The organism is Iodobacter sp. BJB302, from assembly GCF_002735645.1.
In the GTDB taxonomy this organism is placed as follows: Bacteria; Pseudomonadota; Gammaproteobacteria; order Burkholderiales; family Chitinibacteraceae; genus Iodobacter.
This window is the reverse complement of the sequence record NZ_PDZG01000003.1, coordinates 1-57,671: the sequence shown is the minus strand read 5'-3', so window position 1 is coordinate 57,671 and position 57,671 is coordinate 1. Positions and strand designations below refer to the sequence as shown.

Annotated in this window: 52 protein-coding genes and 2 riboswitches (1 of these 54 running past the window's edge); of the genes, 23 read left to right on the top strand and 29 right to left on the bottom strand. The window is 49.4% G+C overall.

Annotated elements, in window-relative coordinates:
* Nucleotides 1–1,414, top strand: partial view of an adenosine deaminase gene (locus tag CSQ88_RS01700; protein WP_180273493.1) — the 3' portion only. 44 nt of this gene lie to the left of the window's left edge; 1,414 of the gene's 1,458 nt are visible here — the last part of the coding sequence; the start codon falls outside the window, past its left edge; it ends in the stop codon at nt 1,412–1,414.
* A gap of 45 nt (nt 1,415–1,459) precedes the next feature.
* Here the strand turns inward: CSQ88_RS01700 and CSQ88_RS01695 are convergent, their stop codons facing one another.
* From CSQ88_RS01695 to ribB, 3 genes are all read right to left on the bottom strand, one after another.
* Nucleotides 1,460–2,449, bottom strand: coding sequence for a S66 peptidase family protein (locus CSQ88_RS01695; protein WP_099396388.1), 990 nt, complete (start codon nt 2,447–2,449; stop codon nt 1,460–1,462).
* Nucleotides 2,450–2,564: 115 nt separating this feature from the next.
* On the bottom strand, nt 2,565–3,911 hold the full coding sequence (locus CSQ88_RS01690) for a YdgA family protein (protein WP_099396387.1): 1,347 nt from the start codon (nt 3,909–3,911) through the stop codon (nt 2,565–2,567).
* A 55-nt stretch (nt 3,912–3,966) separates the two neighbouring features.
* Nucleotides 3,967–4,614, bottom strand: coding sequence for a 3,4-dihydroxy-2-butanone-4-phosphate synthase (ribB, locus tag CSQ88_RS01685; RefSeq protein ID WP_099396386.1), 648 nt, complete (start codon nt 4,612–4,614; stop codon nt 3,967–3,969).
* Between the two features lie 289 nt (nt 4,615–4,903).
* Nucleotides 4,904–5,073, bottom strand: a riboswitch (FMN riboswitch).
* A gap of 309 nt (nt 5,074–5,382) precedes the next feature.
* On the opposite strand from ribB, the gene CSQ88_RS01680 reads away from it, so the two are divergent.
* A complete protein-coding gene (locus CSQ88_RS01680; protein WP_099396385.1) occupies nt 5,383–6,696 on the top strand; it encodes a hemolysin family protein in 1,314 nt (437 codons plus the stop codon).
* 99 nt (nt 6,697–6,795) lie between these two features.
* Here the strand turns inward: CSQ88_RS01680 and lpoB are convergent, their stop codons facing one another.
* Genes lpoB through CSQ88_RS01665 form a run of 3 tightly spaced genes read right to left on the bottom strand, consistent with a single transcriptional unit; the run spans nt 6,796 to nt 9,264 of the window.
* Entirely contained in the window at nt 6,796–7,392 is a 597-nt protein-coding gene (gene lpoB / locus CSQ88_RS01675) for a penicillin-binding protein activator LpoB (protein WP_218586925.1), read from the bottom strand.
* 19 nt (nt 7,393–7,411) lie between these two features.
* Nucleotides 7,412–7,813, bottom strand: a complete 402-nt coding sequence (locus CSQ88_RS01670) for a YcfL family protein (RefSeq protein WP_099396384.1) — start codon at nt 7,811–7,813, stop codon at nt 7,412–7,414.
* A gap of 35 nt (nt 7,814–7,848) precedes the next feature.
* Complete coding sequence (locus CSQ88_RS01665) at nt 7,849–9,264, bottom strand: COG3014 family protein (RefSeq protein ID WP_099396383.1); 1,416 nt, start codon at nt 9,262–9,264, stop codon at nt 7,849–7,851.
* 218 nt (nt 9,265–9,482) lie between these two features.
* Nucleotides 9,483–9,545, top strand: a riboswitch (S-adenosyl-L-homocysteine riboswitch).
* A 32-nt stretch (nt 9,546–9,577) separates the two neighbouring features.
* On the opposite strand from CSQ88_RS01665, the gene ahcY reads away from it, so the two are divergent.
* Complete coding sequence (gene ahcY, locus CSQ88_RS01660) at nt 9,578–11,008, top strand: adenosylhomocysteinase (RefSeq protein ID WP_099396382.1); 1,431 nt, start codon at nt 9,578–9,580, stop codon at nt 11,006–11,008.
* A 78-nt stretch (nt 11,009–11,086) separates the two neighbouring features.
* Here the strand turns inward: ahcY and CSQ88_RS01655 are convergent, their stop codons facing one another.
* Both CSQ88_RS01655 and CSQ88_RS01650 read right to left on the bottom strand, forming a co-directional pair.
* Entirely contained in the window at nt 11,087–11,815 is a 729-nt protein-coding gene (locus CSQ88_RS01655; RefSeq protein ID WP_099396447.1) for an ABC transporter substrate-binding protein, read from the bottom strand.
* Nucleotides 11,816–12,047: 232 nt separating this feature from the next.
* The gene (locus tag CSQ88_RS01650) at nt 12,048–12,944 is read right to left on the bottom strand and encodes an HTH-type transcriptional regulator ArgP (protein WP_099396446.1); all 897 of its coding nucleotides are present in this window, start codon (nt 12,942–12,944) and stop codon (nt 12,048–12,050) included.
* Between the two features lie 148 nt (nt 12,945–13,092).
* Between CSQ88_RS01650 and CSQ88_RS01645 the strand changes: the two genes are divergently transcribed.
* Nucleotides 13,093–13,716, top strand: coding sequence for a trimeric intracellular cation channel family protein (locus CSQ88_RS01645; protein ID WP_099396381.1), 624 nt, complete (start codon nt 13,093–13,095; stop codon nt 13,714–13,716).
* Here CSQ88_RS01645 and CSQ88_RS01640 read toward each other — a convergent pair.
* The gene (locus CSQ88_RS01640; RefSeq protein ID WP_099396380.1) at nt 13,700–13,924 is read right to left on the bottom strand and encodes a hypothetical protein; all 225 of its coding nucleotides are present in this window, start codon (nt 13,922–13,924) and stop codon (nt 13,700–13,702) included. The two genes, CSQ88_RS01645 and CSQ88_RS01640, sit on opposite strands and share 17 nt — an antisense overlap.
* 90 nt (nt 13,925–14,014) lie before the next feature.
* Here CSQ88_RS01640 and CSQ88_RS01635 point away from each other — a divergent pair, with 90 nt between their 5' ends.
* Nucleotides 14,015–15,892 carry a S9 family peptidase gene (locus CSQ88_RS01635; RefSeq protein WP_099396379.1) on the top strand — a complete coding sequence of 626 codons (1,878 nt, stop codon included), beginning with the start codon at nt 14,015–14,017 and terminating at the stop codon, nt 15,890–15,892.
* A gap of 110 nt (nt 15,893–16,002) precedes the next feature.
* Nucleotides 16,003–16,704, top strand: coding sequence for an ABC transporter substrate-binding protein (locus CSQ88_RS01630; RefSeq protein WP_099396378.1), 702 nt, complete (start codon nt 16,003–16,005; stop codon nt 16,702–16,704).
* A 217-nt stretch (nt 16,705–16,921) separates the two neighbouring features.
* Here the strand turns inward: CSQ88_RS01630 and CSQ88_RS01625 are convergent, their stop codons facing one another.
* Nucleotides 16,922–17,467 carry a hypothetical protein gene (locus CSQ88_RS01625; RefSeq protein WP_143449380.1) on the bottom strand — a complete coding sequence of 182 codons (546 nt, stop codon included), beginning with the start codon at nt 17,465–17,467 and terminating at the stop codon, nt 16,922–16,924.
* 390 nt (nt 17,468–17,857) lie between these two features.
* On the opposite strand from CSQ88_RS01625, the gene CSQ88_RS01615 reads away from it, so the two are divergent.
* Together CSQ88_RS01615 and CSQ88_RS01610 are read left to right on the top strand one after the other, a co-directional pair.
* The gene (locus CSQ88_RS01615) at nt 17,858–19,249 is read left to right on the top strand and encodes an aminopeptidase P family protein (protein ID WP_099396375.1); all 1,392 of its coding nucleotides are present in this window, start codon (nt 17,858–17,860) and stop codon (nt 19,247–19,249) included.
* Nucleotides 19,250–19,551: 302 nt separating this feature from the next.
* Nucleotides 19,552–20,163, top strand: coding sequence for a glutathione S-transferase (locus CSQ88_RS01610; RefSeq protein ID WP_099396374.1), 612 nt, complete (start codon nt 19,552–19,554; stop codon nt 20,161–20,163).
* A gap of 131 nt (nt 20,164–20,294) precedes the next feature.
* On the opposite strand, the gene grxD is transcribed toward CSQ88_RS01610, so the two are convergent.
* The 4 genes from grxD to mgtE form a co-directional block, all read right to left on the bottom strand.
* Nucleotides 20,295–20,612 (bottom strand): Grx4 family monothiol glutaredoxin, encoded by a 318-nt coding sequence (grxD, locus tag CSQ88_RS01605; RefSeq protein WP_099396373.1) that lies wholly within the window; start codon nt 20,610–20,612, stop codon nt 20,295–20,297.
* A gap of 239 nt (nt 20,613–20,851) precedes the next feature.
* Nucleotides 20,852–21,655: a peptide chain release factor N(5)-glutamine methyltransferase gene (gene prmC / locus CSQ88_RS01600; protein WP_180273492.1), complete on the bottom strand. Its 804-nt coding sequence runs from the start codon at nt 21,653–21,655 to the stop codon at nt 20,852–20,854.
* Between the two features lie 225 nt (nt 21,656–21,880).
* A complete protein-coding gene (locus tag CSQ88_RS01595) occupies nt 21,881–23,164 on the bottom strand; it encodes a voltage-gated chloride channel family protein (protein WP_099396371.1) in 1,284 nt (427 codons plus the stop codon).
* Between the two features lie 10 nt (nt 23,165–23,174).
* Complete coding sequence (mgtE, locus tag CSQ88_RS01590) at nt 23,175–24,518, bottom strand: magnesium transporter (RefSeq protein ID WP_374700453.1); 1,344 nt, start codon at nt 24,516–24,518, stop codon at nt 23,175–23,177.
* A gap of 592 nt (nt 24,519–25,110) precedes the next feature.
* Here mgtE and CSQ88_RS01585 point away from each other — a divergent pair.
* Entirely contained in the window at nt 25,111–27,870 is a 2,760-nt protein-coding gene (locus tag CSQ88_RS01585; RefSeq protein WP_099396369.1) for an EAL domain-containing protein, read from the top strand.
* A 53-nt stretch (nt 27,871–27,923) separates the two neighbouring features.
* Here the strand turns inward: CSQ88_RS01585 and CSQ88_RS01580 are convergent, their stop codons facing one another.
* The 3 genes from CSQ88_RS01580 to CSQ88_RS01570 form a co-directional block, all read right to left on the bottom strand.
* The gene (locus CSQ88_RS01580; RefSeq protein WP_099396368.1) at nt 27,924–28,673 is read right to left on the bottom strand and encodes a hypothetical protein; all 750 of its coding nucleotides are present in this window, start codon (nt 28,671–28,673) and stop codon (nt 27,924–27,926) included.
* Nucleotides 28,674–28,752: 79 nt separating this feature from the next.
* The gene (locus tag CSQ88_RS01575) at nt 28,753–29,523 is read right to left on the bottom strand and encodes a DUF2491 family protein (RefSeq protein ID WP_099396367.1); all 771 of its coding nucleotides are present in this window, start codon (nt 29,521–29,523) and stop codon (nt 28,753–28,755) included.
* A gap of 84 nt (nt 29,524–29,607) precedes the next feature.
* Nucleotides 29,608–30,276 carry a hypothetical protein gene (locus tag CSQ88_RS01570; protein ID WP_099396366.1) on the bottom strand — a complete coding sequence of 223 codons (669 nt, stop codon included), beginning with the start codon at nt 30,274–30,276 and terminating at the stop codon, nt 29,608–29,610.
* 155 nt (nt 30,277–30,431) lie between these two features.
* Between CSQ88_RS01570 and CSQ88_RS01565 the strand changes: the two genes are divergently transcribed.
* Nucleotides 30,432–30,977: an NADPH-dependent FMN reductase gene (locus tag CSQ88_RS01565; RefSeq protein ID WP_180273491.1), complete on the top strand. Its 546-nt coding sequence runs from the start codon at nt 30,432–30,434 to the stop codon at nt 30,975–30,977.
* Here the strand turns inward: CSQ88_RS01565 and CSQ88_RS01560 are convergent.
* The 8 genes from CSQ88_RS01560 to CSQ88_RS01525 form a co-directional block, all read right to left on the bottom strand.
* A complete protein-coding gene (locus tag CSQ88_RS01560; RefSeq protein ID WP_257212404.1) occupies nt 30,974–31,420 on the bottom strand; it encodes a nuclear transport factor 2 family protein in 447 nt (148 codons plus the stop codon). The two genes, CSQ88_RS01565 and CSQ88_RS01560, sit on opposite strands and share 4 nt — an antisense overlap.
* 82 nt (nt 31,421–31,502) lie before the next feature.
* Nucleotides 31,503–32,276, bottom strand: a complete 774-nt coding sequence (locus CSQ88_RS01555) for an SDR family NAD(P)-dependent oxidoreductase (RefSeq protein ID WP_099396365.1) — start codon at nt 32,274–32,276, stop codon at nt 31,503–31,505.
* Nucleotides 32,277–32,278: 2 nt separating this feature from the next.
* Nucleotides 32,279–32,800, bottom strand: coding sequence for a DUF3833 domain-containing protein (locus CSQ88_RS01550; protein ID WP_218962975.1), 522 nt, complete (start codon nt 32,798–32,800; stop codon nt 32,279–32,281).
* Complete coding sequence (locus CSQ88_RS01545) at nt 32,797–34,026, bottom strand: MFS transporter (protein WP_257212401.1); 1,230 nt, start codon at nt 34,024–34,026, stop codon at nt 32,797–32,799. The genes CSQ88_RS01550 and CSQ88_RS01545 overlap by 4 nt, the downstream gene beginning before the upstream one ends.
* Entirely contained in the window at nt 34,023–34,508 is a 486-nt protein-coding gene (locus CSQ88_RS01540; RefSeq protein WP_218962974.1) for a chalcone isomerase family protein, read from the bottom strand. The genes CSQ88_RS01545 and CSQ88_RS01540 overlap by 4 nt, the downstream gene beginning before the upstream one ends.
* A 13-nt stretch (nt 34,509–34,521) precedes the next feature.
* Nucleotides 34,522–35,724, bottom strand: a complete 1,203-nt coding sequence (locus tag CSQ88_RS01535) for a cyclopropane-fatty-acyl-phospholipid synthase family protein (protein WP_099396363.1) — start codon at nt 35,722–35,724, stop codon at nt 34,522–34,524.
* A complete protein-coding gene (locus CSQ88_RS01530) occupies nt 35,721–36,515 on the bottom strand; it encodes a DUF1365 domain-containing protein (protein ID WP_099396362.1) in 795 nt (264 codons plus the stop codon). Before CSQ88_RS01530 ends, CSQ88_RS01535 begins: the two co-directional genes overlap by 4 nt.
* A complete protein-coding gene (locus CSQ88_RS01525; RefSeq protein WP_257212400.1) occupies nt 36,515–37,801 on the bottom strand; it encodes an NAD(P)/FAD-dependent oxidoreductase in 1,287 nt (428 codons plus the stop codon). The genes CSQ88_RS01530 and CSQ88_RS01525 overlap by 1 nt, the downstream gene beginning before the upstream one ends.
* Before the next feature lie 154 nt (nt 37,802–37,955).
* Here CSQ88_RS01525 and CSQ88_RS01520 point away from each other — a divergent pair, with 154 nt between their 5' ends.
* The 7 genes from CSQ88_RS01520 to ptsP all read left to right on the top strand — a co-directional run bounded on the left by CSQ88_RS01520 (nt 37,956) and on the right by ptsP (nt 44,969).
* Nucleotides 37,956–38,570, top strand: a complete 615-nt coding sequence (locus tag CSQ88_RS01520; RefSeq protein WP_099396361.1) for a TetR/AcrR family transcriptional regulator — start codon at nt 37,956–37,958, stop codon at nt 38,568–38,570.
* A 94-nt stretch (nt 38,571–38,664) separates the two neighbouring features.
* Nucleotides 38,665–39,927 carry a glutamate--cysteine ligase gene (gene gshA / locus CSQ88_RS01515; RefSeq protein WP_099396360.1) on the top strand — a complete coding sequence of 421 codons (1,263 nt, stop codon included), beginning with the start codon at nt 38,665–38,667 and terminating at the stop codon, nt 39,925–39,927.
* Nucleotides 39,928–40,079: 152 nt separating this feature from the next.
* Nucleotides 40,080–41,027, top strand: a complete 948-nt coding sequence (gshB, locus tag CSQ88_RS01510) for a glutathione synthase (RefSeq protein WP_099396359.1) — start codon at nt 40,080–40,082, stop codon at nt 41,025–41,027.
* A gap of 106 nt (nt 41,028–41,133) precedes the next feature.
* On the top strand, nt 41,134–42,162 hold the full coding sequence (locus CSQ88_RS01505; RefSeq protein ID WP_099396358.1) for an FAD:protein FMN transferase: 1,029 nt from the start codon (nt 41,134–41,136) through the stop codon (nt 42,160–42,162).
* An 81-nt stretch (nt 42,163–42,243) separates the two neighbouring features.
* Nucleotides 42,244–42,645: a PTS sugar transporter subunit IIA gene (locus CSQ88_RS01500; RefSeq protein ID WP_099396357.1), complete on the top strand. Its 402-nt coding sequence runs from the start codon at nt 42,244–42,246 to the stop codon at nt 42,643–42,645.
* 165 nt (nt 42,646–42,810) lie between these two features.
* Nucleotides 42,811–43,083 (top strand): HPr family phosphocarrier protein, encoded by a 273-nt coding sequence (locus CSQ88_RS01495; protein ID WP_099396356.1) that lies wholly within the window; start codon nt 42,811–42,813, stop codon nt 43,081–43,083.
* A gap of 152 nt (nt 43,084–43,235) precedes the next feature.
* Entirely contained in the window at nt 43,236–44,969 is a 1,734-nt protein-coding gene (gene ptsP, locus CSQ88_RS01490; RefSeq protein WP_099396355.1) for a phosphoenolpyruvate--protein phosphotransferase, read from the top strand.
* A gap of 158 nt (nt 44,970–45,127) precedes the next feature.
* On the opposite strand, the gene CSQ88_RS01485 is transcribed toward ptsP, so the two are convergent.
* Together CSQ88_RS01485 and CSQ88_RS01480 are read right to left on the bottom strand one after the other, a co-directional pair.
* Nucleotides 45,128–45,991, bottom strand: a complete 864-nt coding sequence (locus CSQ88_RS01485; RefSeq protein ID WP_099396354.1) for a lysophospholipid acyltransferase family protein — start codon at nt 45,989–45,991, stop codon at nt 45,128–45,130.
* On the bottom strand, nt 45,988–46,869 hold the full coding sequence (locus CSQ88_RS01480) for a lysophospholipid acyltransferase family protein (RefSeq protein ID WP_099396353.1): 882 nt from the start codon (nt 46,867–46,869) through the stop codon (nt 45,988–45,990). Before CSQ88_RS01480 ends, CSQ88_RS01485 begins: the two co-directional genes overlap by 4 nt.
* Nucleotides 46,870–47,008: 139 nt before the next feature.
* On the opposite strand from CSQ88_RS01480, the gene metK reads away from it, so the two are divergent.
* Nucleotides 47,009–48,175, top strand: coding sequence for a methionine adenosyltransferase (gene metK, locus CSQ88_RS01475; protein ID WP_099396352.1), 1,167 nt, complete (start codon nt 47,009–47,011; stop codon nt 48,173–48,175).
* A gap of 83 nt (nt 48,176–48,258) precedes the next feature.
* Here the strand turns inward: metK and CSQ88_RS01470 are convergent, their stop codons facing one another.
* Together CSQ88_RS01470 and CSQ88_RS01460 are read right to left on the bottom strand one after the other, a co-directional pair.
* Entirely contained in the window at nt 48,259–49,248 is a 990-nt protein-coding gene (locus CSQ88_RS01470; protein WP_099396440.1) for a collagen-binding domain-containing protein, read from the bottom strand.
* A 636-nt stretch (nt 49,249–49,884) separates the two neighbouring features.
* Nucleotides 49,885–50,766 (bottom strand): DMT family transporter, encoded by an 882-nt coding sequence (locus CSQ88_RS01460; protein ID WP_099396350.1) that lies wholly within the window; start codon nt 50,764–50,766, stop codon nt 49,885–49,887.
* A gap of 117 nt (nt 50,767–50,883) precedes the next feature.
* Here CSQ88_RS01460 and CSQ88_RS01455 point away from each other — a divergent pair, with 117 nt between their 5' ends.
* The 5 genes from CSQ88_RS01455 (at nt 50,884) to CSQ88_RS01435 (ending at nt 57,515) form a co-directional block, all read left to right on the top strand.
* Nucleotides 50,884–51,678 (top strand): helix-turn-helix domain-containing protein, encoded by a 795-nt coding sequence (locus tag CSQ88_RS01455; protein ID WP_099396349.1) that lies wholly within the window; start codon nt 50,884–50,886, stop codon nt 51,676–51,678.
* Between the two features lie 361 nt (nt 51,679–52,039).
* Nucleotides 52,040–54,052, top strand: coding sequence for a DUF2298 domain-containing protein (locus CSQ88_RS01450; RefSeq protein WP_180273490.1), 2,013 nt, complete (start codon nt 52,040–52,042; stop codon nt 54,050–54,052).
* 2 nt (nt 54,053–54,054) lie between these two features.
* The gene (locus CSQ88_RS01445; protein WP_257212398.1) at nt 54,055–55,071 is read left to right on the top strand and encodes a glycosyltransferase family 2 protein; all 1,017 of its coding nucleotides are present in this window, start codon (nt 54,055–54,057) and stop codon (nt 55,069–55,071) included.
* Nucleotides 55,072–55,132: 61 nt separating this feature from the next.
* A complete protein-coding gene (locus CSQ88_RS01440; RefSeq protein WP_099396347.1) occupies nt 55,133–56,092 on the top strand; it encodes a lysylphosphatidylglycerol synthase transmembrane domain-containing protein in 960 nt (319 codons plus the stop codon).
* Nucleotides 56,093–56,189: 97 nt separating this feature from the next.
* Nucleotides 56,190–57,515: an NAD(P)/FAD-dependent oxidoreductase gene (locus tag CSQ88_RS01435; RefSeq protein ID WP_099396346.1), complete on the top strand. Its 1,326-nt coding sequence runs from the start codon at nt 56,190–56,192 to the stop codon at nt 57,513–57,515.
* Nucleotides 57,516–57,671 lie beyond the last annotated feature (156 nt).

Sequence of the window (57,671 nt, the reverse complement as noted above, 5' to 3'; positions counted from 1 at the left end):
TGGCCACGCAAAAGATATTAATAACAACTACACGCAAACCAGGCAGTACTATTCGCAATTAATCAGCGCCCCCACACCCAATACGGCAGAGCTGGGGCTATTGATGAATATGCTGCCTAAAGGCGCAGATTTGCATCACCATTATTCCGGCGCTATTTATGCTGAAACTTATCTGGAATGGGTAGGCAGGCAAAAATTTTGCATTTACAGCGAAGACAACGCAGCACTGAATGCACAGAAGTTTCATATCAATACCAGCCCGGCTGAAGCCAGCAGTAAAATTTGCCTGAGCGCCGATGCAACGCGGCAGAACAATGCTTTCTATCGTGAATTACTGCAAAAATGGTCTGATAAAGATTTCAGTAATCACAGCCATGATCAGCCAGCGCCTGATCAGAATTTTTTTAATACCTTCTTTTATTTTATGCCGGTTGCCAGCTACGCCATGCATGAAGGCTTTCAATCTTTAAAAGAGCGCGCTCTGGCAGAAAACGTGCAATACCTGGAAACCATGGTCGATCTGGCCCCTGGCATCAGTAATAAAGAATTAGACGAAAAAATGAATCAGCTGGTGCAAAACCCTCAAGATGCTGAAGCCATTTTTGCCCGCTATGCTGATTTTATGGCGCAAGATACCACCAGCCAGCAGCAAATCAGCGCCTATATCAAAACCATGGAAGATGCCGCCAAAGGCATAGACAGCAGCGATTTTAAATTACGCGTGCAGGCCTATGTATTACGTAATCTCTCGCCTTCTCTGGTCTTTAGCCAAATGTATTCCGCCTTTGCCGCAGATAAAGCCAGCGATTTAATTGTGGCCGTTAATATTGTAGGGCCAGAAAATGAACACGTTGCAATGCACGATTATGATCTGCATATGCAAATGTTTAAATTCTTTAAGAAACGCTACCCGGACAGCAAGCTCGCCCTGCACGCGGGTGAATTAGCACTTGGTATGGTTCCGCCGGAAGGGTTAAAAAATCATATTAATGATGCGGTACAAATTGCAGGCGCAAATCGTATTGGCCACGGCATTGATATTATCCACGAAAAAAATGCCGATTTACTTTTAAAGAAGCTAAAAGAAAAAGATATTGCGGTAGAAGTTAACCTCACCAGCAATGAATTTATTCTTGGGGTAAAAAACGAAGCACACCCTGTTCAGGTTTACCGCCGCCACGGTGTGCCCTTTGTAATATCCAGCGATGATCCGGGCGTATCACGCAATAATCTCAGCGGCGAATACCTGCTCTACGCCAGCCGCTATAAACCATCCTACGACGAGCTAAAAAACACCGCCATGAACAGCATTCGTTATTCATTCCTGGGCAAAGCAGAAAAAGCCACAGAAATACAGGCTCTTAAACAACGCTTTGATGAGTTTGAAGCGAAAGTTGCAAAGATGATTAAATAATAAACTAGGCTGCGTTACTGCAATCAAAAGCAGTAACGCAGCTCATCATTCCGCAAGCATGGTCACTTGCAAAATATCCGCATCTATTTCTACCATGCTGCCAATCATCATTGTCAACATGGGATGGGTATGGCAACAATCAAATTCTGCAATGACCGGGATATTGGGTTTACCCATTACTTCCAGTAATATTTCATGCGGCCGATAATTGCCACTAAATAATTCATGCTTCCCTAATAAAATACCACCTGCCCGCTCAAATACACCCTGCAATTTTAGAAAAGAAAACAAACGTTCCATCGTTGCAGAGTCTTTTAATGAGTCTTCAATTAATAAAATATCACCCTGCTTAATTTCTGGCATATAGGGCGTGCCCCAAACTGCCAGCATGGTATTCAAATTTCCACCGATCAGCCTGCCACGCGCCTTACCACCATTTAGAGATAACCACTGGTTCTCTTGTACCGGTTTAGCACTTATTTGTTCTTCCCAAGAGATCCGTGTTTCTGTCCACTGCAATGGAGTGGGAAATGCATGAGGTAATTTGAATTGTTGGCTGACAAGGCTCTCAAAATAGCCAAAGGTTTCATCAACCAAAGGCGGAAACTCACCTAATGATGCAACAAGCGCCGGGCCATAAAAAACTGGAACATTTGTTTTTGCATAAAGAGCAAGCAAAATAGCAGTTACATCCGAATATCCAACAACAATTTTGGGATCAGCTTTAAAAGCTTCGTAATCCAAATAAGGCAAAAGTGAGTTTGAATTACTGCCTCCAATCACCGACATAATACAACGCACATCCGGATCACGAATTAAATCATTTAATTCCTCGGCCCTTGCCGCAATGCTACCAGAACGATAGCCCTGCTCTTGACCTGTTAATTTTCCTTCTTTTAATTTATACCCCTGGTTTAACAAATATTGCTTTGCACGTTCGAAACGCTTTGGAACAAAAAAGGTTGCCGGCCACGAAGGTGAAAAAAAACCTATTGTGTCACCTTTTTTTAAAAAACCCGGTAAAAATTCAAGCATAAAATCTCAATATGAAAATTTAATAATTAAATTATGAAAGATCAACGTGCACTAGAATTATTTATATATTTGCAAATGCGGATGGGCCTCAGGCTCATCCGCATTTTAATGCTGATTAATGCATGCCAAGTAGTTCTGGCAATTCAACCGTTTTTCCGTTCAGTACGATTTTTCCGTCTTTTAACTGAATTTTGGTTTTAAGTAATTTACCATCGCTTTCCAGCTTTCCATCTTCAACCCCAAGCTGAACCGAGGATTGAAACATTTCCAGCGTGGGTTCAATTGCTTCTTCTTCAGCTGATTCACGAATCATTCTTTCAGCAAAAGCATTAGGCAATTGCAGGGCAAGCATAGCGTTTACTTTATTAATCAGCTGGCCCGGGTTTTCCAAATCTTCCTGTTTAATATCTTTGCTGCTTAAATCCAGCGCAATCATGCTTTCGCCTTCAGGCGTATGCAGTTTAATATTCTGCTTCATTGAAGGGTTTTTCTTCAGAATATCCATCAGCAAGGCTTGCATTGCTTTAGCTTGTGATTTGCCATCGAAATTACACTGCAAGATACCTTTTTTCCAGCTTAACTCATTAATCCCTTTAATGGCCTTAGGATCAATCTGGCTTACTGATAAATTCATTTCAAATTTACCAATCTCTTTTGAGTTGAATTTAATTTTATCTGCCGTGCCCTTTCCGGAGAAATCCAGCAAGCCATTATTAAGTTTAGATTCACTATTTAACAGCAGCTGGCCCATGGAAACCTGGATATCTTTCTCTTGCTTTTTGCTTGAAACATCAAAGCCTTCAACCGTTAAAGACTCAGCTCCCGCATAAACACCATCCGCCGCATTTTTATAGTTTCCCTTGTAGCTAATAGCACCCAGCTTAAACTGGGTGGCATTATTGCTTTCCTTACCTTCTGCACCATTCACTGCAAAATCAAAATCGATGTAGCTGGCATGTTTATCGTACTTAATCAGCGAGTTAAACCCTTTCCAGTTTACATTGCCTTTTTCATCGTCAACGGTAAATGCAGGGCTGGAAATGCGGGTTTGTAAATCACCAGATAAACTGACTTTGGTATTGATTTCCAAAGGCTCTTTGCCTTTAAATACTTTAGCCAGCTCTTCCCTGGTTTTATCGCTATAAACAACTTTGGTGTTAATTGCCAAACCAAAAGGATTATGCTCAATTGTATTAATTAAAGTGATTTGCCCTGTTGCGCCATGTAATGGTGATGCTTCACCCCCATCTTCACAACCCAGCTGGTAAGTCACTTCCTCTGTTGAGGTCCAGAACCCTTTTTTGAAATCACGTTTTACAACTTTTACAATTTTGTAGTCTTTCAGCGCATCACCTGCCTCGCTGACTTTATGATCCAGGGTGCTCCCTGCGTACCAGGTTGCGCCTGCAAAACCTGCGCCTGCCAGAACTGCAAGCGCAAGAGCTAATTTAGTTTTATTCATCTGAATACTCACTCTGTATCAATACGGATCAATTAATAAACGGGTTAAAAACAGATTAGCCTGCCTGCTGCAGCCTGTACTCCACCAGCTCGGCAATGCTTAATACTTGCAAACCATGCTCTGATGCATATTCACTGATTTCTTCGCCACGCGCCATTGTGCCATCAGGATTCATCAATTCGCACAACACTGCCGCGGGCTGCAGCCCTGCTAAAACGGCCAGATCAACCGAGCCCTCTGTGTGCCCGCGCCGCGCCAGAACGCCGCCTGCTGTGGCACGCAGCGGAAACACATGGCCGGGGCTGGCCAGATCGCCCGCTTGTGCTCCGCTGGCAATCGCAGCCTTAATGGTGGTGACCCGATCAGCGGCAGATACACCGGTTGTTACCCCGTGCCGCGCTTCAATCGATACGGTAAAAGCCGTGCTGAAACGGCTTTGATTGTCTGTCACCATAGGCGGCAGCTGCAGGTGCTGTAAGGCTTCGTCAGTGAGGCAAAGGCAAACAATACCGCTGCCATCGCGAATCATTTGCGCCATGCTCCGGTCGGTGATTTTTTCTGCAGCCACAATTAAATCGGCTTCGTTTTCGCGATCAAAATCGTCCATTAATAAAACCGGGCGTCCCTGGCGCATATCGGCCAGCGCTTGTTTAAAGCGAACAGAAAAAGGGGCAAGTACAGGATTCAGAATTTCAGTAAACATAGAGAAACGCTCTCGCAAAACAGGTAGGCGAAAAACGGTTCAGGGGGTGGGACAGCCGCAGGCAAGCAGCAGCCTGATGAGCAAGACTCTTCAGCCAGCATTGAGGGCGCTCAGCCTGAAGCACAGAATAAAACGAGCACAGCCGGGCCACAGAAAAAGCCATTGAATCTGCAGCTTCCACTGTAAAACGCGGTGTTCTCAGTATTCTCTGCTGTGCAGGATTTTGCTCACTCAGTACTTAAGCCGAAGCAGCCTGAACATCAGGTGCAGCCATGACCAGTTTATAGCGACGCATCTTCTTTCATCCGGACTATCACCGTCGGCTCTGGAATTTAACCAGATCTGCTGACCCTGAGCTTATCAATACAGCGCAGGCGCTCGCGGGCTTGTGTGATCATCTTTTGAGAAAACAGCACACTTACCGCCGGTGGGGAGTTTCACCCCGCCCTGAAGACGTACGACTTTGGAAAAATATTCCAAGCCACATTGTCAGCTTTTAAACGCCCATTTGTCTATAATTCACGGGAAAACACTTACACTATTTCTTAATAAAATATACATATCATGCAAGCGTAATAGAATACATCTGCACAAACATACGCAGGCAGTGCTCCAGACTCATACTGATCCGGCATAAATACGAGCAGCGCCGGGGGCAAGCGCCACAGATTGTTAATTTTATACAAACCTTTCCACCCGCCTTGCCTGCATAAGAAGCTTCATAGCAAGCTGGCGAGCTGCTAAGCTAGCGGCAGGAGATTTAATATTATGATGAATGGCTTACTTATTATTTTTATTCTTATTTTAATTAGTGCATTTTTCTCTGTTTCAGAAATTGCGCTAGCCGCAGCACGTAAACACAAGCTACAACAAATGAGTGAAGACGGCGATAAGCGTGCTGATCTGGTACTGGCCCTGCAAGAGCGGCCGGGAGACTTTTTTACCGTGGTGCAAGTTGGTGTAAATGCCGTTGCGATTCTGGGCGGTATATTGGGAGAGCCCACTTTTTCCCCCGTTTTTAAAGCACTGTTTATTCAATTGGGTGTGCAGGCAGAAACCGCCGAAACGCTGGGTTTTCTGCTGTCGTTTACCGTAGTTACAGGGTTGTTTATTCAGTTTGCCGATTTAATTCCAAAAAGAATTGGCATGGCCGTACCAGAGGCCACTGCTGTAAATGTTGTTTCGCCTATTTTATTTTGTATTTTCCTGCTGCGCCCACTGGTCTTTATTTTTGATGGCATTGCCAATATGATTTTTAATGCCTTCAATTTACCAGCAGTACGCCGGGATGAAATTACCACAGATGATATTGTGGCAATGGCAGATGCTGGCGCAATGGCAGGCACGGTACGCCGCAAAGAGCACAATCTGATTGAAAACGTGTTTGAATTAGAAACACGTACCGTAACATCCGTGATGACCGCGCGTGAAAGTGTGATTTTCTTTTCGCTAAATGAAGAAGAAGAAACCATAAGAGCCAGAATGCTGGCTGATCCGCATTCAAAATTTCTGCTTTGCGAAAACAGCATCGACAGCGTATTTGCCTATATCGACGCCAAAGATATTTTGCAATTAGTGCTTAAAGGCGGTGAAATTAATTTGCTTGAGGGTTTAAAGCAATGCGGCAATCGCAAATTGCTGACAATTCCGGATACGCTTTCTTTATCTGAAGTGCTGGAGCAATTTAAAGAAGCACGCGAAGACTTTGCCGTTATTCTGAATGAATACGCCTTAGTGGTTGGCATTATTACGCTGAACGATGTCACGATTCAGCTGATGGGCAGTATGGTAGACCCTGGTGCCGATCAGATTGTGCAGCGGGATGAAAGCTCATGGCTGGTTGATGGCGTAACGCCGATTGAAGACGTAAAGAAAGCGCTGGATATCGACGAATTAAAAGATGAAGAAAACTACGAAACCATTGCCGGCTTTATGATGTATATGCTCAAGCGCATACCTAAAAAAGCAGAGCTGTTGATTTTTGGTGATTACAAATTTGAAGTGGTCGATATTGATAATTATCGTATTGATCAGCTGCTGGTCACCCGAATCAATCCGCAGAAAAAAGCGGACGAAGAGTAATTAAAAAATGGGCAAGGTTTTACCTTGCCCATGCATTAAATACCCCCAGCATTTATTGCAATGCAAAGAGCGGGCACAGTGATATGCCCGCCTTGCAAATTAACGCTTGGATGTTTTACGAATTTCTTTTTCATCCTGCCATTCATCCACACCCTCTTCGATATTCTTTAAGATCAGTGTGAATTTATAATAAACGTCTTTAGTGCTGTCGTTCTTTTTAACAATCGATGTAATTTCACCTGTTAATAAATATTTAGCGCCCTTCATTTGCCCGACTTTTACTTTATTTTTATATAAGCCACTTTCTGTCTGGCGGCGGATTTCTTCAACCTGCGCATCTAATGTGCTGCTGTCGGTTACAAATTTAGCACCGCTTTTCATCAGCTGCGTTTTCATGCTGTTGGTGATATTGCGGGTATCAATATATTCAGTGGTTTTGTTTTTAACTTCGGCCACCACAATTAAAGGGCGGCCAGCCATGGATGGGTGCTGCATTAATGAGCGCGCCATTGATTCTGAAATCATTTGCAAATCGGTAGAGCCAAATTCATTGGTGACCGTTTCAACCGCCTTGCTGTCGCCATAAACCACATCGCCGCCGCCTACGGTAGGTGATGAGCTGGAAGCGCAGCCAGTGGCCAGTAATACCGCTGCCAATACCGCGCTCAGCTTTAATGCTTGTTTCATCGTTTTCATTGATCTGATCCTTTAGAAATTACTTAGCAGCAGGGACTGCACCTGTGTTGTCCGGGCTATTGACTTCCATTTTGAAATCCACGGCAGATGGCACGGGGGCAATGGTGTCGATAACTTGTTTTTGCAAACCAATAAATTTAAGCGGCTTCCATACTTCTTCGCCGCCCACTACAAAGCCGGCATCATCAAACCAGCGGAAACGATAATAAAGCTGCTGATCGCCCTTATCCTGATTCTGCATTTCAAGCTGCACTGCCAAGAGGCCATTACGCTGAGCGGTGCGCCCGCCGGTGAGCTTGATGTATTTCATTTCACCCAGCTGCTCGATGCGATCAGAGAGTGAAATCGGAGCGGCCTGGGCTATGGCTGAAAACCCAAGAACAGCGGCCAGTAAAACGCCACGGGCAAGATACTTTTTCATGGTTATTCCTTTATTCAAAGTAGAAAACACGATGATTATTTCTTCACCTTTTTAGGCTTAGCTGGCTGAATCATAGCGTCTGCGCTCTCTGTCACCACTGTGTCTAATACCACAGATGACAAATCTGTCTTTCCTAAATACACCTGATTACCCATCACCCTGACCGGCACAATCTGGTATGGGCTACTTACTTTAATATCAAACGCCTCCTGCCCCTGCAGCGTTGGCACCAATACTTTATGCATCCCCTGTGGCAAGGTTGCCCGCACGATGGCAATCTGCGCGGGCAGAGTGCTCCAGGTGCGCTCATCGGCCTGCTCGGTTATCACACTGACCAGCCCAAGCACTAAGCTGGCAATTGCACTGGCGTTATTGTCCCGGTCATTCAGCTGCTTTTGCGCCACGCCTTTTGTCACAGCACGGATGGTGGAGCGCAAAATAATGCCCGGCATATCGTCCCGCAATGCGCGGCGGCTCATTGCATCGATGCTGGCGATGGTGCTTACCGGCAAAAAACGCCCGTCTAATTTAAGCTGCGACGGCGCAAAATCGTTGCCGGAGCGAATCACAGGAAAAGACATCGCCGTTAAACCGACCCGATAAATGGGCAGGGGCACAGTGACAGATTTGCGTGCCGGGGCAAGGCCCGAGCTCACCACAAACAACACCTCGCTCATTCCGCGCTTGCTGGTTTTGCTGTCTAGCTGAGACAAGCCGTCTTCTAAAACCCTAGTATTGGGCTGCAGCTCGATCGCTTTGCGATAGCCCGGCGCTGCCAGGCTTTTTTCACCCAGCGCCTCATAAACAAAAGCCGCCAGATAATGGCTAAACGCATTCTGATAGCTGTTTTTTAAAGCTAAAACGTCAGGATCATCCAGTGTTTCGGTTGGATAGCCTTTTAAGTCTTTAAACGTCGTTTTTACGCCTCTGCTTTTAGCCTCTGCTTCGTCTTTTTCATAAGCACGCGAGCGATACTCCGCAATAATTGCTTCGCGTTCATGCGTTTTTTTGACTTCAACCCGCGCATTTGCCCAATCCCCTGCAGCTGCATGATTCATAGCCAGCAGAGTAGACAGCAATACTTTTTCGTAATCGTAGCCATCGTAGCGGCGGGTTTTATCGTTGATTAAAAAGCTGCCCACCTCACCCATTAATTTATCTGGTGAATTTTTAGCAACGTCTTCCCAATCCTGAATTTTGGCATCCGCCTTCAGCCAGGCGCCGGTGCTGCCAGGCCAGTCACTTTTTAACTGTAACAACTGACCTTTTTCCAGATAATACAAAAGGTCTTTATCACTATTATTCGATTCTAATACGGCCAAGGCGCTATCGGGCTTGCCTGCGCGGACAAAATCAATCGCCCCCTGCGATTCGGCCTGATACTGACGCATTGATCCGCAGGCACTTAAAGCCAGGACCAGGGTCAAGATGGCGCATCGTTTTAATTTCATTCCACAACCTTGGTTGATAGCGGCACAATTCATTATGCCAACTGACCCTAAATAAATTTACTTTAAAAATCACTGCATAAATGCAACGCATTGTTTCTAGTTTGCTACCAACTGCAGAGCCAGCCCTGCCATCACTTTGTGCGAATGCTACTTAATGTAAGCAAATACTGCATTGTAAACAAGACAATCATCAGATTCTTAACGCTATAATGAAAGCACATTCGAGGGGCGCTGCAACCCCAAGGGGCCAGGCTCGAATTTCTTAACTGCGCTCTCCTGTAAACCCGCGCCGGGTACGGCATGCGTGTTGGAGATGCCATCCCGGCCACAGATAGGAATCACCACTGTGGCAAATCTTGATTTTAAAGTCGCTGATCTATCTTTGGCAGATTGGGGCCGTAAAGAAATTCGCATTGCAGAAACAGAAATGCCCGGCCTGATGTCTGTGCGGACAGAGTATGCCAAAGCACAGCCACTTAAAGGTGCCCGTATCGCAGGCTCCATCCATATGACCATCCAGACTGCTGTGCTGATTGAAGCGCTGCAAGCACTGGGGGCCGAGGTGCGCTGGGTATCTTGCAATATTTTCTCTACCCAAGACCACGCCGCAGCAGCGATTGCCGCAGCAGGTACTTCGGTATTTGCCCACAAGGGCGAAACACTCGAAGAATACTGGGATTTCACCCACCGCATTTTTGATTTCCCCAATAATCAGTACGCCAATATGATTCTGGACGATGGCGGCGATGCCACCATTTTGCTGCACCTTGGCGCATGTGCTGAAACCGATCCCTCGGTAATTTCTGCCCCCGGCAACGAAGAAGAAATCGTGCTGTTTGCCTCGATCAAAGCCACGCTTGCCAAAGATCCTAAGTGGTACTCCACCCGCCTTGCTTATATTAAAGGCGTAACCGAAGAAACCACTACCGGTGTACACCGCCTGTACAAAATGCACAGTGAAGGCCGTCTCTCCTTCCCTGCCATTAATGTCAACGACGCCGTCACCAAATCTAAATTCGACAACCTTTACGGCTGCCGGGAGTCCCTCGTCGACGGTATTAAACGCGCTACTGATGTCATGATCGCAGGTAAAGCCGCCGTGATCCTTGGCTATGGCGATGTGGGCAAGGGCTGCGCCCAAAGCCTGCGCGGCCTGGGAGCCACCGTTTACGTCACCGAAATCGATCCGATTTGCGCGCTGCAAGCCGCCATGGAAGGCTTTCGTGTAGTAACGATGGACAGCATTTGCGATCAGGGTGATATTTTTGTCACCACCACCGGCAATGTAGGTGTGATTACGCACGAACATATGCTCAAGATGCGCAATAACGCCATCGTCTGCAATATCGGCCACTTTGACAGCGAAATTCAGGTTGCGTCCTTACGCCAGTACGAATGGGAAAACGTCAAACCGCAAGTCGACCATATTATTTTCCCTGATGGCAAACGCATCATCCTGCTGGCCGAAGGGCGCCTCGTGAATCTGGGCTGCGCCACCGGCCACCCCAGCTTTGTGATGTCTAACTCCTTCACCAATCAGGTGCTGGCGCAAATCGAGCTGTTTACTAAAACCGAGCAATATCCGGTTGGCGTTTATGTATTGCCCAAACACCTCGACGAAATGGTGGCCCGCCTGCACCTGAAAAAAATCGGCGCAACACTCACCGAGCTGACCGACGAGCAAGCGGCTTATATCGACGTACCCAAACAAGGGCCTTATAAACCGGCGCATTACCGCTATTGATGGTTTGCAGATATTAATCGTTTGAAATAGCAAACGGGAAGCCAAGGCTTCCCGTTTTTTAAATATGCCATGCAATCATTATTTAATTTTTAATTCAACAGAGCTCTGGCTGGCAATCATTCTTTGATAGCTGCCGTCTTTTTTCATCGCGGATAAAATTTCATCGAATTTATCCCTTATCGCTCTCAGGTTTCTTTTTTTAGAAAAAGCCATATAGCTGGGAATAGCCTGCACTTCGGGGGCAAGCTCTTTCACTTTATGCTCAGCACCTTTGCGCCTTAAAATATCTAATGCGCCATACTTATTGCTGACCAGAATATCAAAACGCTTTGCTAATAATTTTTCCACATTCTGTTCACCGGTATACGTCACATCAGGGGCTTTAATCAGTTTACTTTTAACTGCATTATCAAAAACATCCCCATAACTAACTTTATTTACCGCACCAAAACTGTAATTAGCCAGCTTTTGCAAATCACCATCAAACTTAATATTTGATTCTTTTAAAACAAATAATGAAACTGCCTGCGGCATCAGCACTTCTTTAGAATAATCCGCAAATACTTCTCTTTCTGCCGTTTTATATGCAGTAAAAACAGCATCAGCTGTGCCATCTTCAATCATTTTAATTGAGCGGGTCCAGGGCATTAAAGTGATGTTTACCGGCTGCTGCATCCGGCGAAACACTTCTTTTACGATCTCCACCACAAAGCCTTTAGTCTGGCCATTTTCTTCATACTGATAGGGGGGATATTGCAGCGTCACCAGCTCCAGTGGCGCACTTATTGCAGATGCAGCATAAATCATCAACCCCAAACAGGAGAATCTGATTATATTTTTTTTCATAGACCTCCCTTAATGATTTAAATGACATTGCGCGCTTATTTGTGCCCGTTTATTTCACAAGCATAGCAATTTTCTATGACCGGAATAAACACCTAAAGAATTTAAGCAATATACACTGCCATCCCGTTTTGTAAGATATGAAACTGACCAAGCGTTGCCTGCATGGCACTCACCGGCAGGTATTCATATATAGCTACTCTGAAAGATGCGTGTCCAGTACTACTCTTGCCGCATCCACAATCTGTTTTGACAGTGCTTCCATGCGCGGCGATTGTACTTTCCATGAGTGCCAGTAAAGCTTCACATCGCAAGGGTAATCCGGCGCAAGATCAATCAGATCGCCAGTGGATTCAGCCAGCAGTAGCTCGGGCACCATGCCATAGCCTAAGCCGTGGCAAATAGCGGCCAGATGGGGCTCGGTGCCGGGCACATAGTGGCAGGGATAGGCATCGGGCAGCAGCCCAAAGTGGTTTTCCAAAAAGCCCGCCTGCAGCGTATCTTTGTGAGAATACGCCACCACCGGGGCACGCCGCGCATCACTGCGGTTAATGCCCTGAGGAAACCAGCGCTGGCAGAAGCTTTTGCTCGCCACCAGGCGATAGCGCATCACGCCTAAGACATCGGCAAAGCAGCCTTTCATGGGTTTTTCTTCGCTGCCAATGCAGCCTATGGCCATCCCGGATTCGAGCAGGGTGTAGGTGTGATCCTGATCTTCAACAATTAAATCAATCAGCACTTCTTCATTCACCAGTGCCTGCGCCAGCGCAGGGAAAAACCATGTGCCCAGCGTATCGGCATTCAGTGCAATCGTCAGGAGCAGGGGCGAATAACGTTCCACGGCTAAATCTGAAGCCAGATCGGCCTCAAGCTGCATCACACGGCGCAAATATTGCAGCAATCGCTGGCCTACCGGCGTGGCCCGGGCCGGACGGCTGCGCACTACCAGTGGATTACCCAGATTACTTTCCAGCGCCCGCACCCGCTGCGAGACCGCAGAAGCCGTTAAATGTAAGCGTAATGCCGCCTGCTCAAAGCTGCCGGTTTCAATCACGGCACGCAGCGCTTCGGTTTGTCTGGGGTCTAAATTCACCAGCGTATCTTTCACATATTAAGAATTTTTAAGCATACCTTATTTTTATTAAATAATATTCAATATATCCAAACACCCACGGATAATGTCATTTAACTAATTATTTCGCATAAGCACTTATGCCCCACCCTGACAAAAGAAGTTTGAAATGCTGCTTTACACTATTTATTTGATTGCCATTACCGCCGAAGCCATGTCCGGAGCGCTCATGGGCATGCGCCGCAATATGGATTTATTTGGTATTTGTTTTATAGGCACGGTCACCGCACTGGGTGGCGGTACTGCACGCGATATGCTGCTGGGCCACTATCCGTTGGGCTGGGTGGCGCATCCGCAATATCTGCTGTTTACCATTGGGGCAGCCGCTTTAACCGCTTTAATCGCCAGCCATTTGCATCATTTACGGCGCTTATTTTTAATTGTTGATGCGCTAGGTTTGGTGGCCTTCACCATTATTGGCTGCAATATCGGCATGGAAGCTGGCGTGCATCCCGGCATTGCCATTATGGCGGGAGTTGTAACCGGCGTATTTGGCGGGCTGCTGCGCGATGTGCTGTGCAATCAGCAACCAATGGTACTGAGCCGCGAGATTTACGCCAGCGTGTCTCTGGCTACCGGCGCTTTATATATTTTGCTGCATTATTTAAAAGTAGAAACCGGCCCCGCCTCAATGATTGCCTTAGTGGCGGGCTTTAGTTTCAGATTATTAGCAATGCGTTTACGCTGGCAATTACCTGTTTTGCGCAGCGAGCACATTAAAGGCTTTGATTAATAATCCCCCTGCGGAAAAGATAAAACAATTTTTCCGCAGGAATAAATAATAAACAGTCCCCACCCAATTCCCGGAAAAACGCATTTACCCTTCCCGCCTCAGCCTTCTCCCTTTTCGCCAGAAAACTGCCTTTTAAAACCAAAGTAAGAAAAATCAGCGTTTTAATAAAATTAAAAAGCAGAAAAACACAAATAATCGCGATGATCATCAGAATGTAAGTGCTTATTACAATTTAACGACAATTCCAAAGGGATACTTAGATATAGTTTTTGATTCACAGATCAGCCAGGGAGAAGCAATGAAACACCTTTTTGCCGCCGGAACCGCCGGCCTTATGCTTGCTTTATCAGGTACTGCAATTGCAGATGAAGTGATCACGCCTAAGATTCCTATGCGCGATTTTTTTAAAAATCCGCCCAGCAGCAATTACCAGCTCTCCCCCAATGGTCAGTTTATTTCCTTCACCCAGCCTGTAGCCGACCGGCTTAATATTCATATCATGCCGCGTGGTGGCAAGGCCAAAGCCATTACCGCCATTACAGACCGTGATATCCGCCAATATTTTTGGAAGGGCGACGACCATATTTTGTTTTTAAAAGATAATGGCGGCGATGAAAATTTCCACTTATTTGCGGTAGATAAAGAAGGCAAGACCACCAAAGATTTAACCCCATTTGAAAAAGTACGCGTCGAGCTGATCGATGAGCTGGAAGACTATCCGAACGATGTACTGATTGGCTTAAACAAGCGTAATCCGGAAATTTTTGATGCCTACCGCCTGAATATCAAAACCGGTGAGCTAACCCTTGTGGCAGAAAACCCAGGCAATATCGATGGCTGGATCACCGATCACACAGGGCAGATTCGTGCAGCTAAAACCACCGATGGAGTAAGCAGTAGCCTGCTTTACCGCAGCGATGAAAAGTCCCCGTTTAAAGTGGTGCTCACCACCAGCTACAAAGACACGGTACAGCCGCTCTTCTTTACCTTTGATAATAAACGCCTCTACGCCACGTCTAACCTTGGCCGCGATAAGCTGGCGATTGTGGAGCTGGACCCGGCCACCGGCAAAGAGCTCAAAGTGGTTTATGAGCGCAATGATGTTGATGTGGGTGGCTTACTGTTCTCCAAAAAGCGCAAAGTACTGACGGCCGCTACCTTTGAAACATGGAAAGAAGAGCGCCATGTGCTGGATAAAGAAACCGCAGCCCTGCTTAAAGACTTACAAGCAAAGCTGCCCGGCTACGAATTACGCCTGCAAAGCAATAAAAACGAAAACGCCTGGATTGTTTCCACATGGAACGACCGCAGCCGGGGCAGCCGTTATTACTACGCCAACGGCAAGCTAGAAAAACTCGCCGATATTTCGCCAGAGCTGCCAGAACAGCAAATGGCAAATATGAAACCGATCAGTTATCAAAGCCGCGACGGGCTCACCATCAATGGTTATCTGACGCTGCCCTTGGGCAAAGAAGCGAAAAACTTACCAGTGATTGTCAACCCGCACGGCGGCCCATGGGCACGGGACAGCTGGGGCTTTAACCCAGAAGTGCAATTTTTAGCCAACCGTGGCTACGCTGTTTTGCAAATGAATTTCCGTGGTTCCACCGGCTATGGCAAATCATTCTGGCAAGCGTCGTTTAAGCAGTGGGGCAAAACCATGCAAAACGATATCAGCGACGGTGTGCAAGAGCTGATTAAACAAGGCGTGGCAGACCCGAAGAAAGTCTGCATCTACGGCGGCAGCTACGGCGGCTACGCCGCCTTATCAGGGCTGGCTTTCTCGCCAGATCTGTATGCATGCGGTGTGGATTATGTAGGGGTAAGTAATCTGTTTACCTTTATGAAGACCATCCCGCCTTACTGGAAGCCTTATATGGAAATGATGTATGAAATGGTGGGCAATCCAGAAAAAGATAAGGCGCTGATGCAATCGGCCTCGCCGGTTTTCCATGTGGATAAAATCAAGGCGCCGCTGCTGGTATTACAAGGAGCAAAAGATCCGCGGGTGAATATCGCCGAATCAGATCAGATTGTTGATGCGCTTAAAAAACGCAATATTGACGTGGAATACATCGTTAAGCAAAACGAAGGCCATGGTTTTCATAATCAGGAAAACCGCTTTGATGCTTATGAGGCTATGGAGCGCTTCTTTGCCAAACACTTAGGCAGTTAAACGCAGCAGCCTGCTCGTTCAGGGCAGGCTGTCTGCAGCAAATCATCAACTTGGGCATCATCATGGCGATCTGTGTCTAAAATACCTGAACAGACAAGAGAACAGATTCAATGCCCAAATTAGCAATCATGCTTTTTACCTGGAGCGCACTTACTCTAGCCGAGCCCGTGAAGCTGGTTACAGGGCCGGATTACGCTCCCTATACAGATCCTTCCTTGCCAGAAGGCGGGCTGGCTGTTGCCTTAGTTAAAAAAGTAATGAAACAAGCCCGCTTACCCTATGAGCTGGAATGGCGTCCATGGTCGAATGGCTATAGCTCAACGCTAAAAGGCGCGTATACCGGCACCTTTCCCTATATCAGCACGCCTGAGCGGCGTAAATTATTCAATTATTCCGATCCATTATTTTTGATTGAAATACGTGTGTTTGCCTTAGAAGGCAGCCATCTGGACGGCACACAGCCCGAAACCTTAGCCGGCAAGCGTTACTGCCACCCCCTTGGCTGGGCCTACTTAAAGCAAATTGAAATCATGATTAAAAAAGGATTACTCCACCCGATCCGGCCCTACGATATGAGCGCTTGCATACGCTTAATGGCCGAGGACAAAGCCGACTTTATTATTACCGATCAAACACAAGGCAAAGAAAGCATCGCAAATCTGGCTAAAAAATTACACAAAATCCCAGTGCCTGTTGGCGGTATCATGGAAAAAATTACTCTGCACCTGATTACCCCCATCAATCAACCTAGGGCCCGTGAGTTTTTAATGCAATTCAATCAGGCGCTGCAGGAAGTGCATCAGCAACAATAAAGCCCTCAATCAAGTGCTGCATATTTCACTATTCAAATACGATACCGGGGAGCTATATTTAAACCCAGCCCCCTCCGGCTTGCAGGCATTCATGCATCAAAAATATCTGTCACTTGCACGCACAGGCTCTTAAAACTTCAGGTTTTATCCAAGAAATTTTCCACACTGCACCAGCTCCCATTCATCCTGTGGTTTTGGCTTCCAGTACAAACGCGCTTTAGCCCCGACACTCGCCACCACCACCCGCAAATTGCCTTGGGCATCCACCACCCAATGCATCGCTCCCTGCGGAGCCACCCTGACTCAGTATTTTGTTCAGGCCTGTATGTGTATTCAATCTGAGTAAGGTCAGTGATTTTAATTCGTACAAATTATCTAAATTATATTGAGCCACAAGGAGGTCATCGCTGCCATCATTTAAGGGTGCAAAAAAACCATGCAGGGCAGATAACTCGTGATCAATCACGCCCTCCTCAGAAATCTTCGACCAGCTGCGCTTAATTAAGCGGCGGACGATGCCTTTGCCTTCGCGATCCACCGCATACAAACCCGCCCCCTGATGGGAGGCATAGGGTGACCGGCCATCATCGGCACTGAGGCGATCATCATTCACCCAATGCACATCTGAGATATCCGCATCAGCAAACCCGGCAACCACGCGGGGTTTAGATAAATCATCCATATTGAGCACAACCAGCCTTAAACGCTTTTCTGCACCCACCGACATGAGCACCGCAATATACTTACCCGAAGGCGACATCACAGGCTAAACCATACCCAGCTTACGAAAGAAATCCTCAATCGCTGGCGCTGTGGCCGCAAAAATATTTCCTGCATAAAAAACAGAGAAACCCACCAGCCCTGTAAGGCATAAACGCTTTAAAAACTGCAGTAATATAACTCCAGGCCAATTGATTATTTTGCATAAACATTACAAACACATAAGATATATGTAAATTTAACAATAATTTGTAATCTTTATTACAAATCCAAATAAAAGCCCTGCTGCTTTTGAGCCTTAGCAGCAGCACCCTCACTTCTCAGCAGAGAAGCCATTCAGGGGGCATCAGCACGATTAAATACCACTTCCACCCATTTACAAACGGCGCTCTTTCAACAAAGATACGCCCCACACATTCAATGGAAAAACGCCATGTTTCAGCCCGAAATCTATCGTCAACGCCGCGCCACTCTTTCTGCCAGCTTGCCGGATAGCCTGATTTTGCTGCTAGGCAACGTCGATTCACCCATGAATTACTCGGATAATATTTTCCCGTTTATTCAGGACAGCAGCTTTCGCTACTACTTTGGCCTGAACGAGCCCGGCCTTACCGGCCTGATCGATACCGCCAATGATGTGGTGACGCTGTTTGGTAATGAGCCGGAAGTGGCTGATATCGTTTGGACCGGCCCTCAGCCCAGCTTAAGCGAGCGCGCGGCTACTGCAGGTGTAAACCAGAGCCAGGCTTACTCAAAACTCGGCGAAGCCTTAGCTACCGCCCAGGCAGCAGGCATTACCGTGCAATATTTGGCCCCCTATCGTGGCGAAACAATTCTGGAGCTGGCGAAGCTGTTAAGCACCGACAGCTCAAAAGTAAAAGCTGGCTTTTCAAGCGCCCTAACCCACGCCGTGATTGCACAACGTGAAATTAAATCGGCGGAAGAAATCGCCGAAATGGAAAAAGTGCTGGCGATTACCCGCGATGTGCACCATGCCGCGATGCGCGCATCACACGCTACCGTGCTGGAGCATCAGGTTGTAGGTTTAATGGAAGGCATTGTCCGCAGCCATGATCTGCAACTGGCCTACCCAAGCATTTTCTCCAGAAACGGCGAAGTGCTGCATAACCATCATCATCATCAGGTGCTGCAAACAGGCGATTTGGTACTGAACGATACCGGTGCCACCTCATCCGGCGGCTATGCCAGCGATATCACGCGCACGATTCCGGTAGGTGGCAAATTCAGCCCGCGCCAGCGCGAATTGTATGATGCTGTACTGGCCATGCAGACCGAGGCCATTGCCGCATTAAAACCCGGCCTGCCTTACCTGACGGCCCATAAATTAGCCGCCAGAGTCATGGTCAAAGCGATGAGCAAGCTGGGCTTCTTTACTGGCGACGCTGACGCGATTGTTGAATCCGGCGCTTACGCCATCGCCTTCCCGCACGGCCTTGGGCACCAGATTGGTCTGGATGTGCACGATATGGAAAGCCTGGGTGAAAACTTAGTTGGCTACGGTGAAGGGGTTGAACGCAGCACGCTGTTTGGCATGGGCTATTTACGTCTGGGCAAGCCGTTAAAAGCAGGCATGGTGATTACAGTAGAGCCTGGCATTTACTTTATCCCCGCCCTGATCGACAGCTGGCAGGCAGAAGGACGCCACAGCGATATGATTAATTACGCCAAATTTAATGAATACAAAGACTTTGGCGGTATCCGTATCGAAGACAATGTGCTGATCACCGAAACGGGCAGCCGCATTCTTGGCCCGCATATTGCCCGCACTGCAGAGGAAGTTGAGGCTGTAATGGCAGCGGTGTAAGGCGTTAAGAAGCGAAGTGCATTACGCCAGCCACAAAAAAATGGTGATTGATAAGGACGGGTGAAGCCCAATCCTGACTATTTAATCATCAGCAGCGCAGGAGCGGCTTTAGCCGCGAATGTTTTAAAAGCAGCGCCATCGCGGCGAAAGCCGCTCCTGCGATTTGTGTTTTGCTGAAGCTGACAGGATTGGGGTGAAACCCGCCCCATCCCCATTATCTGCGTTGTTTTCAAACCACAAATCTGGTTTCCCCCCTGACAAACGGCTAAGATGAAATCCCAGACCCAACCTATGCAGATGGCATGAAGCTGATTACCTCGTATACCAGCCCTTTTGGCCGCAAAGTACGCATCGTTCTTGCCGAAAAACGCATTGAATGTCAGCTGATTGAAGACAATCCATGGGCCGCTGAAAGCAGTGTCAGCGCACTGAATCCGCTGGGTAAGGTGCCGATTCTTCTGCTGGACGATGGCAGAACCTTGTATGACTCCAGGGTGATTGTGGATTTTCTGGATCACAGCTCGCCGGTTGGCAAACTCATCCCCAGTGATCATCGCCAGGCCATCAGTATTAAACGCCGCGAAGCACTCGCCGATGGAATAAGCGATGCTGCGGTATTAATCAGGCAAGAGCGCATCCGCCCGCCACATTTACAATCCACAGAATGGATTGAGCATCAGCAAGCCAAAATAGAGCGCGGCCTTGAGCAAATTGCAAGTGAGCTGGATGAGAAGAAATGGTGGGGAAGTGATTTATTTTCTTTAGCCGATGTGGCGCTGGGCTGCACACTGGCCTATCTTGATTTTCGCCTGCCTGAGCTTGGCTGGCAGAGCCGCTATCCAAATTTGCAGAAATTTTACAGCAGGCTGGATGAGCGCCCGTCTTTTACTGAAACCGCTCCACCCATGATCTGAAGCGGTTTTTAAGACGATATTGCAGGGTATATACACAACAGTAAAACCACCAACACGCCTTATTCTGTATAAAACCAGGCGCTGCCCCACGCTTAAGCTGGCAGGCCTGGATTGCTTAACTGATCTGCGCCTTACTCTTCGCCAATCCCTTCCAGCATTTTTTGCAGCTCGCCCGTGGCAAACAGCTCTTTCATAATGTCAGAGCCGCCGACAAACTCGCCCTTGATATAGAGCTGAGGAATGGTAGGCCAGTTTGCGTATTCTTTAATGCCCTGGCGAATATCAGCATCAGCCAGCACATTGACCGCAGCAAAAGAAACGCCACAGTTTTTAAGCAACTGCACTGCACCCGCAGAGAAGCCGCACTGAGGGAAAGTTGGTGTGCCCTTCATATACAGAACCACTGCGTTTTCAGTCACTTGCTGGCGAATCAGATCTTGCGTATTCATTTTGAGTTTCCTTTGTGATACCTGATGTATTTACTCAGGTATTGTACTTTTATGAAAAAGTCGCGGCAAGCAAGAGATGTAAAACAGCCCCGCTTTTATGCCCGCGCGTCTGAGCGGCTTTTGGATGGGGCCGATCAAACCATATGCCTGCCCTTATGTGCCTGGCCACCCCGGGCTTTATTCCTGCCGGAAAATTACCGGCCAAAGCACCCGAAAATAACAAATACATCTATTTACGATCAGGCCCGGCGCCCGCCTGTAACACGTTCTATACCTGATAAATCACGCCAGCTTTGCACTTCATGAAAGCCAGCGTCTTCCAGCAGGGAACGACAAGCAGCTGACTGATCCCAGCCATGCTCACATAAAAGCCAACCACTCTCTTTTAAGTGATGGCATGCGCCGCTGATAATGCTGCGAAGATGCACGAGGCCATCGCCCTCATCACTTAAGGCGCTGCGTGGCTCAAAGCGTAAATCGCCTTCGCTTAAATGATGATCATTTTTCTCGATATAGGGAGGGTTGGACACGATGATCTCAAAACGTGCATCTCCCAGTGCCTGATACCAATCCGACTGATAAAAACGAACCGCCGCATCCAGCCGGCTGGCATTGGTCTGGGCCACAATCAGGGCAGATGGGGATAAATCGACGGCGCTCACATCCAGATCCAGCCGCTCCAGCTTCAGCGTAATCGGAATACAGCCTGAGCCTGTACCCAGATCAAGCACCCTGGCCCCGTCCGCCGCCCGCTCTAAAGCCAGCTCTACTAATAACTCGGTATCCGGCCTTGGGATCAGCACACTGGGGTTTACAACAAAATCACGGCCATAGAACTCACGCGAACCAATAATATACGCCACCGGCTCACCCGCTCTGCGGCGGGCAGCCAGTGGATTAAAAACGCTGGCATGGGCCGGATCAACCTCATCCTGGCCATGGCCAATTAACCATGCGCGGTTTTTACCCGTGCAATGGCTAAACAAAACTTGTGCATCAATCTTATCCAAACCACTTTGCAGCAATAACGCTGAATAATTCATAAAGGCTTCCGTAAAACGGTTGGCTAAACCATGTTCATTCATACACGGCAGCTAAAATTCCACCCCAAGATGAAACCCTAATATTAAACCTTGGAACAAAGGAAAAACACGGAAGGCTACGGAGAAAAGCACAGCAAGACTTTCACAATGAAAAGCCGCGCACTCTTGGGTAAACGTATTTCAAGATTCAGGTTTTCGCAGCAACGCATCAGCTATTTAATTTGATTACTTTTTTGAGGCACGATAAGCCGCTATTTCACTCAGTTTAATGCCCTCAGGAGCCGCCCGGTATTTGCCGTGCACAATGCGCTGCGCACGGTAAATACCGGTGTGCCCGGAGAATAAATAGCTCACTACACAGGCTAATGCTGCATACACGCCCACTTCCGCCCCAAACATTTCCATCGCCATCAGCGTAGAAGCAATGGGCGTATTGGCGGCACCGGCAAATACAGCAACAAAGCCCAGGCCTGCAAGAAAAGCAAAATGCAGATTTAAAAATGGCGCCAGTACATTGCCAAGGGTAGCGCCAATATAAAATAGAGGCGTGACTTCGCCGCCTTTAAATCCACTGCCAAGCGACGCCACGGTAAATGCAAATTTCGCTGCAAAATCGTAATTAGCCATCGGGTGCTGAAAAGATTCGATAATCGTTGGGATGCCCAGCCCCAGATAACGCTCTGCACCTGAAAACCAGGCCACTAAAGCGATCAGCAGCCCGCCAATAAAGGGGCGGAGCGGCGGATAATGAAAGAGCTTTTTCATTCCAGCTGCAAGCAGGTGTATGGCATTGGCAAAACTGCGCGCAACCAGACCAAAAATCGCCCCAGCCAGCAATACTGCAGCCAAAACCCAGAGGCTAACCGGGGGGATGGCCCCAATCAGATAATGCGTATGGTGCACGCCCCACAAGAGGCCCACCTGATCAGCCACAACGGCAGCCACAAGACAGGGCCAGATGGCATCAACCCGCATACGGCCAATCGCCAGTACTTCAAAACCAAAAACAGCGCCTGCCAGCGGCGTTCCAAACACAGAGGCAAAACCCGCACTGATCCCCGCCATCAGCAATAAGCGCCGGTCACCATTTTGTAAGCGAAAAAGCCGGGTAAGCTGATCAGCCAGCGCCGCGCCCATTTGCACTGCCGAGCCTTCACGCCCTACCGATGCGCCAAACAGATGGGAAACCACGGTGCCACCCAAAACCAAAGGCGCCATTCTGAGCGGGATAATTTTTTGCGGGTCATTGATCTCATCAATCAGCAGATTATTGCCTGCCTCAACCTGCTTACCAAAGCGCCAGTAAATCCAGCCAACGATTCCCCCTGCGAGGGGCAAACCCGCCAGCAGCCAGGGATAATCGAGCCGTGTCGTAGTGGCCCAGTCCAAAGCAAACAGAAAAAACGCCGAGGCCGTGCCAGCGAGCATACCAATCAAAACGGCCAGCAACAGCCATTTGCTTAAAGCCAGCAGTACAAACCATTGTTCCCGTGCTTTTGAAAAACGCATACTCTGCCCATTACATCAGAAAGACCGAAGCCAGCCCGAGGAAAATAAAGAAGCCCATAGAATCGGTGGTGGCGGTCAGCAGGACCGATGAGCCATAGGCCGGATCACGCCCCAGTTTTTGCATGGTGAGTGGCACTAAAATCCCCACAAGGGCCGCAACCAACAGATTCAGCATCATGGCCGCCATCATTACCACCCCCAGCGAAATCTGGCGGTAAAGCAGCCATGCAATCACGCCCAGCACGCTGCCCCAAACCAGGCCATTTAAAAGCGCAATGCCCACTTCCTTACCAATCAGGCGGCTTGAATTACTCGGGGTAATTTGCCCCAAAGCCAGGCCGCGAATAATCAGAGTAATAGTTTGCGTACCGGTATTACCGCCAATGCCCGAAACAATCGGCATCAGTGCGGCCAGTGCTACCAAATTAGTAATTGTTTCTTCAAAAGCGCCAATCACGCGGCTGGCCACAAAAGCGGTGCAAATATTCACCGCCAGCCAGGGCCAGCGGTTTTTAGCGGATTTCCATACGCTGGAAAACAGGTCTTCTTCTTTCAAACCGGCTAAGGATAAGACTTCAGCGTCGGATTCTTCACGAATCACGTCCACCATCATATCCACCGTCAGGCGGCCAATCACTTTATGGTTGGAATCCACCACCGGTGCAGAAACTAAGTCATAACGCTCAAACGCCTGCGCGGCATCCCCTGCATCATCATGGCCGCGAAAAGTCACCACATCGGTGGCCATGGCATCGTGCACGGTTAAATCGGGATCGGAAACCAGCAGGTGATTAATCGCCAGCACGCCTTTAAGCACCTGCTCGTGATCAACCACAAATAATTTATCGGTGTGATTAGGCAGCTCGTCAAAGCGGCGCAGATAGCGCAGCACCACTTCCAGGGTGACGTCATCCCGGATAGTGACCATCTCAAAATCCATTAAGGAGCCAACTTCATCCTCAGGATATGAAAGCGCCGATTGCAGCTGCGCCCGCTCCTCCTCATCCAGCCCGCCTAATAATTCAGAACGTACTTCATTGGATAAATCCGGCACAAGGTCAGCCAGCTCGTCGGCGTCCAGATGCTCGGCCGCGGCGATAATCTCGTAGTTTTCCATATCGGCCAGCAGCGATTCACGCACTGCATCGGATACTTCCAGCAAGATTTCGCCATCATGCTCGGATTTCACCAGCTCCCAAACCAGCAAGCGATCAAATAAAGGTAAGGCCTCTAAGATGTGCGCCACGTCTGCGGGGTGCAAACTCGCCAGCTTTTTTTGTAGCTCGACCAAATTCTGCTTATGCACGAGCTGCTCAACCAGCTCGTGCTTAGCCATATCCTGACGATGCACCATATCTTCAACAACACGATGCCTGTCCAACAGGCGCACAACCTGTTGCAAGCTTTCCTGAAGGCTTTCTTGCTGTTTGCGGGTGACTATCGTCATGCCGGGAATTCCAAAAAGAAGGGTGTTAAAAGACGTGCGCGAGTTTATCACGTCATCGCACCATGACGTTTATGCAAAGTTTGGGTTTAGCCCATTCTGCGTCATGAAATAAAGCCCTTCATGCAAAGAATAAAATGCAAATTGCATACAAAATAATATCTTTATTTCTTTGCAAAATACTCAGCGTGAACATCAGAGATTTTCAGCGCCCTGCAGCTTATATTTAAAGGATAAATATGCAGATAAAAAGGAGTCTCCCCAAAACACAAATCCTGGCAAAAAGATCACTTTCTTCCGGGAAGAATGCTTGTATTTATTTCGTTTTCGCCTAAGCCTGTTTTCAAGCGTGCTGCTTATCTATTACCAAAAACAAGTTTCTCCCCGTTTTTACTATTCTACCTTCTTAACAGGAGGAGCTTTAGCGCTCTGAAGAACAAAACAGCAGTATGATGTTTACATCATCCGGCATTTCGCTTTATCTGACTCTGATGAACGACTTATGATGATTACCTCTTTGCAGCGACTCTCTATCCGCATCCAGCTTTTTCTGCTGACGCTCGCCATTACACTGCCATTTGTTGTCATGCTGGGCCTCTTTTTGAATCATGAGCTGAAGCAGTTACATAAAGAAGCCTATGCAAAAGTACAAATCATTGCCAATAACTCAGCCTCTGACATTGCCATGCGCTTACATCGCTACCAGCAGACACTGCTTAGAATCGCCAGCAGGCCACAGGTAAAAGCACTTGATCCACAACACTGCGATCCGCTGCTCAAAGAATTTGTTCAGCTCTCTCCCGAATTCACCACACTGTCTCTGCGGGACAAAAATGCACAGCCCATCTGCAGCTATTTAAGCCAGCCACCAAGCACCCGCCAGCTGGAGCAATTTCCATGGTTTACCGAAGCAATACAAACCCAGCATTTCACCCTGGGTGATGCCAATATGGGCAGCTCTTCCGGGCGCTGGATTGCGGTACTGGCTCAGCCTGTTTTTAATCCCACGCTGGGCGGACTGCTGATTTTGCCTCTGGATTTACTCAAATTCAGCAACGATGTTTTTCATGGCACGCCCGCACAAACCATTATCACGGTAATCGATCAGCGCAATATCGTTGTGCTTCACTCCGGGGATGCTGCAACATGGATTGGCCAAAAAACAAAACACGCAATCTCGGCCAGCCCCAATAAACTCAGTATGACTAAAGATCAAGACGGCATCAGCCGGCTTAACTCCTTTGCTGCAATACCGGGAACAAAATGGCGCGTATTTGCAAGGATTCCTGAGTCAGAAGTTTTTGCCGAATACACTCAATACTTATGGTGCAGCCTTCTCCTTAGCATCAGTTTTCTTATACTGGCGCTGCTGCTGGCCTGGCGCATCAGCGTATTTATTATTCAGCCCATCAGCAGGCTGGTCCGCACGGCCAGGCAGGTTGCAGAAGGCAATCCCCATAGCCGCGCCAGTATGGATGGCCCTTTGGAAATCAAGGCCGTTGCAGAGCAATTTAACGCCATGCTCGACGCATGGCAGCACAGCGAAGCCGTTCGTTATGACTCGGCCTTACACACGCAAACAATCCTGGATAATATGGCCGATGCGGTCATTACGATTAATCAACGCGGCATCATTGAATCTTTTAATCAGGCGGCCAGCGCCATTTTTGGCTATTCATCTGCAGAAGTAACTGGAAAGAATATTTCCCTGCTGATGCCAGAGCCGCATCGCAGCCACCACGACAGCTATCTGCAAAACTATCAGTCCAGTGAGGCGCGCATTATTGGTGTTCCACGAGAGGTAGAAGGCCTGCGCAAAAACGGCCAGCTGTTTCCAATGAGCCTGTCGGTATCAAAAATCAATCTGACAGGAAGAATCACCTTTATTGGTCTGGTCAGGGATATAACGAAAAACCGAGAGAACGAACAAGAAATTCGCCGGCTTGCCTTTTATGACCCGCTGACAGGCCTTGCCAACCGGCGTTTACTGGCAGACAGACTAAGACAAGCCATGATTACTTCGGCTCGTAACGGCCAGCACGGGGCGCTGATGTTTTTAGACCTGGATCACTTCAAGCACCTTAATGATCATTTAGGCCACGACATGGGAGATCTCTTGCTGCAACAGGTGGCCGAAAGATTACAAAATTGTGTGCGGGAAGGAGACAGCGTAGCCCGCCTAGGCGGGGATGAGTTTGTTGTACTGCTCGAAGAGCTCAGCACCAATCCCCACGAGGCGGTTACGCAAACCGAACTTATCGCCAGCAAAATACTGGAAGAACTTGGCCTGCCTTACGTGCTGAACGAGCATGTTTACGCCAGTACCCCCAGCATTGGCATTGTCTTATTTCTGGAAGACCTGGAAAGCATGGAGGAGCTGCTCAAAAAAGCCGATGTGGCGATGTATCAGGCCAAAAGTGCGGGGCGTAATACGGCCCGTTTTTTTGACCCCGTGATGCAGGCCGCAGCCGCTGCACATGACGAGTCAGTCAGGGATTTGCGCCGGGGTTTTGCCGGGCAGGAATTTGTACTGCAGTATCAGGTACAGGTGGATAACAACGGCGAGATAACCGGAGCCGAAGCCCTTGTGCGCTGGAGTCACCCTGAACGGGGTTTAGTTGCGCCACTCGAGTTTATTCCGCTTGCCGAAGAAACCGGCATCATTTTACCGCTGGGGCAATGGGTACTCGAAACGGCCTGCAATCAGCTGCATCAATGGTCACTGCAGCCTTTAACCGCAAATTGGAGCATGGCCGTCAATGTTAGCTCCCTGCAATTTACGCAGGCTAATTTTGTTGAACACGTCAGCTATGCCCTGAAAAAAACCGGAGTAAACCCCAGAAAACTGAAATTAGAACTCACAGAAAGCATGCTGATCGACGATATAGAAGACATCATCGACAAAATGAATAACCTGAAAAAGCAAGGGGTCAGCTTCTCTCTGGATGACTTTGGCACGGGGTATTCATCCATGTCCAATCTGAAACAACTGCCTCTGGATCAGCTTAAAATCGACCAGTCTTTTGTACAGGATATTATGTCCGACCCAAGCGACGCCATTATTGCCCGCGCAATTATTGTGCTTGGGCACAGCCTTGGCCTGAAAGTGATTGCGGAAGGAGTGGAAACACTGGAGCAGCGCGATTTTTTAACGGTGATTGGCTGCGTGGCTTTTCAAGGCAACTACTTTGGCAAGCCCCTGTTTGCGCATGAATTAAATATGCAAACCAATCCTGGCAACGCGGCCTCCAGCAGCCTGTAGATCAGTAAAAGTGAGCGTTTCCGCTCACTTTTACTTAAATCAACAGCACCAGCTTAAGCTTTGCCAGACAAGCGCTGTAGACGCTGTAACGCCGTTTCACCGCTGGCCGTGGCCGCCACAGATTGCCTGATTGCCGCAATCTCAGCCGCCTGATCCAATGGCTTTTGCGCGATATCTGTAATAATTTTCATCCCGGCCGCTTCATTCGATACCTTTTCTGCCCGGCGGGTTAAAGCACTTAAAGCGTTAGAATTATTCGACACGCCTTTAAAACCGGCCAATTGTTCCTGCCTTGCCTGACGGGCTGCCTGCAAATCTTTTTGTGCTTCAGCGGCAGCAAGCGCTTGCAACGCTTTTTTCGCCGCAGCATCAAAATCAGCCAATTGCTGGGAAAGCTGCTTCACGATTTCTTCAAACTCGCCCATAAATTCACGGGCATCCGCAGCTTCTTGTTCTTCCTGCGCCACGCGGCCTTTATTAGCCTCCAGCTCATCGCAAAACACAGTCACGGTGGCTTCAGAAATCGTGCCCGCAGATAAACGTGCAGCCAGGGTTTCTAAGGCTTTTTCATCGTTAGCAATCAGGGCCTTTAAATCATCAACATCTTTTTGCTCTTTGGCAAAATCAGCTCTGGCCTTGGCTAATTTTTGTGCCGAATCCTGCAACACGCTGCGCAGCTGATCACGATCTGCTTCGGTTGCAGTTTCAGGATCAAAGTTTGCAATCACGCCAGAGATTTTGTCCCCGAGCGCACTAAAGTGTTTTGCAACTAAACGTGCCGTTAAATTCCAACCTGAAGACATAGTATTTCCTTTATTAAAGAAAGTGACTTTCACGTAAATATTGGGCTTCGCAAGCTCAGCACCAGGCTACATCCAGCAATTACTGCACGGTGATTCGTTCTAGCTCTAAAGGTAAACCAATCATAAAATCAACGTGAATGGCGCGTTTTGAATAATCGCCATCTTCGCTTGTCACGACTTCTGTACTAATTAATAAGTATTCCGGGCCACTGGCCAATTGGCGCACATAGGGCATAAAGTAGATTTTCTGGCTTAATCCCTGCACACCCATTGCATCGTCAATCCGCACTTCTGAGCCGGTAAAAGGGGGAACAAATTCAGCATCGGCACTGCCTGCATCACGCTGATATTCCAGCTGCTCTTCCCCGCCAAAGATCTCCGCAATTCTGCTGCCACTAAAACCCAGCTCCACAAACTGCTCGCGCGCTAAAGCGTAACTCTGGCAACCCAAACCATAGCCTGCCTCACCGGTAAAGGCTTCCTGATCCTCTGCGCTGGCAGGAAAAACACGCGTTAAGCGTGTGCAATACATGATTTCTTCCACCACACCTGCCTGGTTTTGAAAGACCTGTATAAATTTTTCAGGCGTTTCATCGTTTCCGGTTTCAATATAGAGGCGATATAAATGCCCCGATAAATTGATTTTTACCCGGCTTACCGCCTGAATCAGCATGCTTAAATTAGCAGGCGCTTCAATCACCGATCCACTGGTACTGGCGCGTATAAAGGGCGACATTTGCAAGGTAATCAGGCTGCCAATTCTGGCCCCCAAGGGCAAACCTGCATCCTGACGCTCTTCTTCTTTTGCAAATAATTTAGAACCATAATTAAACGCGTCTTTCCAGCCCATTCTTACAATCCCCTATCCATTACAAGGCGCACTCGCCCGCTGCAAAACCAACGATGTTTAAACCATAAGTGAATAAAGTTGATCTTAACGATCCCCTAATGAGTAACGCTGCGGCGCCGCTTTTTTTCTTAAGAAAAAAGCCAGAATTAAAAAAGCGATAATAAATACAATCAAACCAAAGAAAAACACCCCCAGCCAGCCAGAAGACTGCTCAGGCTTTTGCGCCTGATTCTGTTGATTCTGTGCACTACCCTGCTGATGGCTGGAGCGGCTGATTGAATTGCCCAGCATATTGCCCAGCACCGATCCCGCTAAAGACTGGCCAAACGAGCCATTACGGTTAGGATTGCGCTCTGAATCCGCCTGCCGGTAGGGATCAGGAGCCTGCTGATTTTGATCAGGTTTTGGATTAGGGATATAAATATTTGAAGCCGATTGCCGCGATCTGGCTTCCCGCTCGTTCAGCGTCTTTAAAGCTTTATCTTTTTCTGCCGCACGGCTCATGCTTTTATTACTTGCAGACTGGCTGGGTGTGGTTTGAGTGTCGGTTTTCTTTGCGCTGCCAAAAGTACCAAACGATGTTTTTTTAGATTCACTGCTGCCGGTATTTTGCGGCGCAGCAGGCTTGCCCGGCGCAGGTTTACTGCTACGAGAAGAAGAAAACCCGCCGCTATAACTTTTGGACGACGATGTCGCCTGAGTGTTTCCCACCAGCAGCGCACAAAACACAATCACGATCCACTTCATGGTCATACAAGTTCACCCAAAGGCTACAATGCCAACAAATATAACTGTTTTTTTACACTGGTATAAAAACACAAGTAAGCCATCAGCATATGATATGTTTAAGATCTCACAATTTAACGTGAATGCCACACCACTTACTTCAGCAGCACCAACACTTAATTATGAAAAAAATTCGTATTCTGGCGCTATCGGGCAGCCTTAGAAAATGCTCAGTCAATACCGCGCTCTTAAACGCGATCCGCCAATTAGCACCTGAGCATATTGAAGTTCGGCTGTTTAATCACTTAGGCGAACTACCGCTATTCAATCCTGATCTTGAGAATGAGCCTAATCAGGCACTGGCGGCTTTACAGCAAGAATTAAGCATGGCAGATGGCGTTTTTATAGCCAGCCCTGAATATGCACATGGTATCAGTGGTGTATTAAAAAATGCGCTGGATTGGCTGGTCGGCAGTGAATCGTTCCCCAATATGCCGGTTGCGCTGTTCAACACATCGCCAAGAGCCAGCCATGCCCAGGCCGCCCTGCGTGAAGTGATTAAAACCATGTCGGGGAATGTGATTGAAGAGTCATCAATATCGGTGCCACTCTTGGGCTGCGGCTTAAACCATGAGGGGATCGTCAGCCACACAGAAATATCAGCAGCACTGAACAGGGCTGTGCACGTATTTGTAAGCGCGATACATCAAACACGCATGGCAAGCTAAATAGCAGGCTTTTTCAAAGCAAACTGCCGCCGCAGCCAGCGTACCGGCATGCCGATCACTGGCAGCTTCTGGAATAACTCTTCGGCCGCATCCCAATAATCACGGTGATAACACACCTGGCCCTGTGCATTTAATTTAAGGTGCGATGCGCCGTGCACGCTGTACGCCTTGCCTTGCAGCTCAAAAACAAAATCCCATGTAATAAACGCGCTTTCGCCCTGCATTACGCGATCTTTCATCACAAAGCGTGGCTTTTGCGTGGTTTCAAACATATGAGCAAAGATACGGCGAATATCCACCACGCCATTCACTTCATTAAATGGATCTTTAAACCAAGCGTCTGCGCTATAAAAACGCTCGATTTCATCCAGATTTTGCAGGCTGATGGCCTCGTACCACTGCAACATTTCATCAAGCAGCATGGTGTGCCTTAAGTGAATCATTCAAAGTTTGCTTTGCTCCGTGAAACTCCGTGTTCTCTGTGAGCTCCGTGGTGCAAGATTTGGGTTTTGCTGTTTAACTCCCTCACGCCAATCGCTGCAGCAAAGAAAAACGCCAGCGATAGGGCAGTTTTTGCAGGCATTTCATCGCCAGCGTAAAGCGGCGGGGAAAGTGGATTTCAAAGCGGCCTTGCTCCATGCCTTGCAAAATAGCGCTGGCGGCTTGTTCCGGCGTTTGCAGAGCGGGCATGCTGAAGTTATTTTTTGCTGTTAGCTCCGTTTTTACAAAGCCCGGATTAATCAGATACACGCCAAGGCCACGCGGGTGCAGATCGGCATAAAGCAGCTCAGCAAGATTAATCAGCGCGGCCTTGCTCGGGCCGTAAACAGATGCATTGGGCAAGCCCATATAGCCTGCCACACTGGCAATCACTGCCACGCTGCCCGCTTGCCTGGCAAGTAAATCAGGCAGGATGGTTTCAAGCCCAAAATAAACACTGGCTAAATTCACCGCCAGCGTGCGCTCTACCTGTGCGGCTTTCACTTCCCAACTGCGCTCTGGCCGGTAATCTGCTGCGCAAAACACCACCAGATCGACGCCTCCCCATGCGTTTTGTATCTGCTGAAAAGCGCCAGGCCAGGCGGCTGCATCGGCCACATCAAAGGGGATAATCTGCACCTGCTCACTCGCCGCAGCCACTTGAAGCAGCCGGCTTTCGCTGCGCGAGCTTAAAGCCACACGAGCGCCTTTGCCGATTAAATCACGGGCCAGCGCCGCACCAATGCCGCTGGAAGCGCCAATCAGCCATACACGCTGTGCGCGCCACTGCCTAATTTGAGGATTAAGGCTGGCAAACATGGCTAATCCTTTTTACGGAAAAACAGCGTAACTTCACCCAGCTGCCAGCCAAATTTGCTCATGCTGGCGCGGTTTATCATGGTTTTTTGATCGATTAAAAACATCCAGTCATCAAACTGCACTTCATAAACCGAGCCATCTACCGGCAGCAGCATGGTGTATTTCCAGTTCAGCGCATTACCGGCAATCTGCCCTTGCGCCTCGCCTTTAATATCGTCCGCTGTGCCTGTCCACTGCCCACCCGCTTGCTGGCGTAAAGTCCAAACGCGTTTTTGCTTGCTGCCGTCGCTGTATGTGAAGTCTTCATCCAATACAAAACGATCCCCCTGCAGGGTACCAGTCAGCAGCACATGAAAACGCTTGACCACTTCGCCATCCCGCTTTTGAAACGTGCCCCATGCTTCTGTCTGGCCGCTAAAAAACTGCACTAAATCTAAGGCAGGCTGTTGCTGCTGGTAATGGCGCACATCCGGCCCGGCACAAGCGCCAAGCAGCAGGCAAAACATAATTAACAGTGCTTTCATGATATGGATCCTTTTAGATCGGTTTGCTGCCGGATGACTACATTTAAACGCCACATTGCCAGCAATTTAATCGCGCATGGCAAGGCGGCATAAGTCAGCCCAAGGCTTAATCCGCCCTCCCCCGCGACGCCCGGCTGATAGCCGCCCAAAGCCAAAAGCGGCAAGGCGAGCCCAGATAGGGCAAGGGCCAGCTTGCCCAGTAGGGTCCAAATGCCGTAATAGCTGGCGGCTGAATGCTGAGGTGAAATCAAGCCGGCCAATAACACCGGTGGCAGGGCTAAATCAGCCCCAAGTGCCAGACCGGCCAGAATGCAGACCACAGCATAGGCAGCCACATCACCAGCGCTAAGCAAAGCTGCGCCTGCAAAAGCCAGCACAGCCAAAATCATGCCTAAGCGCCACGCCTTTGCCGTGCCGGTTTTCTTAGCCAGCCTTACCCACAGCGGCAAGCCCAGAGCCGCAGCCACAAAATAAGCGGCTAAAAATGCACCGGATAATTGCGGGGCAGCGATGCGATCGCGGATATAAAACAGCGCCAGCGTGGCCGGTATCGCCACCGAAACCGCGTTTAAAAAGTAAGGCAGTAATAAGCACCTGAATGCCGGATTGGCCAGCGGCTCGCGCCACGATTGCTTTTCGCCCCCGCCCAACCAGGGTAAGGCCCGATACAGCAGCGCTACGATGCCCACAGCCAGCAATAGGGTAAATGCCAGGGCATACCAGGCCATGCCTTGCTCCACCTGCTGCCCGTTCATCAAATATCCCGGCACGATACTTGCCAGCACCACGCCAATCAGCCCTGCACCTTCGCGCCAAGCAGCGGCATTGAGCAGTGCAGCCTCATTCCCCAGCCTTGCTCCCCACGCCAGATAGGCGATATTCAGCATGCTATGCGCGGTGTAAATAACAATCAGCATCACCGCTAGCCATGCAATCAGTGCCGTGCCTTGTACTGGTGGCAACCACAAACCGGCAAAAGAAATCGCCAGTAGCAGGCCAGCAGCGAGCATCCAGCCATGCAAGCGCCCTGCCTTTAAATCAATTAGATGCCCTAGCCACGGGTCTTGGACGGTGTCCACCAATCTTGCCAGAAACAACACCAGACCCGTGGTGGATAAGGCCATGCCCAGTTGCCCTGCGTAATAGGCCGGGGCGTGTACATAAACCGGCAAGGCCGCCATCGCCAGCGGCAAACCCAGCAGGCCATAGGCCAGCGCGGGCTTCACTTTTGCCCCAATAGTTGCGCGCGCAGATTGCTGTCTTTGCTGCGCTCATCCAGCCAGATGGCAAAAAACGCTTTGGCGAATTCAACATCGGCCACTTCGGCATTCAAGCCCTTTTTGCCATAAAAGCGGCAACCCACACCGGGCAAATACACACCGATCAGCTGATCACCACTTTCTACATCACTAAACGCGCGCTCCATCTCTGCCTGCCAGCGAGCCAGCTGCGCCTTGCTATATTCTTTGCTGGATAAACGCTTGATTTCATCGAGGCTGCTACTGACAAAACGCTCACGGCTGATGCTGCGGTGATAAGTCAGCTCCAGCGCAAAAGGCGCACTGGCAACAAAGGGCCGTTGCTCGCTCCATAATCGGGCGGTATAAATTCTGAAACCCAACCAGCGAAATTCACCCGATCCAAGCGGCGTAGCTGCAGGCAGCTCTTCCCGCCAGCCGGCGGCAAATGTGCCACTAGCTAGCGTCATCAGTAGCAGTGCGCTAGCGAGTTTTTTGTAATAAGAACTGCACCACATCGGTTCGCCCCTCATCAAAGCCTGCTTCGCAATAGGCGTAATACAGCCGCCAGATACGCCGGAATTCATCATCAAAACCTTGCGCCGCAATGGTCGCTTCACACGCGCTAAAAGCCTGGCTCCAGCGGCGCAGCGTTTCGGCATAATCTGCGCCAAAATGGTATTGATCGATTGTTTTAAGGCCAACTTCGGTCGCCTTGGCCACAAAGCGCTCCGGGCTGGGCAGCATGCCGCCGGGGAAAATATACTGCTGAATAAAATCGGTATTGGCGCGATAGTTTTCAAACCGCGCATCATCAATGGTGATGCTTTGCACCAGCGCTTTTGCCCCCGGCTTTAAGCATTGCTGCAGCTGATTAAAATAGCTGGGCCAGAAGCGCTCGCCCACGGCTTCAAACATTTCTATCGACACAATGGCATCGTATTGCTCGTTTAAATCGCGGTAATCACAGAGCCAAAGCCTGGCGCTATTACCCTGATTGCGCGCTTGAGCCACGGCCAGCTGCGCTTCTGAAATGGTAATGCCGTGCACTTCAACGCCGCAGCGTGCGGCATGCTCGGCAAAGCCTCCCCAGCCGCAGCCAATTTCCAATACTTTATCGCCTGCTTTTAAAGCCAGCGTATCGATAATTCTCTGGTATTTGGCGGCTTGGGCACTTTCTAAGCTCTGGCTGAAATCACCTGCAAAAATAGCGCTGGAATAGGTCCAGCTTTTATCCAGCCACAGCTGGTAAAAATCGTTACCGATGTCGTAATGCGCGTGGATATTGCGTTTACTGCCCTCACGCGTGTTGGGGCGCAGCCAGTGTTTCAGCCGATACCAAAGCGTGGCCAGCTTGCCGCCAAAGACAAAGCGCTCCAGCGCCGCTTCATTTTTTAAAGCCAGCCGCAGCAAGGCGGTTAAATCAGGCGTATCCAGCCAGCCAGCTGCATAGCTTTCTGCAAAACCAATATCACCCGCCTTGATAATCCGCCCGCAAGCGCGCCAGTCATGGATATGCAGCACGGCACTGGGCGGCGTGTGTAAATCGCCAAATGTGAGATGGCTGCCATCGGGGGTAATCAGCTGCAAATGCCCATGCTGCAAGCGTTGCAAGACTTGGATAAATAACCGGGCCGCAGCAGGCGCGGCAGAGGGCAAAGCAGACAGGCTGCGCGCTTGGCTCATGATTGGCTTTCCTTTGAACTTCGCAAATGAAGTGAATGGCTAACAGGGTGTAACGGTGGCTGAGGCTTACGGTAAAACGGCACGCGTTTCATCCACAGACGCAGCGCCTGCCAATGAATTTTGGCAACCACGCCCAGCGTTAAAAAGGGCTGGGCCAGCAAAGCACAGCGCAAATGCGCTGGGGTAAACGAGACACGTCGGCCTGCAACCGCAGTTTTAATCAGCAGGCCTTCCTGATCAAAATAATCAATCGCCACAAAGGCGCTGTCTGGCGAATCTTTAAAGCAAAACTGGTAATGACCTGCCACTGGGCAAAAAGGCGAAACATGCAGCGCTTTAACACTGTGTAAATCGCTATCGGCCAGAATCACCCTGCCGCCTGCCGCTTGTAATAAATAGCGATGATGCTCGCCAAAGGTATTGTTCACTTCGGCCAGTACGGCTCTTAAGCCGCCATTCTTATCGTGGCAAAACCAAAAATTCACCGGATTAAAGGCATAGCCAAAGACTCTGGGAAAGGTTTGCAACCAAATTTCGCCATCAGCCTCGATAGCCGCTTCTTTTAATAGGCCACGCATCCAGCCCTGCAAATCAGAGCCATCTCTGGCACCATAATCGCGTGTGGCTATCGATAAAGGCCGCCAGCGGTTAACGCCAAACCAGCGGTTATTCAGCTCGCCCAGCCGGGCCAGATTCAGGCGCAGGCAAAACACTGGGTACACAAAGCGGTTTTGCACCGGCCTGAGCCGCTCGTGCATCACCTGCCCGGTTAATAAATAAGCGGCACGCATTAGAGCTGTGCCCATGCGGGAAGTACATCAAAATCAGCAGCCACGCGTAATGCAGATTTCAAACCGTCTTCATGAAAACCATAGCCTGTCCATGCGCCGGCAAACCAGGTGCGGTTGCGCCCCTGCAGCTGCGGTAAACGCTGCTGTGCCTCAATCGCGGCCTGATCCAGAATCGGGTGCTGGTATTCAAACTGCGCAATCACTAAATCTGGCTTTTTAAAAGGATTCAGCGTCACGATCAACGGATGCTCAAATGGCAGATTTTGTAATTGATTCAGCAAATAGCTCACGCAAACAGGGCGTTGCCCATCCACCGCAGCACCGCCCAGGTAGTTCCAGGCCGACCATACTTTTTTGTTTTGAGGTAATTGCTGCTCATCCAGGTGTAAATAAGCGGTATTGGGCTGGTAGCGCACAGCCCCCAGCAGCTTTTGCTCGCAGGGACTGGCTTCTTCCAGAATACTTAAAGTGTCGGGGGCATGCCCTGCAAAAACCACAGCATCGAAATGTGATTCGCCAGTGGCGGTTAAAACACGCACACCACTTGCATCCCGGCGTACACCCAGCACCGGCGTATTAAGACGGATATCCGGCAAAGTGGCGGCGATACGCTTCACATAGCTGCGGGAGCCACCTTGCACGGTTTGCCATTGCGGCCGCCCATTCACTTGCAATAAAGAGTGATTAATACAAAAACGCAAAAAGGTCAGCGCGGGAAAGCCCAGAATATCTTTGGGTGAGCTCGACCAGATTGCTGCAGCCATGGGCAGCAAATATGCGTCCCTGAACAGCTGGCCGTAACCACCTGCATCCAGCAGCTGCCCTAATGTTTCCCCGCTATTGCCAGCCCTTAGTAAATTTGCCTCTGCTGCTTTATTAAATCGCAAAATATCTTTGAGCATGCCCCAAAAGCGGGGGGAGTAAAGATTGCGCCGCTGAGCAAATACGGCATCAAGATCTGTGCCTGCCCACTCCAGCTGGCCCTTATCCATAGATACGCCAAACGACATATCCGTGCTGTACGTTGCCACATCCAGCTCGGCCAGCAAAGCCACTAAATTGGGGTAGGTTTTATCATTCAGCACCAAAAAGCCGGTATCAACAGGATGGCTGATCCCGTTAACAGACACATCCACCGTGTTGCTATGCCCGCCCAGATAGCTTCCCGCCTCAAACAGGCAAACATCGTGCTTGCGATTGAGCAAATATGCACTGGCAAGGCCCGATATACCTGCGCCAATCACGGCGATTTTTTGTCTGAAACCAGAAGAGACTTGCAGGGCCACGGGGGTTTCCTTTGAATGGTTTAAAAAACAAGCACCTGAATAAGGGCTGAAGCAAAGGCTGAATATTCAAGCTATCCATTCCTCTCATCAGCGGCTAATATGGCAACTAAACCACCATGCAATTAAATCTACCACAGAGTAACTTTAATTACCAATGAGTATTTTAAGCAAATTAAGCTTCAAAGATCAGGCCTTTAAGCTGCGCGAAACGGCGATCCTCGATGCAACCACCGCCATACTGGCCAGCAAGGGCTTTGACCTGATGACCATGGACGATGTTGCCCAGGAAGTAGGCATTTCAAAACCCAGCCTCTATAAGCACTTTAAATCCAAGGAAGATCTGGTGGGTGCAGCGATGATTCGCCTGATAGATGGCGCACTTGATTATCTGGATGCCATGCCCTCAGGGCTAAGCCCGATACAGCAGCTAAAAGATTTGCTGGCATGGGCATTAAGAATCAGGCTGGAGGGTGGCATGCCCTTTTTGCCTTCAACCAGTACGCATGTTCGTGAAATGCTGACACGCAACCTGAAATACGTCATGAGAGTGTTGAAATTAAATGGCAAGATAGAGGCCATTGTTCAGCAAGCTCAGAAACAAGGCCAGCTCAATCCCGCCCTGCCTTTTGATGTGATTTTGTTTGCCTATTACGCAAGAACCTGTGATCCGGCCGTAGAATACTTACAGCTTTACAGCAAGCTGGATCACGAAACCATTATCGAATCCATGCTGGAAGTCTGTTTTTCCGGGCTGAAAAACCAAGCATAAACAGCAGGCAAGCGAATTAGCGGCCCTTCAGAGTTGAATCCAACGCCCGGCGCCCGCATATGCCCTGCATGAAACCACTAAGGAATACCCCAAAATGAGCGTTCCACATCTGACCACCGCACTTACAGGCCCGCTGCTGGATCTGGAACGTAAAATTTTGGCTGCCCAGCCTGAAATCGAGCATTGGTTCCGCAACCAGTGGCAGGAACACACTCCGCCGTTTTATGGCTCAGTTGATTTACGTAATGCTGGCTATAAGCTGGCGCCGGTGGATATGAATTTATTCCCGGGCGGCTTTAATAATCTGAATCCGGAATTCCACCCGCTGGCAGTGCAGGCCACCATGATTGCACTGGAAGGCTATTGCCCTGATGCACGCCGAGTTTTGCTGATCCCGGAAAACCACACCCGCAATACCTTCTACCTGCAAAACGTGGCCGCACTGGCCAAAATCTTGCGCCAGGCTGGCTTAGTGGTGCGTTTAGGCAGCATGAATCCTGAAATCACGACCAGCACCACACTTGATTTGCCTGATGGCGGCCAGGTGACGCTGGAGCCGATTGTGCGTAATGGCAAACGTGTTGGCATTGCGGGCTTTGATCCTTGTGTAGTACTGCTCAATAACGATTTATCAGCGGGTATTCCGGCCATCTTGCAAGATATCGAGCAAACGCTGCTGCCTCCGCTCAATGCAGGCTGGGCCGTGCGCCGTAAAACTCAGCATTTCACCGCTTACGATAAAGTGGTCGAAGAGTTTGCTGCGCTGATTAATATCGACCCTTGGGTGATTAACCCTTACTTTGAGCACGTAGACGGGCTGGACTTTCACTCCCGCGCCGGTGAAGACAAGCTGGCAGCCACCGTGGATGCCATGATTGAAAAAATCCGCATCAAATACCAGCAGCACGGCATTGATCAGGTGCCTTTTGTGATTGTAAAAGCCAACGCCGGCACTTACGGCATGGGCATTATGAGCGTGAAATCCGGCGAAGAATTGCTAGGATTAAACCGCAAGCAGCGCAATAAAATGAGCGTGATTAAAGAAGGCATGGAAGTACACGATGTGATCGTGCAAGAAGGCGTGCCAACGTTCGAGCAAATCAACGCCGCTGTTGCTGAGCCCGTGGTGTATATGCTGGATCGCTTTGTAATTGGCGGTTTTTACCGCGTACACACAGGCCGTGGCATCGATGAAAATCTGAACGCACCGGGCGCGCACTTTGTACCACTAGCCTTTGCTTCCCCGCTCTCTACCCCCGATTGCGACGGCTCACCAGACTGTGAAGCAAACCGCTTCTACTCCTACGGCGTAGTGGCAAGACTGGCCTTACTGGCCGGGTCTTTAGAGCTGGAATAAGTTTCTAAAGGTGGGGAGTCGGGATTTGGGAGTGGGGAGTAAACCCAACACCCGATTCTCTTCTCCCGACTCACCCAACAACTGGGGAGTGGGGAGTAAACCTAGGCCCGACTCACCAATCCCGACTCACGACTCCCAATATGAAGGCCGCTATGAAAATCCTTGTCGTGCTTGATCCGCTTGCCAGCTTAAAAATTTACAAAGACAGCAGCTACGCCATGATGCGCGAGGCGGATTTGCGCGGGCATTTGCTGTTTACCTGCGGCGCTGAAAACCTGAGAGTCAAAGACGGCATCGTTGAAGCGCTGGCAGCGCAGTTACACTTTACCGACACACAAAGCGGCCACGATTGGTATATCCAGAGTGAAACCGCCATTACCGCCCTGAAAGACTTCGATGCTGTGATCATGCGCACAGATCCGCCATTTGATCAGCAGTATTTCTACGCCACGCAATTGTTTACGCTGGCCGAAGCACAGGGTGCAAAAGTATTTAACCGTGGCCAGGCGCTGCGCGACTTTAATGAAAAACTGGCGATTTTAAAGTTTCCAGAATTTACTGCGCCTACGCTGGTCAGCCAGTCAGAAAGCGATGTGCGGGCATTTTTGGCAGAGCACGGTGACATTATTCTTAAGCCACTGGATGGTATGGGCGGCACCGGGATTTTCCGTCTTACACAGGCGGACCCGAATGTAGGCTCGATTATCGAAACGCTGACGGCCAATGGCACACAGACCATCATGGCGCAGCGCTATATTGTGGCGATTAAAGAAGGCGATAAGCGCATTCTGCTGATCGATGGCAAGCCGGTGGACTGGTGCCTGGCAAGGATTCCCAAGGCGGGTGAAACACGCGGCAATCTGGCCGCTGGCGGCAGCGGCGTGGCAAGGCCATTAACGGCCAGAGACAGGGAAATCGCCGAAGCACTTGGGCCGCAGCTTGCCGCTCAAGGCCTGCTGCTGGTGGGGCTGGATGTGATTGGCGAAAACCTCACCGAGGTAAATGTCACCAGCCCGACCTGCTTTGCCGAAATCACCGCGCAATCTGGCATCAACGTGGCAGGTCTCTTTATTGACGCTTTAGAAAAGCATGCAAACTGATGCGTATTAAACGACCAGCAGGCAATCTCCCCGCCGAAAACGCAGCGCAATCAGACATCAAGATTGCAGGTCTTTTTATTGATGACCTAAAAAAGCACACGGCAGCATGAAGCGCTTTCTCTTGCTTATCGCGGCCCTGCTGCTCAGTGCTTGCAGCAGGGCGCCGCTTTATCAGCAAGAAAGCTATGTATTTGGAACGCGGGTACAGATCTCGGTATGGGGCTTGCCCGAAGATGTGGCGCAAAAACATGTGGCGGCAGTCTTTGCTGATTTAGATCGAATTCATACCCGCCTGCACCCCTGGCTGCCCTCCGAAATCACCCGGATCAATGCCAGCTTTGCCAGGGGCGAGCCTGCTCTGATCGATACCGAAACCGCAGCACTGCTCAAACAGGCAAGCCAATATGCTGATCAGTCTGAGCAGCTGTTTAACCCAGCCATGGGTGGCCTCGTTGAAGCATGGGGTTTTCATAAAGACAACTACACCGCCACTCTGCCCAAAAGTGAAATCATTGCCGATCTGCTGGCTGCCCAACCAAGAATGAGCGACCTGACTTTTGACGCAACCACGGTGAGCAGCAGTAATCCGGCAGTAAAAATTGATACCGGCGGCTTTGCCAAGGGCTGGGCGCTTGATCGTGCCGCAGCCTATTTGCGTAAACACCGGGTAAATAACGCGCTGATTAACATCGGCGGCAATGTACTAGCATTGGGCAAAAAAGATCAAACGCCATGGATTGTGGGCATACAACACCCGCGCGAGCCGCAAGCTATGGCGACGATTGCTTTAAGGGATGGCGAAGCAATTGGCACTTCGGGTGATTACCAGCGTTTTTTTGAAGTAGCAGGCAAGCGCTACTCGCATTTAATCGACCCGCGAACCGGCCAGCCCGCCACCAACATGGAAGCGGCTACCGTAATTGCCCCGCCCAGCTTAGAAGCAGGAGCGATCTCTGACGCAGCCACTAAACCTATTTTTATTGATGGCATAGGAAATACATTACGCCATGCCAAACGTTTTGGATTGCAAGATGTACTCATCGTAGGTAATGATGGCAGTGTCTATGTGACAGCAGATTTACAACGCCGGCTGACGTGGATCAAGCCCCCGGTACATATTTACCGCTTACGGTAACAAGCAAAAGCGGTATATTTAGAGCATCTTGCTTTCTTGTATTTAATAACATCAAACTTACACCCGTTAAGGTAGGAAGGTATGGTTGGTATTATCATTGTGACGCATGTGTCTTTAGGCGAAGCCTTAGTCTCGTGTGCCCAACATATTATGGCGCGGGATCTGCCAAACTTACTGCAATTATCAGTAAGCAAAGCGGATGAACCCGACGATGTAGTAAGACGCGCCAACGAAATGATCAGCCAATTAGACGATGGCTCGGGTGTACTGCTGCTCACCGATATCTATGGCGGCACGCCATCCAATGTTGCTCAGCGTTTAGTCAAAGCAGGCAAAGTAGAAGCGATTGCCGGTGTGAATCTGCCCATGCTGGTCAGAACACTGAGTTACAGCCACCAAGCGCTTGAAGTTGTTGTGAGTAAGGCCATTACCGGGGGGTTAGAAGGTGTGCTCTATATGCTGCCCGGCAGCGCTCAGGAATAAGTAACAGAAATAAAGGTAAAAACGTGTTTTTTGCATACTGCGCGGCAGCATGCAGAAATCAGCGGGATAGCAAAGTGATATATAAATGGCCGTCAGCAAAGTAATTTCAGGCGGTTTGGAAGGTATTCTCTATAAGCTGCTCAGCAGCGCTCAGGAATAAGTGATATGCCAACAAGTGAAGTAGAAATCATAAACAAATTGGGTTTACATGCCCGTGCATCCAGCAAGCTCACCCAGCTGGCAAGCCAGTTTCAGTGTGAAGTCTGGCTTAGCCGTAATCAAAAACGGGTGAACGCCAAGTCAATCATGGGCGTCATGATGTTAGCCGCGGGCAAAGGCAGCAAAATTCTGCTAGAAACCGACAACGGCCCGGATGCAGAAAGCGCTATGACGGCAATCTCTGCCTTAATCGCTGATAAGTTTGGCGAAGGCGAATAAGGCTCTGTCTTATACGCTCTGCATCATCATATAGTCATAAAATATTTATTTAAAACAGCAAGACAACGGGCATTATCAGGGATAGTTCAGATCAGTTTTGTACTCAAAATAACGACCGCGATCACCGGCACGGTGGTAAAAGAGGAAGGTTTATGAGCATTACGCTGCAAGGGATTGGCATTGGGGGTGGGATTGCAATTGGGCAGGCCCACCTTATATCGCATGCCGATATCGAAATTGCTCACTATCAACTGACTGATGCAGACATCCCCGCCGAGCTGGCCCGCTTTGATGATGCCATCCGGGTAACCCGAAAATCCTTAGAAATGCTTTGGGGCAGTATCCCTGAAAATGCCCCTGCCGAGCTGGGCGCATTTTTATCGCTGCATATTATGCTGCTGAATGATCATATGCTCTCCAAAGAGCCGCGCAATCTGATCGAACAGCAGCATTGCAATGCGGAATGGGCGCTTAAGCTGCAGCTGGAAGTACTGCTCGCTCAGTTTGATGAGATCGAAGACGAATACCTGCGCGAGCGCCGCAGCGATGTGATTCAGGTGGTAGAGCGGGTCTTTAAAACGCTGGCAGGCCACGAAAACCATTCACACGCCCTTGCCGAAATTGCCCCCGACTGCATTCTGGTTGCACACGATCTCAGCCCGGCCGATATGGTGCTGTTTAAAGATACGGCCTACCTGGCTTTTATTACTGATGTGGGTGGCCCGACTTCTCACACCGCTATTCTGGCCCGCAGCTTAGATTTGCCATCGGTGCTGGCGCTGCGCCACGCCCGCGAGCTGATCCGCGAAGATGAGCTGATTATTGTTGACGGCATTAACGGCGTGGTGATTATCGACCCCGATGAAATCATCCTCAAAGAATACCGCCACCTGCAAGCAGACTGGCTGAAAAAACAACAAGCACTGCAAGATATCCGCACCAGCCGCCCTGTTACCAAAGATGGCGAAGAAATCGAGCTGTTTGCCAATATTGAAGTACCCGACGATTGCATTTTGTCCATAGAAAACGGGGCAACGGGCGTCGGCCTGTTCCGCTCCGAATTTTTATTCTTATCCGAATCCGATTTACCCACTGAAGAAGAACAGTTCCTCGCCTACAAACAAGTCGCTGAAGCTATGAAAGGCCAGCCGGTGATTATCCGTACAGTAGACCTGGGTAAAGACAAAATACCCAAATGGCAGCAGGAGCGTGAAACGCCTAACCCGGCACTGGGGCTGACCGGTATTCGTCTTTGCATGGCCGAGCCACAGATGTTCCGCACCCAGCTGCGCGCTCTGCTGCGGGCCTCTGCCTATGGCAAAATCAAGCTGCTGCTGCCCATGCTCTCTTATGTGGGCGAAGTAAGACAGACCCGTAAGCATCTTGAAGAAGCCAAAGCACAATTACGCGAAGATAATATCGCTTTTGATGAAAATATCGAGCTGGGCGGCATGATCGAAGTGCCCGCAGCAGCAGTACAGGTTGCCCAGTTTTTAGCGCATCTGGATTTTATCTCGATCGGCACGAATGACTTAATTCAATATACGCTGGCCGTTGACCGAAACGACGATTCGGTTTCTCACCTTTATGACCCGCTGCACCCGGCCGTTATTCAGCTGCTGCACCATGTAATCAGCACCGCCAACCGCCTTGGCAAGCCAGTTTCAATGTGCGGGGAAATGGCGGGGGACCCGGCGCTCACGCGGCTCTTACTGGGCCTTGGCTTAAGACGTTTTTCTATGCTGCCGATTCAGCTGCTAAAGGTAAAGCAAGAAATTCTAACCGGCGAAATGCAAAAAATTAAGCCATTGGTAGAAAAAATGCTGATTGCGGAAGATAGCCAGTGCCTGCGTGAGCTTTTGCAGCAGTTGCATCAGGATGACTGATTAAATGGCCGCTTCGGCTTATTGCAAAAAAACATCAAAACCATAGGCTTTACGCAGCACAGCCCTTTCCCGGGAAAAGCCCGTTAAGGCCAGTCTCTTTGGCCGGCTTTACTCTCCCCAAAGAAACGGCTGGGGCAGCAACAGGCCAACTCAAGGCTTTAATATAAGCTTGCCTCACCCTCAGGGCGGGTTTTAAAGCGGCGGTGCAGCCAGTAATACTGCGAAGGGTGCTCACGAATCCGCTCTTCAATAAAAGCATTCATACGGGCCGTATCTGCCAGCGCATCATCGCTGGGAAAGTTTTCCCATGCGGGGTAGTAACGGCTGACAAAGCCATCTTTTTCCAGCGTGGTAATCATGGGCAGTACTTTTGCTTTGCCCATTAAAGCAAGACGTGACAGGCCAGGTACCGTGGCCGTCTGAATCCCAAAAAATGGAACAAACACAGATTCTTTAGGCCCCAGATCCTGATCAGGCAGATAGTAAAAACAGATGCCCTGTTTAATAGCCCGCAAAATACCGCGAATGCCTTCGCTGCGCTTCACCAGCAGCGGCGCATTAAAACGGCTGCGCCCGCGCAGCAGCATTAAATCAAAAGCATTATCGTGGGAAGAGGAATACATGCTCGCCCCGCGATGATCAACCATATGCCGCACACCGCCAAAATCCAGCCCCAAAAAATGCGGGGCCAGAATAATAACGTGCTCTGTTTCTGCCTTAACAAAATGCTCAAAACCTTCGCGGCGCACCAGGCGCTCTACTTGCGCCTGCGAACAAAACCAAAGCTTACTGTAGTAAAAAATGCAGGTGCACAGCTCCTGGTAGTGTTGTTTTAATACCCGCTCATGCTGCCCCTTGGGCCACTCTGGAAAACAGAGTTGTAAATTAGTCAGCCCGATTTTACGCCGGCTCTTTACTGCAAAATAAAGCACCCGGCCCAGCACAGATCCCAGGCCGCGTAAGAGAGATAAAGGCAGCCAGCTTAAACACCAGAACAAAACAATCAACAAACGGTAACTCATACATCCTCGGGCAAGGGTGCGCCTGCGGGGCGCTTATAGCGGTTATAACTCCACAAATACTGGCTGGGAGCACGGCGTATCATGGCTTCTACATTACGATTCAAAATAAGGGCATCAGCCTGTGCATCGCCCACGAAGGCTTCATCCAGCGGGGCAAAATGCATTTTAAATCCACGCCCCCATGACAGACGCTCGGCAAAGCACATCAGGATCACGGGCTGAGTAGATTTGCTTAAACGGGGCAATAAAGTCATGGTGTAAGCAAGCTTACCAAAAAACGGGGCCCAAGCCCCCTCCCCGGCCCCAGGAGCCTGATCGGGGAGTATATAAATTGCTTGCTTCTCTTTTAAGGTGCGAAGTAAGATCTTTACGCCACTGGCATTGGCAGGAGCAGCACGCCCATTGGCACGGTTTCGGCCTGTCACCATCAGAGGCTCTAACCATTTAAGCTTGGGAGGCCGGTATAAAGCGGCCAGCACGCAGGGAATCTGTGTGCTTATATACACACCACAGACTTCGATTCCACCAAGATGCGGAGAAACAAACATCATGGGCCGACCACTTTGCATTGCCGCTTCAACATGCTCCCAACCGTCGCGTTCCTTCACCCAACGGCCAACCTGCTCTGGCGTTCTAAGCCAGGCTGGTAAAAGTTCTAACGCCCCCATGCCGTGGGCACTCACACTTAAGCGGTGCAATCGCTTATAATCTCCGCCATTTTGCGCAATACCCGACTGCTGCAAGTTGGCAGCCAAACGCTGTCTGTAGCGTGGCGATAACAGCCAAGCCAGCCAGCCAAGCAAGGCTCCAAGGCCATGAAATAGCCATAGGGGCAAGTAAGCAATAGGTTTAAGCAGCAGCATCAGGTTTTTACGCATCCAAGGGCAGGCTCCGGATTCTACCGGCAAAACAGGCTGTTACTAAGCGTTTAGGACAATAAGTCATTTGTGCAAGCACGTAACAAATCACTTTATGAAAAAAACCCTTAGTAAGCCCCTCATTGACAGGGAAACAATAATGCAAGAATTCCTCTTTACCTCTGAATCGGTTTCTGAAGGCCATCCAGATAAGGTGGCAGACCAAATCTCGGATTCCATCCTTGACGCTATTCTGACGCAAGACAAACACGCCCGCGTTGCAGCCGAAACACTGGTAAATACCGGTCTTGTGGTCCTGGCGGGTGAAATTACCACGCATGCCAATGTGGATTATATTCAAATTGCCCGCGATACCATCAAGCGTATCGGTTACGACCACAGCGATATTGGCTTTGATTACAAAACCTGCGCCGTGCTGGTGGCTTACGACAAACAAAGCCCGGATATCGCCCAGGGCGTAAACGAAGGCCAGGGCTTAGATTTAGACCAAGGCGCTGGTGATCAGGGCCTGATGTTTGGCTACGCCTGCGATGAAACACCGCAGCTTATGCCTATGCCGATTTACTACTCGCACCGCCTGATGCAGCGGCAGTCTGAAGTACGCAAAGACGGCCGCCTGCCATGGCTGCGCCCGGATGCTAAATCGCAAGTGACCGTTCGCTATGATAAAGACACCGGCATGGCGACAGGCATCGACACCATTGTGCTGTCTACCCAGCACCACCCGGATGTCAGCCACGCTCAGCTTTCTGAAGCCGTGATTGAAGAAATCATCAAGCCAGTGATCCCGCCAGAATTATTAGTGGGCACTAAATACCTGATTAACCCGACAGGCCGTTTTGTGATCGGCGGCCCGATGGGCGATTGCGGTTTAACAGGCCGTAAAATCATTGTAGATACCTACGGCGGTGCAGCCCCTCATGGCGGCGGTGCTTTCTCGGGTAAAGACCCATCCAAAGTAGACCGCTCAGCCGCTTACGCTGGCCGTTACGTAGCAAAGAACATCGTTGCTGCCGGGATTGCCAAGCAATGCCTGGTACAAGTGTCTTACGCAATTGGCGTGGCACAACCAGTATCGATCATGGTGGATACATGGGGCACAGGTAAATTGCCTGAGCACGAAATTGTAGAGCTGATCAAACAGCACTTCGATTTACGCCCTAAAGGCATTATCCAGATGCTTGATCTGCTGCGTCCGGTATACACACGCACTGCAGCCTACGGCCACTTTGGCCGCGAAGAGCCAGACTTCTCGTGGGAGCGCACTGACAAAGTCGAGGTCCTGCGCGCTGCTGCGGGGCTGTAAGCGATTCATCAGGGCTGAAGTGATTCAGCCATATAAAAAACGGGGAAGCCAAAGCTTCCCCGTTTTTTTATTCATCATGCTGCTTATTTGCGGCGACGCATCACTAAGCCAACCAGCCCTAAACCCATCAGGGCGTAGGTTTCAGGCTCTGGCACAGGCAATGCACTGCCTTTATATGGCTCGTAGCCTAATTCAAGTTTGCCATTTGCTCCGGCACTTAATGAATTGGCAATCAGCGTACCTTCAAGATGGCCGGAGCCAACAACGTCCGCATTGACGGCAAGTACGCTGCCATTTAAGAAGGTCGAAACATTTACACTCTTAGCATTACTTAAATTGTAAATAATCCGGTCACGATGCAGGGCCATCGGGTCTTTGGATCCGGCTAAATTACCGCCAAAATCACCCGAAAACACGACATCGGACAGAGTGCTGTTAATGATGATGTTGGCACCAGCCTTCACGTTTTTCAGTGAGATATTTTGCAGCGCCGTATTGCCCAGATTAAAAACCTGCACATCTGATTTACCATCGCCACTTAATTCCACGCCACCGCTGCTGCTTACCCAGCTACCCAGCTGAGCCTGCCCGGATAAGAAGGAAGATAAACCACTCAACTGCGTCTTAGCTGCAGCAAAATCAAGAAAGCTGGCGTTTTTTACAGCCTGTCCATACTGCCAGTCAACCGCTGCTAATGCACCACCATAAACAAGATTGCCCTTATTCAGCGAACCGAGATCAATCGAGCTGGGGCCAATCGATGTATTGGTATCAATATTGGTTTTCGGCCCATTGTAAACAGAGCCGACTTTGCCCCACGGGCCCGTTAAAGATACATTTCCTTGTACAACCAAAGAAGGAGCAGTGGAGCCATAGGGATTGCGATAGCCTATGTCAAACCCTGAAGTCAGGTTTCCGCCCACAGCCAAACGGCCTTCCACGTCCGAAGCGGCATTTACATTACCAAAGAAAAAGCCGCTGTAACCATTGGCAACGCCAAAATCAACAATACCAGCCTGAGCGTACGCGCTGAGCGTAAGACCCAGCGCTGCAATAATATGTGTCACTCGCATGATGTTTATATCTCCCCGGCTTAATGCCAGCGCATCAAACCATTTAATTTTCAAACTTAAGTCATGCCGCATAACTAAACACAGCCCCCACCAGGCTTAGGCATTGTTTTTAAAAAACAACTCAAAAACAATCAGCCAAAAGCAAGCGAAATAAGTATTTAATTATTCTAAAACATTAATCTGCCCGTATCATTCTGTGGATTACGATCGCAGAAACCCCAAACACTATAACAAGCTGCTATTTAACTATAATTAATTTTTACTTAATTTAATTAATCAGTTAATTACCATTAAATAAATTAGAAGAAACTAATACGGTTTAAATCCCAATACGCAGCCTGACTAGAACACATCGCTCAGGCTTCACGTTTATATCGAAAACCGAATTATGCCAAAAACATCAGCACCCAGGGTTTTAACTTACATCGCAATGCGATGATGCTCACACAGCCAGGCACCAAACCCACGCTATACAAGTGCTGGCAATCATCTGCAGCAAGGTCTTATAACTCAGCAAATACAAGCTTTCGCGGCAAAAAAACCTGGCTGAGCCACAAAGAAAAACGCACTTTTCTCTTTTGCAATCAAAAGAATAAAGTGCGTTTTTGTGAATAAAACCCAACACGTTTTATTTCATTATTTTGTAATCAACAAAAATCGCCATGATTTAATTTGTGCCAAAACAACCCCGGACAGCACCAGACCGCCACCTAATAAATGATAGCCCTGAATCTTTTCCCCAAGACTGAACATCGCAATCAAAGCCGTGAATAAAGGCAGCAAATTCATAAATACCGCCGTACGATCAACCCCCAGGCGATGCACACCCTGCATCCAGCAATAGGTAGCAATCAAAGACGAAACAATCCCTGCAAACAGCACCAGGCCTATACCCTGCTCCGGAATCGCCATCGTTTGCGCGCTAAACGCCACCGGAATCAAAATCACAACCGCCAGCACAATTTGTATGTACAGATTGTGCCAGTGGCTGAATGGCAAGGCCCAGCGACGCAAAAGAATGCCATACAGTGCATAGGCCACGGTGCCGATCAGCATCAGGGCATCGCCATGATTAACCCCGCTCAGTAACAAGCTTGCAGGATGCCCCTCACCCAACAGATACAACACGCCGCAAAACGAGCAAAAAATCCCCAGAGCGGTAGCGGCACTAGGTTTGGTTTTAGTGATAAAAGCATTCAGCAGCAAAGATGAGAGCGGCACCAAAGAAGTAATCACCCCCATATTAGTGGCGGTCGTGCTATGTGCTGCGTAATAGGCAATGCACTGAAACAACACCATACCCAGCAATGCCAGCACTAAAAATTTACCCCAATAGGGGCGAATGGCGAGCCGTTGTTGCCAGACTGCTTTCAGGCAAAAAGGTGTGAGCACTAAAGCCGCTAAAAACCAGCGGTAAAAAGAAATGGCGGCAGGATCAAGCACGCCTGCCGCAGCTTTGGAGACCACGGTATTAGTGGCCCAGATCATGACCGCCAGCAGAGGAAAAAGGATGGGCATTACGCTTATCTTTCTGAATGAATAAATTGCCACTAGTATAAGTGTGTCTTTTTTAATGCAAGTACGCCAGAATAGACAATTCATATTCAGAAACAGACAAGTTAAAATAAACAGACCATGCCCAACGCCTATTTTGCTGCCGACTTAACCCTGCCAGCCCCCAATCCGCTGTATTTGCGCTACCAGCAGATGCAGGCAGACACCCAATACAGCATCCATCAGCACCCATGGGGCCAGTTAAGCCGGATTAGCCTTGGAATTATGGGTCTTGAGCTGGAACAGCAGCACCTAATAGCACCCGCTAATTACTTAATCTGGGTGCCTGCAGACATCCCGCATTCTGCCTATGCACGCCATGCGCACAATTACACATCCATCTATGTTTCAGACCGCTTAGCCCGGCTGCTGCCAAAGGAAGCCTGCCTGCTTACCAGTACCCCGCTCATCAGCACTTTAATCAGCGACTTTGAGCAGCGGCAGCTGGGCCATATGCAGGATCAAAGTGATCAGAATCAGGCAGAGCTGCTGATTACCCGCTTAAGCCAGTGTAAAAGTGCACCAAACTTCTTACCCGGTAGCAGCGACACACTGATCTCCCCTATTTTAAAAGCGCTGCAAGCCGCCCCAGACGATGCCCGCAGCTTAAGCAGCTGGGCCAGCGAAGTACACAGTACCGAACGCACGCTGGCCCGGCGTTTTCAAAGCGAACTGGGTATGAGTTTTGGCCAGTGGCGCAATCGCATTCGTGTATTACATGCACTGACATGGTTAAAAGAAGGCAAAACAATCCAGGATATTGCATGGCTGCTGGGCTACAGCACACCATCGGCTTTTATTGCCATGTTTAAACAATTAATTGGTTTTTCTCCAGAACGCTACCGGCAACAGCAATCCCCTGTTACTAAATCTTAAAAAAAGATGATCTGTAATAAAGAATGACTATCCAGCCAATTGCCCCATTAGAATTATTACAAGAAAACGAAAGCCGGATGAATATATGCAATCAACATCAATAAAAAAAGACGATTGCCATTTGTAATTAATGCAGAAATAGGATAAAAACGAGGCTCAAGCGCTCATCGCCCAGCAGCCTGTCGGACTTAAGCGTCCGTAGCGAGGAAATGTCCGGCTTGAGACAGATTTTGATGGTTTTTGAGGCGAATAGCTGGCTATTTAACGAAAAAACTATCGAAATATGGCCAAGTCCGGAGTTTCCGCAGTAGGACAGCTTAGGCCCGACAGGCTGCTAGATAAAAAGAAGGGATGCTCACAAATGACGATGATTCACCTCGCCGCAAGCCTTGCCTTACTGTGGCTGCATCTGGCTGGCCTCACCCTTGTGCTGGGCCGCTGGCTGCCCTATGCAATAGCCAGAGCATCGGGTGTGCTATTGATTACGCTAATCCTGTTTTTTATTGAGCATTTTATTGGCTTAGGTAATCTCAATGGCGTCTGGCCCATCACGGCTATTTTAGCTGCAGCGTCTCTTTATCTGTTTAAACAAGAGGCACGAAGCAGCCGTTTTAAAGCCGCCGAAATAGCCTTTCTATTGGCTCTCGCCTATGGGCTGATTTGGAAATTTATATTCCCTGCGATTTATCCTACATCCGAGCGGGTTACTGATCTGTATTTTATGGCCAATTATTATTCAGGCAGCGTATTACCACCGCCTGATCATTGGTTTGCGGGCCATCGTTTTGATTTCTATTATGCGTTTCAACACTACGGTGCGGCCCTTGTGGGGCGGCTGTTTGGCTGGGAGATTGGTTTCGCCTATAACATCTCTTTTGCACTATTAATGGCCCTGGGCCTCAGCCTTGCATGGGAATTCACCACCCGCTTTGTTGCTGGGCGCATACATCGTCTGGTACTGATTATCGCCCTTGCTCTGGGAGGAACCGGTATTTCACCCTTTTTAAATTTATTCGTTACCCCCGTCAGCGACACCCCAATCAGCTGGCAGGCCAACGACCAAATGTGGGCCAGTGCGCGTTTTATTGGTAGCTATGATGCGCGGGTCAATACTGATTTGGGCCGACAGTTTTTCCCCTTGCTGACCCCGGAAACCAAACCCACTCCCGATTTTGAAGCACGTGATTTGCCGCTGGAAAACTTTGGCTATCAGTTTTTCCTGGGCGATTACCATCCGCCACTTGGTGGTTTTTTCCTGCTGTTTTTAGCACTGGCACTGATCGCATGGCTGGAGCAAAAACGCAGCGATCAGCCTGCAGAAATCCTGTACGGGCGCTTTGCCCAAGGCCTGCTGGCACTCACCCTGCCAGTCATGCTGATCACCAATACATGGATCACCCCCATGCTGGCTGTGCTGCTGTTTACCTGGGCAGGCTGGCGGCATTACTGCAAAAATCCACCAGACTGGGGTGCCATTTTTACAGGCGGCACACTTGGATTTCTGTTGATTTATCCTTTCCTTGCCGGCTTTGCCAGCCAGGCCATCGGCACGCCTATTCGCCTGGTCCATTCCATTGACCACACGCCGCTGGCCCAGTTTATTCTGCTGCTCTGGCCGCTGTTTGCATTGTTTGCACTGGCCCTGACCGAAAAACGCCAGCGCCCGCTGGCCATTGCCCTCGTCACGGCCTTTGCCATTATGTTGCTTTTAGGTGAGTTTATTTTTGTAGACGACCCAAGCGTGGGTAAATTTGAGCGCACCAATACCACCATGAAATGGTGGGGCTGGATGTGGAGCGGGGCACTTTTGACGGCAGGCGCAATGGCATTAGGATCAGGCCAGCGCTGGGTACGCAACACCGCGACTGGCGTTTTACTACTCACTTGCAGCTACGCCCTCAATACCGCGCAATATATCTGGCATACCCCCAAGGGTGATATGGGCAAACTGGCGGGCACGCAATGGTTTAGTAATGATGCCCCGGTTAAAGACACCATCCGCTATCTAAACCAAGCGCCACAAGGCATCGTGCTGGAAAACTGGCTGGGTGATGCTTACACCAATCAAACACTCTACTCGCTTTATTCCCAACAGCCTTCATTGCTTGGCTGGCCTAATCACGTCAGCCTGTGGCACGGTGCGCCTCAGGAAGTGTGGCTGCTTAATCAGCAAATCAAAGATTTCTACGCTGGCGCGCAAAATAATCCTCTCGCCTGGCTGCAACAAAACAAAGTTAAATATATCGTTTGGGGCAGGCCTGAAAGCACATCGCCCGCATGGCAAACAATCAATGCTGCAATTAGCCCCGGGTACGACTGGCACCCTTTCCTGGATACGCCCGATACCCGCATGGGGCTTTGGATTAAACGATAATAATGAGCCGGCATAAGCACGGCCATATCACCGAGGATGACGAGATGATGCTGCTGTCGATTGTCGTGCCCTGTTATAACGAGGAAGCCGTTATTGCTGAAACACTCAAACGCCTGAGCGCCTTCAGCAAAGAAGTACACAACCTGGATACAGAGTTTATTTTTGTTGATGACGGCAGCAAAGATGCCACACGCAGCATATTAAAACAGCACGCCACCCACGATCATCGTATTCGCCTGATTGGCTTTTCACGCAATTTTGGGCACCAGATCGCGGTTACAGCCGGCATCGACGCCGCGCGGGGTGATGCAGTTGTGCTGATCGATGCCGATCTGCAAGACCCGCCCGAAGCCATCCACGGCATGATAGAAAAATGGCGGGCTGGCTACGATGTAGTTTACGGCACGCGCACCGACAGGCCTGGCGAATCGGCCTTTAAACGCGCCACAGCCAAAGGCTTTTACCGCCTGCTTAATCGCCTGTCTGATGTGCCTATCCCCTTGGATACGGGTGATTTCAGGCTGATGAGCCGTGCTGTTGTCAGCACGCTCAAAGCCATGCCCGAGCGTGATCGTTTTGTGCGGGGCATGGTGAGCTGGGCGGGTTTTAAACAGGTTGCGCTGCCTTATCAGCGTGCCAAACGCTTTGCCGGGGAGAGCAAATATCCCCTGTCTAAAATGATCCGCTTTGCCAGCGATGGCATTATGTCTTTCTCTGCCAAGCCTTTACAGCTGGCCATGGCGATGGGCATGGGGGCCTCTTTTCTGGCCTTGATCGGTATTTTTTATGCCCTCTTTTTACGAATCTTTACCAATATCTGGGTAGAAGGCTGGACGGCTCTGATGATTGCAGTGCTGTTCCTGGGGGGGGTTCAACTGATTTGCGTCGGCATTTTAGGCGAGTACATTGGCCGCATCTATACAGAATCCAAGCAAAGACCACTCTATGTTGTGCAGGAATATTGTGGCTTTAGCGATGAGATCACTTTTTCACGCAGCCCCGTGGCCGACAGAAAATAATCCATTTAACAGCCATAAGCAGCTCATGGCGGATTGCAGCCGCCTCTTTTAAAGAATCTTTATGAAACGCCATATTCGCACCATTATTGGACTTATCATTGCCATTGTTTTAATTGGGCTTATTTTTCAGAAAACCGACGGCATTCAGCTGATTGCGGCCATGAAAAGCAGCAACCCGCTCTGGCTGCTTGCAGGCTTAATCGTATTTTCGCTTGGGCTGGCCGGCCGTGCAGCCCGCTGGAGCAGCATGCTGCGGGCCAACAGCCCCAAAGCCACACCACGCGCCTGCCTGCAGCCCTTCTTAAGCAGCCTGGCACTCAATAATATTTTGCCTTTTCGTGCCGGAGATCTGGCGCGCACTTTTGCATTTAACAAAGAGCTGGGCACAGGCCCGGGCCAGGTACTCGCATCCATCTTTGTAGAAAGACTGCTCGATTTAGCCAGCCTGCTGCTGTTTCTGGCGCTTGGCTTATGGGCTTTTAATATACACAGCCTGCCCACCTTTGGAAAAATTGGCGCGGGCGGGGCAGCGCTCATCGCCCTGCTCATTTTTGTATTACTGGCGTTTCCCCGCTTCTTACAGATTCTTATTGATGCCTGCCTACGCCTTATTCATAAATTAGCGCCCGGTAGTGGCAATCATCTGGCCGATGAAGCAGCAGACGCCATCAAACTGCTGGCTACCCTTGGCGGGAAACGCATTTTGCCGCTGATCGCCGTCAGCCTGATTGTATGGGGCTTAGAAGGGCTTACTTTGTGGTGTGTAGCGCAAAGTGTACCAGGGATAATCAATAGTGCTGGCGCATGGTTTGCCCTGCCGCTGGCCACACTGGCCACGCTAATCCCCAGCACCCCTGGTTATGTGGGCACTTTTGATTACTTTGCCATTCTTGCAATGAAACTCACGAACAATGACGGCATTTCCGCCGCGGCCTTTGCCCTTATCGCCCACTTACTGATCTGGCTCCCGCCTACCCTGGCAGGCGGGATATGGCTCTTAATTTCGCGGAAGAAACCATGAAGGAATACGCCATTGCTGATGAATTTACTCAATCAGAAATGATCGCCCTCTCTTGTCTTTCAGTGATAAAAAACAATCTGCCTTCCCGGAGAAAAAAATGACAACCCAGCACACCCAAGTTGCCATCATCGGCGCAGGTTTTACCGGGCTCGCTGCCGCTTATGAGCTCAGCAAAGCAGGCGTGAGCGTGCTTGTTCTGGAAGCAGAAGCGGATATTGGCGGCCTGGCCGCCGCATTTGATATTGGTGATCAGTCAGAAAAACTGGATCGTTTTTACCACCACTGGTTCACCAATGATCTGGAAGTCATGCAGTTAATTAAAGAGCTTAATCTTTGCGATAAAGTAAAAATTAATCCCAGCAATACCGGCATGTATTTTGCCAATCAATTTTTCAAGCTTTCCACGCCATGGGATTTACTTAAATTTAAACCCCTCGCTTTTCCAGACCGGATCCGCCTCGGCTTACTCGCCTTAAAAGCACGCAAGGTAGAAAACTGGCAGGAGCTTGAGCATAAAACGGCAGCAGAATGGCTGCGGGAATTAGGCGGGGAAAACGTTTATAAAATCGTTTGGGAGCCATTATTGCGCGGTAAATTTGGTGCCGTAGCTGATCAGATTTCAGCAGTCTGGTTCTGGAATAAGCTCAAACTGCGCGGCAGCAGCCGGGGTAAAGGCGGCGAAGAGCGGCTGGCCTACTTTAAGGGCGGCTTTGTTGCTCTGGTTGAAGCACTGGCCGCAAAAATCATGCAGCTTGGCGGCAAAATTCAAACCAGCAGCCCGGTAATTTCAGTTGCACCGGACAACGGCGGCTGGCTGATTAAAACCGCTAATGGCGATGTTCATGCAGACAGGGTGATCTCCACCCCAGCCTTGCCACTGCTCGCCAATATGATTGAAAGCTGGGCCAGCCCGGAGTATTTAGCCAAACTGGGCCGCATTAACTATCTGGCCAATGTTTGCCTTGTGCTCGAGCTGGATCATTCCTTATCAGATACCTACTGGCTGAATGTAAACGACCCAAGCTTCCCCTTTGTAGGCGTGATTGAGCACACCAATTTTCAGAGCACTAAAAATTACGACGGCAAGCATATTGTTTATTTATCTAAATACCTGCCTTACACCGACGCACTATATTTAATGAGCGATGACGAGCTGCTCGCTTTTGCCCTGCCGCACTTAAAACGCATGTTCCCTAAATTTGAGGAAGCATGGATTAAAAAACACCATGTCTGGCATGCCCGCTGGGCGCAACCCGTGGTTGAAAAGCATTACAGCCAGCTGATTCCCGCTTGCGAAAGCCCTAAACGCGGCCTGTTTTTAGCCTCGATGGCGCAAATCTACCCCGAAGACCGGGGCACCAATTACGCAATTCGCGAAGGCCGCAGAATGGGGCGGCATTTAAGCGATTTAATTCAGCCTTAATGCAATCGTCAGGCATCAAAAAAGCCCCAAATGAACTGCACCCCAAAAGTTGGACACCCGTCCATATTTTTGGGGTGTTTTTATGTCCAAGTACTCAACGCAATTCAAGCTCTCTGTCGTTCAGCAATATTTAACTGGCGAAGCGGGTATCAAAAC

Excerpts from the sequence above, each read along its gene's own strand:
- ribB (WP_099396386.1), bottom strand. The coding sequence starts at position 4,614 with ATGTTTACTGAAATTCTGAATCCTGTACTTGCCCCTTTTTCTGTTCGC.
- ahcY (WP_099396382.1), top strand. The coding sequence starts at position 9,578 with ATGCCATCCCGGCCACAGATAGGAATCACCACTGTGGCAAATCTTGAT.
- CSQ88_RS01560 (WP_257212404.1), bottom strand. The coding sequence starts at position 31,420 with ATGATTCACTTAAGGCACACCATGCTGCTTGATGAAATGTTGCAGTGG.
- CSQ88_RS01665 (WP_099396383.1), bottom strand. The coding sequence starts at position 9,264 with ATGAAATTAAAACGATGCGCCATCTTGACCCTGGTCCTGGCTTTAAGT.
- CSQ88_RS01680 (WP_099396385.1), top strand. The coding sequence starts at position 5,383 with ATGATGAATGGCTTACTTATTATTTTTATTCTTATTTTAATTAGTGCA.
- CSQ88_RS01635 (WP_099396379.1), top strand. The coding sequence starts at position 14,015 with ATGAAACACCTTTTTGCCGCCGGAACCGCCGGCCTTATGCTTGCTTTA.
- CSQ88_RS01435 (WP_099396346.1), top strand. The coding sequence starts at position 56,190 with ATGACAACCCAGCACACCCAAGTTGCCATCATCGGCGCAGGTTTTACC.
- CSQ88_RS01575 (WP_099396367.1), bottom strand. The coding sequence starts at position 29,523 with ATGGGCTGGAAAGACGCGTTTAATTATGGTTCTAAATTATTTGCAAAA.
- CSQ88_RS01535 (WP_099396363.1), bottom strand. The coding sequence starts at position 35,724 with ATGAGCCAAGCGCGCAGCCTGTCTGCTTTGCCCTCTGCCGCGCCTGCT.
- gshA (WP_099396360.1), top strand. The coding sequence starts at position 38,665 with ATGAGCGTTCCACATCTGACCACCGCACTTACAGGCCCGCTGCTGGAT.
- CSQ88_RS01610 (WP_099396374.1), top strand. The coding sequence starts at position 19,552 with ATGAAGCTGATTACCTCGTATACCAGCCCTTTTGGCCGCAAAGTACGC.
- CSQ88_RS01470 (WP_099396440.1), bottom strand. The coding sequence starts at position 49,248 with ATGCGAGTGACACATATTATTGCAGCGCTGGGTCTTACGCTCAGCGCG.
- CSQ88_RS01615 (WP_099396375.1), top strand. The coding sequence starts at position 17,858 with ATGTTTCAGCCCGAAATCTATCGTCAACGCCGCGCCACTCTTTCTGCC.
- CSQ88_RS01555 (WP_099396365.1), bottom strand. The coding sequence starts at position 32,276 with ATGTTTGCCAGCCTTAATCCTCAAATTAGGCAGTGGCGCGCACAGCGT.
- CSQ88_RS01550 (WP_218962975.1), bottom strand. The coding sequence starts at position 32,800 with ATGAAAGCACTGTTAATTATGTTTTGCCTGCTGCTTGGCGCTTGTGCC.
- CSQ88_RS01445 (WP_257212398.1), top strand. The coding sequence starts at position 54,055 with ATGAGCCGGCATAAGCACGGCCATATCACCGAGGATGACGAGATGATG.
- CSQ88_RS01455 (WP_099396349.1), top strand. The coding sequence starts at position 50,884 with ATGCCCAACGCCTATTTTGCTGCCGACTTAACCCTGCCAGCCCCCAAT.
- gshB (WP_099396359.1), top strand. The coding sequence starts at position 40,080 with ATGAAAATCCTTGTCGTGCTTGATCCGCTTGCCAGCTTAAAAATTTAC.
- CSQ88_RS01690 (WP_099396387.1), bottom strand. The coding sequence starts at position 3,911 with ATGAATAAAACTAAATTAGCTCTTGCGCTTGCAGTTCTGGCAGGCGCA.
- CSQ88_RS01630 (WP_099396378.1), top strand. The coding sequence starts at position 16,003 with ATGCCCAAATTAGCAATCATGCTTTTTACCTGGAGCGCACTTACTCTA.
- metK (WP_099396352.1), top strand. The coding sequence starts at position 47,009 with ATGCAAGAATTCCTCTTTACCTCTGAATCGGTTTCTGAAGGCCATCCA.
- CSQ88_RS01520 (WP_099396361.1), top strand. The coding sequence starts at position 37,956 with ATGAGTATTTTAAGCAAATTAAGCTTCAAAGATCAGGCCTTTAAGCTG.
- CSQ88_RS01570 (WP_099396366.1), bottom strand. The coding sequence starts at position 30,276 with ATGACCATGAAGTGGATCGTGATTGTGTTTTGTGCGCTGCTGGTGGGA.
- CSQ88_RS01495 (WP_099396356.1), top strand. The coding sequence starts at position 42,811 with ATGCCAACAAGTGAAGTAGAAATCATAAACAAATTGGGTTTACATGCC.
- CSQ88_RS01580 (WP_099396368.1), bottom strand. The coding sequence starts at position 28,673 with ATGTCTTCAGGTTGGAATTTAACGGCACGTTTAGTTGCAAAACACTTT.
- CSQ88_RS01500 (WP_099396357.1), top strand. The coding sequence starts at position 42,244 with ATGGTTGGTATTATCATTGTGACGCATGTGTCTTTAGGCGAAGCCTTA.
- CSQ88_RS01670 (WP_099396384.1), bottom strand. The coding sequence starts at position 7,813 with ATGAAAAAGTATCTTGCCCGTGGCGTTTTACTGGCCGCTGTTCTTGGG.
- CSQ88_RS01485 (WP_099396354.1), bottom strand. The coding sequence starts at position 45,991 with ATGAGTTACCGTTTGTTGATTGTTTTGTTCTGGTGTTTAAGCTGGCTG.
- CSQ88_RS01450 (WP_180273490.1), top strand. The coding sequence starts at position 52,040 with ATGACGATGATTCACCTCGCCGCAAGCCTTGCCTTACTGTGGCTGCAT.
- CSQ88_RS01595 (WP_099396371.1), bottom strand. The coding sequence starts at position 23,164 with ATGCGTTTTTCAAAAGCACGGGAACAATGGTTTGTACTGCTGGCTTTA.
- CSQ88_RS01440 (WP_099396347.1), top strand. The coding sequence starts at position 55,133 with ATGAAACGCCATATTCGCACCATTATTGGACTTATCATTGCCATTGTT.
- CSQ88_RS01655 (WP_099396447.1), bottom strand. The coding sequence starts at position 11,815 with ATGATTTATGCTGCATCTGCAATAAGTGCGCCACTGGAGCTGGTGACG.
- CSQ88_RS01640 (WP_099396380.1), bottom strand. The coding sequence starts at position 13,924 with ATGATCATCGCGATTATTTGTGTTTTTCTGCTTTTTAATTTTATTAAA.
- CSQ88_RS01460 (WP_099396350.1), bottom strand. The coding sequence starts at position 50,766 with ATGCCCATCCTTTTTCCTCTGCTGGCGGTCATGATCTGGGCCACTAAT.
- CSQ88_RS01565 (WP_180273491.1), top strand. The coding sequence starts at position 30,432 with ATGAAAAAAATTCGTATTCTGGCGCTATCGGGCAGCCTTAGAAAATGC.
- ptsP (WP_099396355.1), top strand. The coding sequence starts at position 43,236 with ATGAGCATTACGCTGCAAGGGATTGGCATTGGGGGTGGGATTGCAATT.
- lpoB (WP_218586925.1), bottom strand. The coding sequence starts at position 7,392 with ATGAAAACGATGAAACAAGCATTAAAGCTGAGCGCGGTATTGGCAGCG.
- mgtE (WP_374700453.1), bottom strand. The coding sequence starts at position 24,518 with ATGGTGCATCGTCAGGATATGGCTAAGCACGAGCTGGTTGAGCAGCTC.
- CSQ88_RS01540 (WP_218962974.1), bottom strand. The coding sequence starts at position 34,508 with ATGACGCTAGCTAGTGGCACATTTGCCGCCGGCTGGCGGGAAGAGCTG.
- CSQ88_RS01505 (WP_099396358.1), top strand. The coding sequence starts at position 41,134 with ATGAAGCGCTTTCTCTTGCTTATCGCGGCCCTGCTGCTCAGTGCTTGC.
- grxD (WP_099396373.1), bottom strand. The coding sequence starts at position 20,612 with ATGAATACGCAAGATCTGATTCGCCAGCAAGTGACTGAAAACGCAGTG.
- prmC (WP_180273492.1), bottom strand. The coding sequence starts at position 21,655 with ATGAATTATTCAGCGTTATTGCTGCAAAGTGGTTTGGATAAGATTGAT.
- CSQ88_RS01585 (WP_099396369.1), top strand. The coding sequence starts at position 25,111 with ATGATGATTACCTCTTTGCAGCGACTCTCTATCCGCATCCAGCTTTTT.
- CSQ88_RS01480 (WP_099396353.1), bottom strand. The coding sequence starts at position 46,869 with ATGCGTAAAAACCTGATGCTGCTGCTTAAACCTATTGCTTACTTGCCC.
- CSQ88_RS01645 (WP_099396381.1), top strand. The coding sequence starts at position 13,093 with ATGCTGCTTTACACTATTTATTTGATTGCCATTACCGCCGAAGCCATG.
- CSQ88_RS01695 (WP_099396388.1), bottom strand. The coding sequence starts at position 2,449 with ATGCTTGAATTTTTACCGGGTTTTTTAAAAAAAGGTGACACAATAGGT.
- CSQ88_RS01530 (WP_099396362.1), bottom strand. The coding sequence starts at position 36,515 with ATGCGTGCCGCTTATTTATTAACCGGGCAGGTGATGCACGAGCGGCTC.